53 protein-coding genes, 1 tRNA gene and 2 pseudogenes (3 of these 56 running past the window's edge) are annotated in these 54,724 nt (G+C 69.8%); 32 read left to right on the top strand and 24 right to left on the bottom strand.

Annotated features, from left to right (window positions below):
* From H5407_RS01495 to H5407_RS01465, 7 genes are all read right to left on the bottom strand, one after another.
* Positions 1 to 351: the 5' end (the start) of an ABC transporter substrate-binding protein gene (locus H5407_RS01495; protein WP_183102630.1), read on the bottom strand. The gene continues 453 nt to the left of window position 1, outside the view; only the first 351 of its 804 coding nucleotides appear in the window; it begins with the start codon at positions 349 to 351; its stop codon lies beyond the left edge, outside the window.
* Between the two features lie 81 nt (positions 352 to 432).
* Positions 433 to 1,230, bottom strand: a complete 798-nt coding sequence (locus H5407_RS01490) for an ABC transporter substrate-binding protein (RefSeq protein WP_183102629.1) — start codon at positions 1,228 to 1,230, stop codon at positions 433 to 435.
* Between the two features lie 35 nt (positions 1,231 to 1,265).
* Positions 1,266 to 2,747 (bottom strand): D-alanyl-D-alanine carboxypeptidase/D-alanyl-D-alanine-endopeptidase, encoded by a 1,482-nt coding sequence (dacB, locus tag H5407_RS01485; protein WP_183102628.1) that lies wholly within the window; start codon positions 2,745 to 2,747, stop codon positions 1,266 to 1,268.
* Positions 2,748 to 2,825: 78 nt separating this feature from the next.
* Positions 2,826 to 3,056: a hypothetical protein gene (locus tag H5407_RS01480; RefSeq protein ID WP_183102627.1), complete on the bottom strand. Its 231-nt coding sequence runs from the start codon at positions 3,054 to 3,056 to the stop codon at positions 2,826 to 2,828.
* A 138-nt stretch (positions 3,057 to 3,194) separates the two neighbouring features.
* Positions 3,195 to 4,196: a carboxylesterase gene (locus tag H5407_RS01475; RefSeq protein ID WP_183102626.1), complete on the bottom strand. Its 1,002-nt coding sequence runs from the start codon at positions 4,194 to 4,196 to the stop codon at positions 3,195 to 3,197.
* Positions 4,193 to 5,386, bottom strand: a complete 1,194-nt coding sequence (locus H5407_RS01470) for an amino acid aminotransferase (protein ID WP_183102625.1) — start codon at positions 5,384 to 5,386, stop codon at positions 4,193 to 4,195. The genes H5407_RS01475 and H5407_RS01470 overlap by 4 nt, the downstream gene beginning before the upstream one ends.
* 214 nt (positions 5,387 to 5,600) lie before the next feature.
* Positions 5,601 to 6,770 carry a DUF2332 domain-containing protein gene (locus tag H5407_RS01465; RefSeq protein WP_183102624.1) on the bottom strand — a complete coding sequence of 390 codons (1,170 nt, stop codon included), beginning with the start codon at positions 6,768 to 6,770 and terminating at the stop codon, positions 5,601 to 5,603.
* Positions 6,771 to 6,827: 57 nt separating this feature from the next.
* Here H5407_RS01465 and H5407_RS01460 point away from each other — a divergent pair, with 57 nt between their 5' ends.
* Positions 6,828 to 7,622 (top strand): Crp/Fnr family transcriptional regulator, encoded by a 795-nt coding sequence (locus tag H5407_RS01460; protein WP_183102623.1) that lies wholly within the window; start codon positions 6,828 to 6,830, stop codon positions 7,620 to 7,622.
* Here the strand turns inward: H5407_RS01460 and H5407_RS01455 are convergent.
* Complete coding sequence (locus H5407_RS01455; protein ID WP_183102622.1) at positions 7,609 to 9,393, bottom strand: di-heme-cytochrome C peroxidase; 1,785 nt, start codon at positions 9,391 to 9,393, stop codon at positions 7,609 to 7,611. The genes H5407_RS01460 and H5407_RS01455 overlap by 14 nt on opposite strands.
* Before the next feature lie 104 nt (positions 9,394 to 9,497).
* Between H5407_RS01455 and H5407_RS01450 the strand changes: the two genes are divergently transcribed.
* The gene (locus H5407_RS01450) at positions 9,498 to 9,920 is read left to right on the top strand and encodes a hypothetical protein (RefSeq protein WP_183102621.1); all 423 of its coding nucleotides are present in this window, start codon (positions 9,498 to 9,500) and stop codon (positions 9,918 to 9,920) included.
* Between the two features lie 6 nt (positions 9,921 to 9,926).
* On the opposite strand, the gene H5407_RS01445 is transcribed toward H5407_RS01450, so the two are convergent.
* Together H5407_RS01445 and H5407_RS01440 are read right to left on the bottom strand one after the other, a co-directional pair.
* Entirely contained in the window at positions 9,927 to 10,418 is a 492-nt protein-coding gene (locus H5407_RS01445) for a glutathione peroxidase (protein WP_183102620.1), read from the bottom strand.
* 24 nt (positions 10,419 to 10,442) lie between these two features.
* Complete coding sequence (locus H5407_RS01440; protein ID WP_183102619.1) at positions 10,443 to 11,303, bottom strand: DMT family transporter; 861 nt, start codon at positions 11,301 to 11,303, stop codon at positions 10,443 to 10,445.
* A gap of 299 nt (positions 11,304 to 11,602) precedes the next feature.
* Here H5407_RS01440 and H5407_RS01435 point away from each other — a divergent pair, with 299 nt between their 5' ends.
* Complete coding sequence (locus H5407_RS01435; protein WP_183102618.1) at positions 11,603 to 12,517, top strand: hypothetical protein; 915 nt, start codon at positions 11,603 to 11,605, stop codon at positions 12,515 to 12,517.
* 66 nt (positions 12,518 to 12,583) lie between these two features.
* Here H5407_RS01435 and lplT read toward each other — a convergent pair whose 3' ends face one another.
* Positions 12,584 to 13,861, bottom strand: coding sequence for a lysophospholipid transporter LplT (gene lplT, locus H5407_RS01430; RefSeq protein WP_183102617.1), 1,278 nt, complete (start codon positions 13,859 to 13,861; stop codon positions 12,584 to 12,586).
* Positions 13,862 to 14,217: 356 nt separating this feature from the next.
* On the opposite strand from lplT, the gene alr reads away from it, so the two are divergent.
* From alr to H5407_RS23990, 4 genes are all read left to right on the top strand, one after another.
* Positions 14,218 to 15,336 carry an alanine racemase gene (gene alr / locus H5407_RS01425; protein WP_183102616.1) on the top strand — a complete coding sequence of 373 codons (1,119 nt, stop codon included), beginning with the start codon at positions 14,218 to 14,220 and terminating at the stop codon, positions 15,334 to 15,336.
* 315 nt (positions 15,337 to 15,651) lie between these two features.
* A complete protein-coding gene (locus tag H5407_RS01420; RefSeq protein ID WP_183102615.1) occupies positions 15,652 to 18,708 on the top strand; it encodes a carboxypeptidase regulatory-like domain-containing protein in 3,057 nt (1,018 codons plus the stop codon).
* Positions 18,709 to 18,904: 196 nt separating this feature from the next.
* On the top strand, positions 18,905 to 19,249 hold the full coding sequence (locus tag H5407_RS01415) for a PspC domain-containing protein (RefSeq protein WP_183102614.1): 345 nt from the start codon (positions 18,905 to 18,907) through the stop codon (positions 19,247 to 19,249).
* Positions 19,250 to 19,333: 84 nt separating this feature from the next.
* Entirely contained in the window at positions 19,334 to 19,840 is a 507-nt protein-coding gene (locus H5407_RS23990; protein ID WP_220800392.1) for a hypothetical protein, read from the top strand.
* A gap of 29 nt (positions 19,841 to 19,869) precedes the next feature.
* Here H5407_RS23990 and H5407_RS01405 read toward each other — a convergent pair whose 3' ends face one another.
* A complete protein-coding gene (locus H5407_RS01405; RefSeq protein WP_183102613.1) occupies positions 19,870 to 20,781 on the bottom strand; it encodes a DMT family transporter in 912 nt (303 codons plus the stop codon).
* Positions 20,782 to 20,877: 96 nt separating this feature from the next.
* Entirely contained in the window at positions 20,878 to 21,513 is a 636-nt protein-coding gene (locus tag H5407_RS01400; RefSeq protein WP_183102612.1) for a LysE family transporter, read from the bottom strand.
* Positions 21,514 to 21,677: 164 nt separating this feature from the next.
* Here H5407_RS01400 and radA point away from each other — a divergent pair, with 164 nt between their 5' ends.
* A complete protein-coding gene (gene radA, locus H5407_RS01395; RefSeq protein ID WP_183102611.1) occupies positions 21,678 to 23,051 on the top strand; it encodes a DNA repair protein RadA in 1,374 nt (457 codons plus the stop codon).
* 73 nt (positions 23,052 to 23,124) lie between these two features.
* Positions 23,125 to 23,562, top strand: coding sequence for a hypothetical protein (locus tag H5407_RS01390; RefSeq protein ID WP_183102610.1), 438 nt, complete (start codon positions 23,125 to 23,127; stop codon positions 23,560 to 23,562).
* A gap of 7 nt (positions 23,563 to 23,569) precedes the next feature.
* On the opposite strand, the gene H5407_RS01385 is transcribed toward H5407_RS01390, so the two are convergent.
* The gene (locus H5407_RS01385) at positions 23,570 to 25,471 is read right to left on the bottom strand and encodes a diguanylate cyclase domain-containing protein (protein WP_183102609.1); all 1,902 of its coding nucleotides are present in this window, start codon (positions 25,469 to 25,471) and stop codon (positions 23,570 to 23,572) included.
* Positions 25,472 to 25,652: 181 nt separating this feature from the next.
* Between H5407_RS01385 and H5407_RS01380 the strand changes: the two genes are divergently transcribed.
* The gene (locus H5407_RS01380; RefSeq protein ID WP_310737596.1) at positions 25,653 to 26,105 is read left to right on the top strand and encodes an antibiotic biosynthesis monooxygenase; all 453 of its coding nucleotides are present in this window, start codon (positions 25,653 to 25,655) and stop codon (positions 26,103 to 26,105) included.
* Here the strand turns inward: H5407_RS01380 and H5407_RS01375 are convergent.
* Positions 26,066 to 26,680: a hypothetical protein gene (locus tag H5407_RS01375; RefSeq protein ID WP_183102608.1), complete on the bottom strand. Its 615-nt coding sequence runs from the start codon at positions 26,678 to 26,680 to the stop codon at positions 26,066 to 26,068. The two genes, H5407_RS01380 and H5407_RS01375, sit on opposite strands and share 40 nt — an antisense overlap.
* Positions 26,667 to 27,209 carry a hypothetical protein gene (locus H5407_RS01370; RefSeq protein ID WP_183102607.1) on the bottom strand — a complete coding sequence of 181 codons (543 nt, stop codon included), beginning with the start codon at positions 27,207 to 27,209 and terminating at the stop codon, positions 26,667 to 26,669. The genes H5407_RS01375 and H5407_RS01370 overlap by 14 nt, the downstream gene beginning before the upstream one ends.
* 163 nt (positions 27,210 to 27,372) lie before the next feature.
* Here H5407_RS01370 and H5407_RS01365 point away from each other — a divergent pair, with 163 nt between their 5' ends.
* From H5407_RS01365 to H5407_RS01325, 9 genes are all read left to right on the top strand, one after another.
* The gene (locus H5407_RS01365) at positions 27,373 to 27,789 is read left to right on the top strand and encodes a hypothetical protein (protein WP_183102606.1); all 417 of its coding nucleotides are present in this window, start codon (positions 27,373 to 27,375) and stop codon (positions 27,787 to 27,789) included.
* 43 nt (positions 27,790 to 27,832) lie between these two features.
* Positions 27,833 to 28,756, top strand: a complete 924-nt coding sequence (locus H5407_RS01360) for a branched-chain amino acid transaminase (RefSeq protein ID WP_183102605.1) — start codon at positions 27,833 to 27,835, stop codon at positions 28,754 to 28,756.
* Positions 28,757 to 28,797: 41 nt separating this feature from the next.
* Positions 28,798 to 29,004 carry a zinc-finger domain-containing protein gene (locus tag H5407_RS01355; RefSeq protein ID WP_183102604.1) on the top strand — a complete coding sequence of 69 codons (207 nt, stop codon included), beginning with the start codon at positions 28,798 to 28,800 and terminating at the stop codon, positions 29,002 to 29,004.
* Between the two features lie 10 nt (positions 29,005 to 29,014).
* Positions 29,015 to 29,464 carry a nuclear transport factor 2 family protein gene (locus H5407_RS01350; protein WP_183102603.1) on the top strand — a complete coding sequence of 150 codons (450 nt, stop codon included), beginning with the start codon at positions 29,015 to 29,017 and terminating at the stop codon, positions 29,462 to 29,464.
* Positions 29,464 to 30,477, top strand: coding sequence for a YheT family hydrolase (locus H5407_RS01345; protein ID WP_183102602.1), 1,014 nt, complete (start codon positions 29,464 to 29,466; stop codon positions 30,475 to 30,477). The genes H5407_RS01350 and H5407_RS01345 overlap by 1 nt, the downstream gene beginning before the upstream one ends.
* A 140-nt stretch (positions 30,478 to 30,617) precedes the next feature.
* On the top strand, positions 30,618 to 31,607 hold the full coding sequence (locus tag H5407_RS01340) for an ABC transporter ATP-binding protein (protein ID WP_183102601.1): 990 nt from the start codon (positions 30,618 to 30,620) through the stop codon (positions 31,605 to 31,607).
* Entirely contained in the window at positions 31,604 to 32,365 is a 762-nt protein-coding gene (locus tag H5407_RS01335; protein WP_183102600.1) for a hypothetical protein, read from the top strand. Before H5407_RS01340 ends, H5407_RS01335 begins: the two co-directional genes overlap by 4 nt.
* A 49-nt stretch (positions 32,366 to 32,414) precedes the next feature.
* The gene (locus tag H5407_RS01330) at positions 32,415 to 32,963 is read left to right on the top strand and encodes a DUF2946 family protein (protein ID WP_183102599.1); all 549 of its coding nucleotides are present in this window, start codon (positions 32,415 to 32,417) and stop codon (positions 32,961 to 32,963) included.
* A gap of 129 nt (positions 32,964 to 33,092) precedes the next feature.
* Positions 33,093 to 33,815, top strand: a complete 723-nt coding sequence (locus H5407_RS01325; protein ID WP_183102598.1) for a hypothetical protein — start codon at positions 33,093 to 33,095, stop codon at positions 33,813 to 33,815.
* Between the two features lie 49 nt (positions 33,816 to 33,864).
* Here the strand turns inward: H5407_RS01325 and H5407_RS01320 are convergent, their stop codons facing one another.
* A complete protein-coding gene (locus H5407_RS01320; RefSeq protein WP_183102597.1) occupies positions 33,865 to 34,416 on the bottom strand; it encodes a cytochrome c5 family protein in 552 nt (183 codons plus the stop codon).
* A 183-nt stretch (positions 34,417 to 34,599) separates the two neighbouring features.
* Between H5407_RS01320 and H5407_RS01315 the strand changes: the two genes are divergently transcribed.
* The 3 genes from H5407_RS01315 to H5407_RS01305 all read left to right on the top strand — a co-directional run bounded on the left by H5407_RS01315 (position 34,600) and on the right by H5407_RS01305 (position 37,607).
* Positions 34,600 to 36,162 carry a DUF1800 family protein gene (locus H5407_RS01315; protein ID WP_183102596.1) on the top strand — a complete coding sequence of 521 codons (1,563 nt, stop codon included), beginning with the start codon at positions 34,600 to 34,602 and terminating at the stop codon, positions 36,160 to 36,162.
* 9 nt (positions 36,163 to 36,171) lie between these two features.
* Complete coding sequence (locus H5407_RS01310; protein WP_255501002.1) at positions 36,172 to 37,476, top strand: DUF1501 domain-containing protein; 1,305 nt, start codon at positions 36,172 to 36,174, stop codon at positions 37,474 to 37,476.
* Positions 37,477 to 37,532: 56 nt separating this feature from the next.
* A tRNA-Arg gene (locus H5407_RS01305) sits at positions 37,533 to 37,607 on the top strand.
* A gap of 872 nt (positions 37,608 to 38,479) precedes the next feature.
* Here the strand turns inward: H5407_RS01305 and H5407_RS23985 are convergent.
* From H5407_RS23985 to H5407_RS01290, 4 genes and pseudogenes are all read right to left on the bottom strand, one after another.
* Positions 38,480 to 38,588 (bottom strand): annotated as a pseudogene (locus H5407_RS23985) (transposase); the annotation flags it as partial.
* Between the two features lie 36 nt (positions 38,589 to 38,624).
* Positions 38,625 to 38,867 (bottom strand): annotated as a pseudogene (locus tag H5407_RS24815) (transposase); the annotation flags it as partial.
* A 117-nt stretch (positions 38,868 to 38,984) separates the two neighbouring features.
* Positions 38,985 to 43,358, bottom strand: coding sequence for a chemotaxis protein CheB (locus H5407_RS01295; protein ID WP_183102594.1), 4,374 nt, complete (start codon positions 43,356 to 43,358; stop codon positions 38,985 to 38,987).
* 255 nt (positions 43,359 to 43,613) lie between these two features.
* Positions 43,614 to 44,036, bottom strand: a complete 423-nt coding sequence (locus H5407_RS01290) for a hypothetical protein (RefSeq protein ID WP_183102593.1) — start codon at positions 44,034 to 44,036, stop codon at positions 43,614 to 43,616.
* A 223-nt stretch (positions 44,037 to 44,259) separates the two neighbouring features.
* Between H5407_RS01290 and H5407_RS01285 the strand changes: the two genes are divergently transcribed.
* The 4 genes from H5407_RS01285 to H5407_RS01270 are packed head-to-tail and all read left to right on the top strand — an operon-like array spanning position 44,260 to position 48,455.
* Positions 44,260 to 44,967, top strand: coding sequence for an ABC transporter ATP-binding protein (locus H5407_RS01285; protein WP_183102592.1), 708 nt, complete (start codon positions 44,260 to 44,262; stop codon positions 44,965 to 44,967).
* Positions 44,964 to 46,370, top strand: coding sequence for an ABC transporter permease (locus tag H5407_RS01280; RefSeq protein WP_183102591.1), 1,407 nt, complete (start codon positions 44,964 to 44,966; stop codon positions 46,368 to 46,370). The genes H5407_RS01285 and H5407_RS01280 overlap by 4 nt, the downstream gene beginning before the upstream one ends.
* 10 nt (positions 46,371 to 46,380) lie before the next feature.
* Positions 46,381 to 47,163 (top strand): outer membrane lipoprotein-sorting protein, encoded by a 783-nt coding sequence (locus tag H5407_RS01275; protein ID WP_183102590.1) that lies wholly within the window; start codon positions 46,381 to 46,383, stop codon positions 47,161 to 47,163.
* Entirely contained in the window at positions 47,160 to 48,455 is a 1,296-nt protein-coding gene (locus H5407_RS01270; RefSeq protein ID WP_183102589.1) for a hypothetical protein, read from the top strand. Before H5407_RS01275 ends, H5407_RS01270 begins: the two co-directional genes overlap by 4 nt.
* A 9-nt stretch (positions 48,456 to 48,464) precedes the next feature.
* Here H5407_RS01270 and H5407_RS01265 read toward each other — a convergent pair whose 3' ends face one another.
* On the bottom strand, positions 48,465 to 49,112 hold the full coding sequence (locus H5407_RS01265; RefSeq protein ID WP_183102588.1) for an NAD(P)-dependent oxidoreductase: 648 nt from the start codon (positions 49,110 to 49,112) through the stop codon (positions 48,465 to 48,467).
* A gap of 165 nt (positions 49,113 to 49,277) precedes the next feature.
* On the opposite strand from H5407_RS01265, the gene H5407_RS01260 reads away from it, so the two are divergent.
* The 3 genes from H5407_RS01260 to H5407_RS01250 are packed head-to-tail and all read left to right on the top strand — an operon-like array spanning position 49,278 to position 52,091.
* Positions 49,278 to 50,207, top strand: a complete 930-nt coding sequence (locus tag H5407_RS01260; protein ID WP_183102587.1) for a LysR family transcriptional regulator — start codon at positions 49,278 to 49,280, stop codon at positions 50,205 to 50,207.
* Positions 50,204 to 51,406 carry a CaiB/BaiF CoA-transferase family protein gene (locus H5407_RS01255; protein ID WP_183102586.1) on the top strand — a complete coding sequence of 401 codons (1,203 nt, stop codon included), beginning with the start codon at positions 50,204 to 50,206 and terminating at the stop codon, positions 51,404 to 51,406. The genes H5407_RS01260 and H5407_RS01255 overlap by 4 nt, the downstream gene beginning before the upstream one ends.
* 16 nt (positions 51,407 to 51,422) lie before the next feature.
* The gene (locus H5407_RS01250; RefSeq protein ID WP_183102585.1) at positions 51,423 to 52,091 is read left to right on the top strand and encodes a CAAX prenyl protease-related protein; all 669 of its coding nucleotides are present in this window, start codon (positions 51,423 to 51,425) and stop codon (positions 52,089 to 52,091) included.
* A gap of 25 nt (positions 52,092 to 52,116) precedes the next feature.
* On the opposite strand, the gene H5407_RS01245 is transcribed toward H5407_RS01250, so the two are convergent.
* Entirely contained in the window at positions 52,117 to 52,710 is a 594-nt protein-coding gene (locus H5407_RS01245; RefSeq protein WP_183102584.1) for a TMEM175 family protein, read from the bottom strand.
* A 26-nt stretch (positions 52,711 to 52,736) separates the two neighbouring features.
* Positions 52,737 to 53,489 carry a helix-turn-helix transcriptional regulator gene (locus H5407_RS01240; protein ID WP_183102583.1) on the bottom strand — a complete coding sequence of 251 codons (753 nt, stop codon included), beginning with the start codon at positions 53,487 to 53,489 and terminating at the stop codon, positions 52,737 to 52,739.
* Between the two features lie 305 nt (positions 53,490 to 53,794).
* On the opposite strand from H5407_RS01240, the gene H5407_RS01235 reads away from it, so the two are divergent.
* Complete coding sequence (locus H5407_RS01235) at positions 53,795 to 54,265, top strand: YiaA/YiaB family inner membrane protein (protein ID WP_183102582.1); 471 nt, start codon at positions 53,795 to 53,797, stop codon at positions 54,263 to 54,265.
* A 41-nt stretch (positions 54,266 to 54,306) separates the two neighbouring features.
* Positions 54,307 to 54,724 carry the 5' portion of a hypothetical protein gene (locus tag H5407_RS01230; protein ID WP_183102581.1) on the top strand. 2 nt of this gene lie beyond the right edge of the window, so the window shows 418 of its 420 coding nt (coding positions 1–418); it begins with the start codon at positions 54,307 to 54,309; the stop codon is cut by the window's right edge — 1 of its three bases falls inside, at position 54,724.
* Positions 54,723 to 54,724, top strand: a 2-nt sliver of a protein-coding gene (locus H5407_RS01225; RefSeq protein ID WP_310737595.1) for a DUF2145 domain-containing protein. 784 nt of this gene lie beyond the right edge of the window; just 2 of its 786 coding nucleotides fall inside the window; the start codon is cut by the window's right edge — 2 of its three bases fall inside, at positions 54,723 to 54,724; the stop codon falls past the right edge of the window. The genes H5407_RS01230 and H5407_RS01225 overlap by 4 nt, the downstream gene beginning before the upstream one ends.

The raw sequence follows: 54,724 nt of genomic DNA, 5'->3' as shown, positions 1-54,724 counted from the left end.
CACGGCCGACGAGAGCGCGAAATACCTGCGCCGCTCCGGCGCGTCGGCCACAGCGAACAGGCCGTGGGCCTCGCCCTGCTCCGCCAGGGCCAGGGCGCGGCGCCAGGGCATCACCCGGACCTCGCAGCGCCAGCCCAGTTGCTCGCAAGCCTTGTCCAGCACGTCCACCATGGGGCCGGCCGGCCTGCCGGCACGCTCGTAGGTGTAGGGCGGAAAGGGCTCGGTCAGAAAGAGGCGCCAGGGCGCCGGCGCGGCGGCGGCCGGCAGGGCCACCGCCCCTGCGCACAGCAGGCTCAGCACGACAGGGCGGCCGGGGAGGCTGTCGGTGGCGAGCCGCGGCATCAGGGGCATGAGGTACTGTCTCCCGGGATGAGACCGCAAGCATAGGGCCTGCGGGACGCGCATCCTGCCGGCCAGACCCGGTGGGGGTTGTCAACGCGGCATGCGCACCACACAGGCCGAGGCCGGCAAGGCGTAGGGGCGGATCAGAGCGGCATTGCGCCCGTTGCGGCAGTTGGCCTGCAGGGCCTCGTCGAAGCGCTGGAAGTCGGCCTCCGTGAGCCGGGCCTTGAGGAGGCCGAAGCCGTAGCTGATCTCGCGGGCCACGCCGGCCATCTGCAGGCCCTGCAGCTGCTCCTGCTTGAGCAGCCACAGCGCCACGCTCTCGTTGATGAAGGCCAGGCCCTGCTCGCCATAGCGGCCGTGGACCAGCTTGCGCAGCACGGTGGCGTTGTCGGGCTCCACATGCACCGACACGCCGGGGCCGTCCTGCAGCAGCTCGTTGAGCGCCATGGACGAGCCCGAAGGGCCATAGACGGCCAGCTCATGGCCCTCCAGGCTGGCCGGCCCTTCGTAGCGGTAGCTCTGGCCGCTGCGGCTGAACAGGGCGTAGCGGGCGTTCAGCACCGGGCTGCTGAAGTAGAAGAGCCGCTCGCGCTCGGGCGTCTGCAGCAGGGGGAAGAGACCGTCCAGGCGGCCGGCCTCGGCGTCGGCCAGCGCACGGCGCCAGGGCAGCAGGGACAGCTCGCAACGCCAGCCCAGGCGCTCGCAGGTAGCCCGCAGCACCTCCACCATGGGGCCGGTGGCCCGCCCCTGGCGGTCAATCACATAAGGCGGGAAGGCCTCCGTCCCGAAATGCAGCACCGGCGGGGGCGCGGCCACAGCGGGCTGCAGGCCCAGCAACAGGTTCAGATTCAGGCTCAGGCACAGGGTCAGGTGCAGGGGCTTCATGCGGGCAGCATAACGCCGGCAGGGAGGCGGCCGGATCAGGACTGGCCCGCCAGCCAGTCCACGATGCGATCCAGGGCTGGGCGGCCCACCCAGAGGGCCGACTCGTCATTGAGCATCAGCACCAGCACCCAGGGCCGTCCGCGGCGGTCCTTCACCAGGCCGGCCAGGGCCGCGACATTGTGCAGCGTGCCCGTCTTGAGCCGCGCCCGCCCCTGGGCCTGCGAGCCCTGGAAGCGCCGGGACAGGGTGCCATCGACGCCGGCCAGCGGCAGTCCGGCCAGCCAGTCCGGCGCATGGCGGCCCTGAGCGGCCTGTCGGATCACGGCGGCCAGGGTCTCGGCGCTCATACGCTCGCTGCGCGAGAGGCCGGCGCCGTTGTCGGGCACCAGCTCGGGAGCCTCGATCCCCTGCTCGGACAGCCAGCGCTGTACGGCCTGCGCGGCACGCTCGCGCGTGGGCAGGGCGGCGTCAGTGGCGGCCTGCTGGCCCAGGCGCAGATAGACCAAGCGCAGCTGCACGTTGTCGGAGCGTTTGAGAGCCCCGCGCAGCACCTCGGCCAGCGGCCGACCCCAGCGGGTCTGCAGCACGCGGGCCTCGGCGGGAGCGCGCCCGCTGCGCAGCTCGCCGCTGATCGTGCCGCCCAGCGACAGCCACAGCTGGCGCACCGTCTCGCCCAGCAGCCACTGGCGGTCCAGCAGCTGCAAAGCCTGGCTCACCCGGCACTCCACCGGGAAGCGGCCACTGAGCAGCAGGCGCGGCGGCGTGCCGCCCTGGCCGGGCTCGAAGCGCGGCTGCAGGGGCAGCACGTCCCAGTGCCGGCAGGGCGCCTCGGCCAGGCTCAGGCCGCTGGTATCGACCTGCAGCTCGGGCCAGGCCGGCAGGCGCGCCTGAACCGGGCCCACGGTGCCGCTGGAAAGCTCCAGCAGCTGCACGCCGCCCTCCAGCAGCAGAGCATCGGGCACGACGTTGTAGGGGAAGCTGGGCGTGTCGTCGAAGTCGGGGGTCTGCAGGTCCTCGCGCTCGGGCACGAAACCGCTGCGGTCCAGCACCAAGCCGCCGCGCAGCTCGCGCACACCGGACTGGCGCAATTCGCGCAGCAGTTGCCACAGGGCAGCGCTGTCCAGCTCGCCATCACCACCGCCGCGCAGGTACAGCGGGGTCTCCAGGACGCCGTCGCGCACGGTCCCCGTACTCAGCAGATCGGTCCGCGCGCGCGCACTGGGACCCAGTTGGTCCAAGGCCACCGCCGCGGTCAGCAGCTTGGCCACTGAGCCCGGCACCATGGGCCGGTCCGCCTGCCAGGCATAGCCGGCCTGGGGGCGGTCCAGGGGAAAGGCGCGCAAGGCCAGGGATTCAGGCGGCAGGCCGGCGCGCTGCAGGGCGGCAGCCACCGGAGCGGGCAGGCGGCTGGCGGCGCGGGCCGGGGCGATCAGCCCGGCGCAGGCCAGGGCCAAGCAGGCGAGCTGCGTCAGTTGGCGCGAACGATGGAGGGGTGAGGCGAAAGCGCTGCGGTGCATGGACCGCAATGTAGCGCCCGGGCGGCGTCCGGTCGGCACGGGACCGGACGGCGGCGCCAGGCGGGCGGCAACCGGGTGTCAGCGCAGGTAGTCAGAGACGCCGTGGCGGAACTTGTCCTCGAACTGGGACTGGCACTGTTCCCATTCCTCCAGCGTCGAGTCCTGGACCTCCAGGCCGTCGATCTTGCTGCTCCCGACGATATTCAGAGGCCGGGCGATGGCATTCATCGCGCTGCGTCCCAGCGCGGCCATGCGGGCCATGCCGGTCTCGGGATGTGCGGCCCCGCGGGGCTTGGTCAGCTGTGCCATGGTCCACCTCTACGGCTTCAGTGGTGGATCCAGTGTGCGCCGTCGGAGGCGGGAAAGCCATCGCATCTGCGGCGCAGAAGCCCCCCGTTTCAGGGGACCGTCACCTGTTGAAGTGGCAGGGCACCGAGGGTGCTGGGATCAGGGGCGAGGCTCGACCTGGGTGGCCACGAACTCGCGGATCTGCTCCACCATGGGCTGCACGGCACGCGGGGCGTCGATGTCGCCGGCCAGCACATGCTGCCCGGGCGATTCGCTGTAATCAACCTCGATCAGCTGCTTGCGCGGGCTGCCGATGCGCTCGAAGGCGGCGCGGACCTCGGTGACGTCGATCACGGTGTCACGCGGAGACATCATCATCAGCGTGGGCGCCTGGATCTTGCCCAGCTCGCTGCCACGCACACGCTCGACCAGGGCCATCATCGGAAAGAGGGCCTCGGTGGGATAGCGGTGGGTCCAGAAGCGCGCCTTGCGCTCGTTGGCGGGCGTCTCCTGGTACTCGGCACCCTGTACCAGGCGGGCGATGCTGCGACCCCAGGGCCAGTTGATGATGGCGGCCTTGGGATCGCGCGGCCCGAAGTTGGGAGAGATGAGCACCCAGCCGGCCACATCCTTGGCTTCCTCGCGCTGGGCCAACCAGGCAGCCAAGGTGGCGCCGGTGGAGGCGCCCACCACCAGCACGCGCTCACCGATGCGCTGGCCCACCTGCAGGGCTTCCAGCGCGTCGGCCTTCCACTGGCCCAGGCTGGCCTGGCCCATGGCCTCGCCGGGCAGGCCGTGGCCGGCCAGGCGGGTGTAGAACGTGTTGCCGCCCAGGGCCTGGGCCAGGCGCTCGGGCACGGGCGCCATTTCCTGGCGCGTGGCGGAGAAGCCGTGCAGGTAGACCACGGCCCAGGGCGCGCGCAGGCGGCCCTTGTCGCCCCAGACGATGTGCTTCTCGGTCTGTGGGGTCAGGCCGGCGATGCGGGCCTCGCCCGCTGCCAGCTGGGCCTCCAGCGCGTCCAACTGCTCGGGCAGGTGGACGGGCTTCATGGGGGCGGGCTCCCAGGCGATCTCGCTGTTGCGAGGGCCGATGGAAAAAACCAGGCCGCAGGCCAGCAGCGCCAGCGAGGCGCCCCAGGCGATGCGGCCTGCCCGGCTCACGCCAGCACCGCGGCCATGGCATTGGCCACGGCTTCCACGTTCTTGGTGTTGAGGCCGGCAACGCACATGCGGCCCGAGCGGACGAGGTAGACGCCGAACTCGTCCTTCAGGCGGTCCACCTGCGCGGGCGTGAGGCCCGTGTAGCTGAACATGCCGCGCTGGTGCAGGAAGTAGTCAAAATTGCGGCCCGGCAGCTTGGCCGACAGCACCTGGTGCAGGGCATTGCGCATGGCCAGGATGCGCTCGCGCATCTCCTCGACCTCGCCTTCCCACAGGGCGCGCAGGGCCGGGTCGCCCAGCACCTTGGCGACCAGCTGACCGCCGTGCATCGGAGGGTTGGAGTAGTTGCGGCGGATGGTGGCCTTCAGCTGACCCAGCACGTGGCTGGCCTGCTGGGCGTCCGGGCACACGACGGACAGGCCGCCGCAGCGCTCGCCGTAGAGGCTCATGTTCTTGGAGAAGCTGTTGGCCACGAAGAAGCACAGGCCGGCATCCGCCATGGCGCGGATGGCGAATGCATCCTGCTCCAGGCCTTCACCGTAGCCCTGGTAGGCGATGTCCAGGAAGGGCAGCAGATCGCGCGCCTTCAGCAGGGGGATCAGGGTATCCCACTGAGTGGGGGTCAGGTCCACCCCGGTGGGGTTGTGGCAGCAGGCGTGCAGCAGCACCACGCTCTTAGCGGGCATGGCCTGCACGGCCTCCAGCAGTTCCTTGAAGCGCACGCCGCCGCTGACCGGGTCGTAGTAGGGATAGGTCTTGACCGCGATGCCCGAGCCCTCGAAGACGGCGCGGTGGTTGTCCCAGGTGGGGTCGGAGACATAGATCGCGCTCTCGGGGAAGTAGCGCTTGATGAAGTCGGCGCCGACCTTCAGGCCGCCGCTGGAGCCCACGCTCTGGATGGTGGCCACGCGGCCGGCCTTCAGCACCTCGGCGTCGCGGCCGAAGAGCAGGGCCTGCACCTCGCTGCGAAAGGCGGCCAGGCCTTCCATGGGCAGGTAGGGGCGCGCACCAGCGGACTCGACCACCGCCAGCTCGGCCGTGCGGACCGAGTCCATCATGGGGATGCGGCCGTCGTTGTCGAAGTAAATGCCAATGGACAGGTTGATCTTGCCGGCCCGCGGATCCTTCTGGAAGGCTTCGTTCAGGCTGAGGATGGGGTCGCCAGCGTAGGCGTCAACGTGTTGGAACATGACAGATCACTCCGGGGTCTGAGACAGCCTGCCATTATGCGGCCGGGGGCCTGGCGCCGGGCTTCGCGGCCGGCAGCCCAGGCCCGCCAGGCCCTGGCGGGCGCCTTCGTCCCTGATGAGGGGAGGCTTGCCCCACGCCGGGTGCGCGCGCAGGGCCACTGGGCGCGAGTCTATGCCAGGGGAGCGGCCTTGTTCGCGTGCCGAAGGGCACCCGTCAGGCCGCGTCTTTGCTCGCGCCTCCCGACGCCAGCCAGTGCGCGAAGCGCCCGTGCGGATGCGACCAGGCCAGGGCCTGAGGCGCCTGCCCCGCCCGGCGCCATTGCCACAGCGTGGCGCTGCCCGCCGACACCCCTTCGGGCCGGGGCGGCAGGGCCGCATCGGCCGGCCAGTCGCTGTCGGCCAGGGATTCGGCCGACAGCCACCACAGCCCCCGCTCCTCCATCAGCCGCTGGACTCGCTGCCCGAAGCGGTGGCGGTCGGCGGCCTGGAAGTAGTAGAGCACCCAGCTGTGAAACAGCACGGGTTGCACGTCAGGCGGCAGGTCGTCCAGCCAGGCCTCGAGCAGCGCCAGCCCGTCTGCGGCACCCTGCACCGGCCAGTCGCGCGCCCGTGCCACGGCGAGGGCGGACTGCAGGCGCTCTCGACGCTCACGGTCATGCGGCCACAGACAGGCCAGCAGCCAGCGGGCGTCGTCTGGCTCGGCGGCATGCAACGGGCTCAGGTCCACGCCCTGGCGCCGGACCAGCTCGAAGCCCGCCTGCGCCGCGGGCAGCATGCCCTGCCAGCGGCAGCTGATCTGGGGCGAGGCCAGGTCCTCAAGCGCGCCAGCCTCGACCGCTCGACCGTCCTCCCCGAGGAAACGGTAGCGATAGGCATCCACGCCGAGGTTGAGCCCGGCACTGCAGCCGAAGTCGAACAGGGCCAGGCGTTGGCGGCCGCCGGCCCGGGCCAGGTGCTGCAGGGCGGGCCACAGCAGAGCGCATCGGCCGATCTCGTTGGTCTGGGTGGCCCGCTGCCTCAGCAGAGCGCGCAGCGCCGTTTCATGGACGGCGACGAAGCCGGCCAGCGCGCCTGCCAGGGCCTCGTCAGGCAGCCGCTGGCCGCCCACGGACGGGAAATAACCGGCCAGGGCCGACTGCGGCGCCGCCATCACCAGGGCGTGCACAGCCGCCAGGTAGAGATTGGGGCGGGCCTGCTCCGGCGGCGCTTCGTCCATCAGCGTCAGCAAGGCCGGCTGGGCCGCCAGCGCCCGGCACAGAGCCTGATAGAGCGGATCCTCGGGGCAGTCCTGCTCGGCGAAGCGCAGGAAGGGGGCGGCCCAGTCCGCACGCCCGGGCGGGACCGTTGCGAAGGTGGAGGACGCGGCAGCAGGCAGGAAAGTCATGCATCTAGCTTAGGCGCACAGCCCGCGCAGAATAGTCGGCTACCCGACAATCTGCACATGCCAGACTCCCCGGCCCCCAAGACGCCGCTCGGCCGCCCCCTGCGGCCAAGCCCACGCCCGAGCGCCCGCGCGAGCACCCGCGTGGACCTGCGGACCGCCTTCACGACGGTGCTCGAGACCCTGGCACCCGGCCTGCCTCTGGATGACGCGCACTGGCTGCCGCTGGCGCCGCTGCTGCGCCTGCAGTCTCTTGAGACGGGCCAGACCGTCCTGCTGCAGGGCCAGTTGCCACAGGCCTTCTATGCTGTGGTGCAAGGCGAGATCGAGGCACGCTTCAGCGGCCTGGACGGCCAGGTCTCGGTGCTGGAGGCCATGCGGCCGCCGCGCCTCTTCGGCCTGGCCGGCTTCGTCTGCCGCCAGCCCTCGCGCTACGAGGCGGTGGCGCTGCGCCCCAGCGTGCTGATCGCCATCGGCCCGGCCGCCTACACCCGCCTGATGGACGAGCTGCCCGGATTCGCGCGCGCCCTGATGCAGGAATTCGCCAGCCGCTTCGCCGGCACGCTGGGCCTGCTGGCGGCCTCGCGCCATGCCACGGCGGCCGAGCGGCTGATGCTGGGCCTACAGCAGCTGGATCAGACCCACGGCGAGGACCTGCCCGGCCAGCCCGGCTGGCGCCAGCTGCGCGTCAGCCAGGCGGAGCTGGCGGCGCTGGCCAATGTCTCGCGCCAGACGGTCAACGAGTGGCTGGGCCAGCAGGCGCGCGAAGGCCGGCTGTGCCAGGCCTACCGCCGCATCCTGTGGCGGCCACCCACGCCGGGCGCCGGGGCGGCGGCGTCGCTCACAGGGTCTTGAGGTACTCCAGCAGGGCGCGCTTGTCCGCCTCGGGCAGGGTTGTGCCAGCCAGGTGGCCGCCGTTGGAGTTGCCGGGCAGGCTGGTGTCGAAGGCAGAGGGCCCCTGCTCGCTCACCTGGCCGACCCGCATCGGGTCGAACTCGCGGCTGCCGACGAAGAATCGTGCCGGCCGCTGGGCCACCGGCTGCAGCAGGGCCCAGAGATTGGGCACCGAGCCGTTGTGCAGATAGGGCGCCGTGGCCCAGATGCCGTTGAGCGGTCGCGCCTTGTAGGTGGCCAGGCTGGGCGGCGGGTCCTCGCGCGGCGCGGGCGCTGCCAGCGCCTTGTCGAGCAGCTCCTGCGTGGGCCGCTCATGCGTCCAGCCGGCCGGCGCCTTGAACTGGCCAGCGCCGCGCAGCTCGTCGGCCAATTGGGCCTCGTACTGGATGATCAACGCCCGCAGCGTGGCCATCCGGGCCTCGCGGGTGCTGAGCATCACGCCGGTCGCCCCCTGGACCACGATCGTCGCACCTTGCGCGTCGTCGCCAAACCGGTGCGGGAGGTCGGTGATGACGGGCGTGCCCTTGAGCCGACCGGTCAACGCTTTGCGCATGGCGACGGCGGTGGCCATGGCGGAGTCGGTGCCGACGTCATGCATCTGCGCGGTGATCCGGCGGAAGGGGTTGGTGCGCTCGATGGGCAGGTGGCATTGCGCGCACTGCTGACCGTAGATCGCCTCGCCCTTGCTGGCCAGGGCGCGGTCCAGCGGGCCCAGCACCTTCTCGTCCCATTGCGGCGACCACAGGCTGCGCAGCCAGCCCTCCAGGTGGCCCAGGGCGACGATGTCCACGGTGCTGGGATAGCTGCAGCCCAGGGGCTTGCAGTCCTCGATGCGCAGGTGACCGAAGACGCCCAGCACCTCGCCCACATTGCGGGTCACCTCGCCCAGGCCCAGCGGGCCGTTGGGGGCGGAGCCGTTCCACTGCACCTTGTCATGTTGGGGGGTGTCCCAGAGGAAGGGATAGGACACCGGTGCATTGGGCGGCCGCGCGTTGTCCGGCTGGTCCAGCGCCGTCACCAGCACCTGGTTGAAGATGTTGCCGAAGGCGTCCAGGCGGGCAAAGCCCGGATCGTGCGTTGGCCTGTTCAGGGCCAGGCGGGCCGCGGACTCGCGCACCTCGCGTGCGAGCTCCTCGCGCAGGGCCTTCTGCTGGGGCGCGCTGGTCTGGCCCAGGGCGGTGGCAAAGCGCTGGAACTTGGCCTCGTCCGCCTGCGTGGCCTGTAGGGCCGCCACCAGCTCGGCATAGAAGCGATCGAAGCTCGACAGGGCCGGAGCGCCGTCGATGCGCAGGCCGCGGCCCTTGTAGTTGATCTGGCCGGTATGACAGGCGGCGCAGCTCATGCCCATCCAGTCCTGGCCCTTGCTGCTGGCCTTGGTGAAGCCCACGGGCAGGCCGTCCGGATTCCAGACGCCCGGACCGGGCGCGGCAGGCAGGTAGCCCAGCTGCTCGATGTGGGCATCACTGCGAAACAGCTCGGTGCTGCCGGCCTGCTCCAGCACCAGGAACCAGCGGTAGGGGACGATCTGCGAGCCCTGCGAGGTGAACCAGTAGGACATGCGCGTGGACTGGTCCCAGCCCTGGTCGAGGGTATAGACGGACTGGGGGCCGACCGCGTCAGGCAGCGGGGCGTTGTCCGGCGTGGGCTTCATGGGCGACCAGAGGGCGCAGGCGGCCAGGGCCAAGGCGGCGACGGCCGCGGCCGCGTGGGCTCTTGTGGGGGTCCTTGTCATGACTTGCTCCCAGTTACAAAGTCACGACGACTGTAGGGAATGGTGAAAGATTGACCGGGATCACTTGCGGGTGATGTGCTAGGGATGGCGCCGACAATGAAGCCATGCTTTCCCCGCCCGCCCAAGCAGAAGCCGACTGGCCCTCGCCCCTGAACCTGGTCCTGCAGGACTCTGAGCTGCTGCAGCTGCAGCGCGGGGGCGACGAGGGCCTCATCGAGCTCTCCAGCGCCCTCGTGCACTGGCCCAGCCTCAGCCAGCGCCGACCCCAGCAGGGCTGGGTCTGGCCCTTGCGGCTGCGATGCTCGGGTCTGGAGTCCTGGGAAGTGCGGGACTTCACGCCGGGGCGCATCGTACAGGCCCGCCTGACGCTGGATGGGCAAGACCTGACCCCGCAGCTGCCTGCATTCCATGCCGGGCGGGTGGCACTGCAGCTGGAGCTCGCGCGCGGCGGCAGCCTGCACCTGCAGGCCCGGACGCTGCGCATCGGGCTGGAGGGAGCGCTGCTGCGCGAATCCCTGGCGTGCTGACGCGGGTCAGTTGCCCAGCGCGGCCTCGATGTCGGCTCGCAGGGATTCCGGCGTGTCGTTGGGGGCGTAGCGGCGCAGCACCCGCCCGTCGCGGCCCACCAGGAACTTGGTGAAGTTCCACTTGATGGCCTGCGTACCCAGCAGGCCGGGCTTTTCCTTCTTGAGCCACTGCCACAGCGGGTCGGCCTTCTCGCCGTTGACCTCGATCTTGGCCATCATGGGGAAGCTCACGCCGTAGTTGATTTCGCAGAAGGACGAGATCTCGTCATTGCTGCCGGGATCCTGGCCGCCGAACTCGTTGCTGGGGAAGCCGACGACAACCAGGCCTCGGGTGCGGTAGTCGTGCCAGAGCTGCTCCAGGCCCTTGAACTGCGGCGTGAAGCCGCATTCGCTGGCGGTGTTGACGATGAGCAGCACCTTGCCATGCTCGGCCGCCAGCGAGAAGGGCTGGCCGTCGATGGAGGTGGCGTGAAAGTCGTAGATCGTCTGTTGTGCCATGGGGGGCTCCTTGGATGCCGGATATTAGCCCTGGCGCTTTTCCAGCGCAGCCAGCAGGGCCGCCCCCACAATGCACAGGCCACCGAAGGCCGTGCGCAGGCCCAGGGTCCCGCCACCCCAGGCCAGGGAGGAGATCGCCGCGAAGGGCACCTCACAGAGCATCACGATGGCGGTGACATTGGCCGGCAGTCGGGCTGCCCCATATTGCAGCGACAAGTTGGAGAGGAAGAACAGCAGCGCCATGCCCGCCAGCGGCAGCAGCCACCAGGCCGAGGCCAGGGCCGGCCAGGGTGCCAGGCCCTGCGTTGCCATCAGCGTGGCCGCCAGGGCCGAGACCCCCACGCCGCCGCTGAACATGGCCAGGGCGCGGGCCTCGGGGCTGCGGTCGGCCTCGCGGCGCAGCATGACGTTGTTCAGCGCGAAGGACATGCCGCCCAGCACGCCCAGCCAGTCCGGAAGGCTGGAGGGCAGCGGCAGCCCGCCGCCCGCCGGCGCCAGCACTGCCGCGGCGCCGCCCAGGGCCAGGACCATGCGCAGCAGGGCCAGGCGGGTCAGGTGCTCGCCCAGGATCAGCCGCGCCAGCAGCACCGCCCACAGCGGCATCAGGTAGAACAGCAGCACCACCCGCACCACGTCCCCCGTGGCCACGCCCCAGTTGAAGAAGGTGTTGGTGATGCCGGCGGCCGCCATGATGGGCCACAGCGAAGGTGTGGTCAGCAGCTCCCGCCAGGCCTCGCGACGCAGCAGCAGGATGACCAGCCAGGACAGGAAGAAGAAGGAGACCGTCGCCCACAGCGGGTGGAGCCCGGCGGACTGGAACTGGCGGAACGGCCACCAGGACAGGCCCCAGACCAGGGCGTTGAAGATCAGACCGAGGAATGCCATGCGGCGAGGCGCGCAAGAGCCGGCGGATGCGAGTGCCGGAGAGAAACGATGGGGTCAGGTCATGCCTCGGGTGCAACCGGACCATGCGGACCATGTCACTGCTTACAGGGCATGGGTTGGCTCGCTGCAACAACCCCTTGAAATCCATTGAGAAGCCGACACACTGCCGACCCACGATGCCCAGGGTTTATAGCATGGTGTCCGGAAGAAGAACCGTACTCCAATCTGGACGCCGTGCAGCCAGCCTCCGGGAGGCCGGCCGCCCTTCGATGAGCCCCATGAATTAGGGAGAGCCCGACTTGGACCACTTGGCCTGCTTGACCCCGGCTGATCTGCAAGCGAAACCGGCACCCGACCTCAGCGCCTACCGCTGGCGCCTGCTGGCCCAGGGTGATTCCTGGTTCAGCTTCACCGCCGCGCAGATGAATGCGCACGCCAATCTGCTGGAGGAGCTGGTCTTCCGGGACAAGGCCCTGGCCGTCAATTGCGCCGGCCAGAGCAATGCCCTGAGCCACATGGTGGACCTGGAGTCCGCACCCGAGTTCGTTCGCCTGCTCAGTGCTGACGATGTGCCCGCCTGGGACGGCATCCTGCTGTCGGTCGGCGGCAATGACCTGGTCAAGGCGGCCCAGACCCCGGCCCATCTGCCCGGCGGCGAGCCCGTGGCCCTGCACCTGCGCCTGCTGCGCCGCCAGACCGAATGGGGCCCGCCCTCGGCCGGCGTGGCCCGCTACTTCTCGGAGCCCGGCTGGGCCACCTATGCCGACTACCTCAGCGCCAACCTGCGCCACCTGCTGAGCCTGCGCGACCAGGGCCGCTCGGCGGGCAAGCCGGTCTTCATGCACAGCTATGCCGTGCCCATGCCCCGCCCCGCCGGTGCCGAGGACGCCTCGGGGCCCTGGCTCTACCCCGCGCTGAAGGCCTATGCCATCCCCGCCGCGGACTGGGCGGCGGTCAGCCGGCTGATGGTCTACCACCTGGCCCAGCTGCTCAAGCGCCTGGCGGCCGACCAGCAGCTCTATCCTGGCCTGCATGTCTTCGATTCCACCGCCGTGCCCCTGGCCCTGGCCGCGCCCGGCTCCAGCGGCAACAGCGGCGACTGGTTCAACGAGATTCACCTGAACCACAGCGGCTGCTTCAAGATCGCGCGCGCCTGGAGCGAGCACATCGAGGGCGTGCTCAACGGGAACACGGGCGGGAAGAAGAAGGCCTGAGCGCGGTGGGCCGACCCTGAGAAAGGGGCGCTCGCAGCGCCCCTTTTGCTTGTCCGCAGGCCGGCCTCAGTGCTTGTCGCTGCGGGCGATGGCCAGCAGGCGCTGCACTTCCTCGGCATGCTGCACGCAGTTGCTGCGGTGCCAGCGCTGGATCAGCCACATGGTACCGGCCACGACCAGGCCGAAGATGGTGATGGCGCCGAAGGCCGACATGCCCACGCGGGTCATGCCCGTGTACAGCGCACCCAGGCCCAGGATGCAGGCCTGCTCGTTGAAGTTCTGCACCGCGATGGAACGGCCTGCGCCCATGAGGTTGTGGCCGCGGTGCTGCAGCAGGGCGTTCATGGGAACGACGAGGTAACCGCCGATGCCGCCGAGCAGAATCAGGAAGGGCGCAGCGATCCACACGTTGTGGATGAAGTTCATGAGGATGACCAGCAGGCCCATGACGATGCCCAGAGGCACCACGGCCGTTGCCTTGTCCAGGCGCATGACCATGGACGCCACCACGGCACCCGCAGCGGTGCCGATGGCAACGACCCCGACCAGGCTGGAGGCCTGCGTCGTGCCATAGCCCAGCGCTGCCAGGGCCCAGGCCAGCACGATGTAGCGCAAATTGCCGGAGACGCCCCAGAACAGGGTCGTGGTAGCGAGGGAGATCTGGCCCAGCTTGTCTTGCCAGAGACGCGAATTGCAGTTGGCGAAATCGCGCACCAGATAGAGCAGGTCCCTGCCCATGGGCTGCAGGGCGCTGTCGGTGCGCGGGATGCGCAGGTTGAAGGCCGCGGCCAGCAAGTAAAGGCTCACCAGAGCGGCGATGGCCGCCTCGGCAGGGGTGTCGATACCGGTATCGACCAGAGGCACGTCCAGCGCCAGCAGCCGCGGCGCGATGTGCTGCCCGACCAGTTGGCCGCCCAGCAGCACGCCAAGGATGATCGAGGTAATGGTCAGGCCCTCGATCCAACCATTGGCCTTTACCAGCTGCGACGGCGGCAACAGCTCGGTGAGGATGCCGTACTTGGCCGGCGAGTAGGCCGCAGCCCCCAGGCCAACGACCGCATAGGCCAGCAACGGGTGCAGTCCCGTCAGCATGAGCAGGCAGCCCACGACCTTGATGCTGTTCGAGACAAACATCACCCGGCCCTTGGGCACGGCATCAGCGAACGCGCCGACGAAGGGTGCCAGCACGACGTAGAACAGCGCGAACATGGGCACCAGGGCCGCGCGCTGCCACTCTGGAGACCCGCCACTGCGCAGCAACTCCACGGCGGCGACGAACAACGCGTTGTCAGCCAGCGAGCTGAAGAACTGCGCCGCCATGATGGTGTAGAAGCCTTTTTTCATGGACCCGAGCTTGTGAATACCTGTCTTATCGAAGCAAAGGAGATAAAAGCCGTGCCCCCGTAAACGCCTCACAAAACTTCACAAGCGGGCCATGCTGCGGCGGGTTTATAGCACGCACACCTGTGCATGCCATGACGTCAGGGCCCGGCGGCCCGTGGGCGGCTGCAATCCTTCGCAGCGGCCAGCGGATGCCGACGACGGCACGAAGGGCCTGCGGGGGCCAGGGTGCACCGCCGGAGCGCTGCCGATTCGGCCCAGGGCCGCACCGCTTTCCCGGCCCAAGCCAGGCCTGCAGCGCACCCGGCAAGCCGGCGGCCTAGGGCAAACCCTCGGGCTTTGCTGCCACAATGGCAGCCATGCCGCGTCCCATCCAAGCCCTGATCCATCCCGCCCATCTGGCCCACAACCTGGCCCGCGCCCGCGCTTGCGCCCCGGACGCCCAGGTCTGGGCCGTGGTGAAGGCCAATGCCTATGGTCATGGCGTTGCCAACGTCTTCGAAGCCTTCCGGGCCGCCGACGGCTTCGCGCTGCTGGACCTGGACGAGGCCCAGCTGCTGCGCGAGCTGGGCTGGCGGGGCCCCATCCTGCTGCTGGAGGGCTGCTTCGAGGCCCGTGACCTGGAGCTGTGCTCGCGCCTGAAGCTCTGGCATGCCGTGCATTGTGAGCAGCAGATCGACTGGCTGGCCATGCACAAGACGCACGAGCCGCACCGCGTCTTCCTCAAGATGAACAGCGGCATGAACCGCCTGGGCTTCACGCCGCAGGCCTTCCGCGCCGCCTGGACCCGGCTCAACGCCCTGCCCCAGGTCGATGAGATCTCGCTGATGACACACTTCTCCGACGCCGACGCCCGGCGCTTCGGCGAGGACGGCATCGCCCACCAGATGGCCGCCTGGACCGAGGCCACACACGACCTGCCAGGAGAGCGCTCGCTTTCCAACAGCGCTGCAACTCTGCGTTACAACCAGCGCGATGAGGTCCGCGCCGACTGGGTGCGAGCCGGCATCATGAGTTATGGCGGCGTGCCGGACTACCCCGAGCACGACATGGCGCACTGGGACCTCAAGCCGGGCATGAGCCTGCGCGCCAAAGTCATCGCCGTGCAGCATCTGCAGGCAGGCGACTCCGTGGGCTATGGCAGCACCTTTGTTGCCGACCGCCCCATGCGCATCGGCACCGTGGCCTGTGGCTACGCCGACGGCTATCCCCGCCATGCCAACAGCGGCACGCCGGTGCTGGTGGACGGCCAGCGCAGCCAGACCGTGGGCCGCGTGTCCATGGACATGCTCGCCGTGGACCTCAGCGAGCTGCCCCAGGCCGGCTTCGGCTCCGAGGTGACGCTGTGGGGCCAGAGCAGCAAGGGCGCCATGCTCTCCATCGACGAAGTCGCCCGCGCCGCCGGTACCATCGGCTACGAGCTGATGTGCGCCATCACCCGGCGCGTGCCGGTGCAGGTGGAAGCGCTGCAGGCCTGAGCACCCGGCCGCACCACCCTTTGGCGGGATGCTGACTGTTGCCTGACGGCGACGATTGCCCGGGTGCAGCTTGTAAAGGAAGGTGAAGTGGCCCGGCTCTTGCTGGGGTCTGGACACGCGCAAGTCCTTGTTTCTAGGGAATTCCGGGCATTTCTCACGGTGCGGCGCCGCTGCGCGCCTAGGCCTTACCCCAAAGGCCGACGGCGCCAGAAAGGCATGCAATGCACGGGCTCGCCACCAAGGCCGCGCCCGTTACCGCTGAGCGCTAGCCGGGGCGGGCCAACGTGGCTCAATCAACACGAGGGATTCCCGCCCATGAAGCTTTCCACTCTCCGCCAGTCGTCGCTGGCCGCTGCCATCAGCCTGATGCTGGCCAGCTCCGCTGTCTACGCACAATCGAACACCGTCGGCACCATCTACGGCCAGGCCGCCAATGCCAAGGGCAGCACGCTGGTGGTCGAGAACGCCGCCACCGGTGCCAAGCGCACCCTCACCCTGGATGAAAGCGGCCGCTTCAACGTGACCGCCCTGCCCGCCGGCACCTACAAGGTCACCCTGCTGAAGGATGGCGCCGTGGTCTCGACCCGCGAAGGCGTGGAAGTCCGCATCGGCCAAGGCTCCGAGCTGCAGTTCGGCACGGCCCAGACCCTCAGCACCGTCGAGGTGACGGGCAAGGTCGCCCGCCTGGACATGGCCAACTCCAACAACGGCGCCACCTTCAGCGCCGCGCAGCTGGATCGCCTGCCCGTGGCCAAGTCCATCGACGGCATCATCCAGCTGGCCCCCAACACCACCAAGGCCGACAGCCGCTATGCCGGCGGCGCCAGCTTCGGCGGCGGCGCCGCCTCCGAGAATGCCTACTACATCAACGGCTTCCCGGTCACCAACCCGCTGACCCAGCTGGGCTCTTCCGAGCTGCCCTTCGGCGCCATCGCCAATGCGCAGATCCTGACCGGCGGCTTCGGCGCCGAGTTCGGCCGCTCCACCGGCGGCGTGGTGAACATCACCACCAAGAGCGGCGGCAACATCTGGGAAGGCGGCGTGAACATGAGCTTCACGCCCAGCAGCCTGCATGGCACGCGCAAGGACATCTTCTATCCCAAGACTGGCAAGAACACCACCGACGGCAGCCTGTTCCAGAGCCGCCGGCACAACACCGAGGACGAATACTCCATCGGTGCCTACGTGGGCGGCCCGCTGATCAAGGACAAGCTGTTCATGTTCACCGCCGTGGAGCGCCTGATGCGCAACACCGGCCAGGTCACCCTGACCCGCGACGTTGACGAAAAGAGCGACTCCGGCTGGACGGACGCTCGCAACGTCAACAACCGGTACATGTCCAAGTTCGACTGGAACGTGACCGACGACCACCACCTGGAACTGACCCTGCTGGGCGACGCCTACACGCGCAAGGAGCGTCTGGGTGGCTGGGACTACGCCACCGACAGCCGCTTCGGCAGCCTGGGCGACACCTCCACCTTCAGGGACGTGGCCAACAAGACCGATGGCGTCGGCTCAACCTCGCAGATCCTGAAGTACACCGGCAGCCTGACGCAAGACCTGACCCTCACCTTCCTTCATGGCCGCAGCGACTCGCCGCATAAGCAGACCCTGGCCGGCTACGACCCCAAGCTGCCCGGCGTGATCGCCAGCCCCGTCAACCGAGCCCCCGGCATCACATACAACACCACCGCCCAGCCCTTCGCAGGCGAGCGCCTGCTGGCAGAAGGCGCCAAGGACAAGGTCAAGTCCACCCGCCTGGACATCGAGTGGCAGCACGGCAAGCACACGGTGCGTGCCGGTATCGACAACAACACCCTGCGCTCCATCAACGCCGGTGAAAGCACCGCCGGTGGCCTGACCTACACCTACTTCAAGTCCGCCGCCTCGCCGGATGGCACGGTGCCAGTCACCGACCTGCGCAGCGTGGGCACCATCACGCCGGCAGCTGGAGGTCAGCTGGGCAACCAGGGCTACTACGTGCGCGCCACGCAGTTCGACGACATCACCAACGCCGAATCCACCCAGGCCGCCCAGTACATCGAGGACAAGTACCAGGTCACCAAGGACCTGCTGGTGACCGCGGGCCTGCGCAACGAGACCTACGAGAACAAGAACGGCGATGGCCAGGTCTTCCTGAAGAACAAGAACCTGAACCCGCGTCTGGCCTTCTCGCTGGATCCGCTGAGCGACAAGACCACGCACGTCTTCGGCAGCGTGGGCCGCTATGCCATTCAAATCCCCACGCACATCGCCGTGCGCGGTGCCAGCCGCTCCACCTACATCGACACCTACTCCACCTACTCCGGCGTCGATGCCAAGGGCGCACCGATCAACCCGGTGCTGCTGGCCACCGGCTCGCCGGACAACGAGTTCGGCCAGGCCAAGCTCTACCAGACCGTCGCGGCCCAGGACCTCAAGGCCGCCGCGCAGGACGAGATCACCCTGGGCATCGAGCGCACGCTGACGGAGCGGCTGAACGTCGGTGCGAAGCTGACCTATCGCAAGATGATCTCGACCATCGACGATTACTGCGACCAGACCCCCTTCAACAAGTACGCCGAGGACCACGGCATCGACGCCAGCCACTGGGGCGGCTTCACCTGCGCGTCCATCAACCCCGGCCGCAGCAACACCTTCCTGGTGAACTACTCGGGCGACGGCAAGACCTTCGTGCCGGTGACCCTCTCGGCCGCCGAGATGGGCTTCGCCGACAACCCCGGCCAGCGCAAGGCACCCAGCCGCAGCTACTTCGCCCTGGACTTCTTCGCCGAGCATCCGTTCCGTGACGGCTGGTACGGCAAGATCAACTACACCCTGTCCTACAACAAGGGCAATACCGAAGGCCAGACCCTGTCCGACGTGGGCCAGACCGACGTGTCCGCCACCCAGACCTGGGACCACTCCGGCATCATGGAGCACGCCTACGGCTACCTGCCCAACGACCGCCGCCACCAGATCAAGGCTTTCGGCTTCATGGAGCTGAACGACCAGTGGCAAGTGGGCGGCAACGTGCTGCTGGCCGCCGGCCGCCCGACCAACTGCCTGGGCGCCTACGCCGGCAGCAACCCGACGGGTGACCAGGGCTATGGTTCCTCCTATCACTACTGCGACGGCAAGCCCTCGCCGCGCGGCACCTTCGGCCACCTGTCCTGGGATACCCGCTTCGACATGAACGTGGTCTACCGCCCTGCGACCATCAAGGGCCTGTCCCTGCGCGTGGACGTGTTCAACCTCCTGAACCGCCAGGTCGCCCAGAACGTGGACGAGACCTACCTGGACGGCGACGCCGTGTCGCCCACCTTCGGCCGCACGCTGAGCTACACCGCCCCCCGTTCGGTCAAGTTCACGCTGTCCTACGACTTCAAGTAAGTCCGGCGCGGGGCCTGCGCCCCGCCGCATGCGACCCCGCGCAGCCCCGCTGTCCGGGGTCTTTTTTTGCCCCTGTCGGCTGCTACTGCAGTCCAGGGGCGGCGTGCTGCAGGCCGTCCAAGAGGGCTTGGCGCGGCGCGCGGAGGGTTTAGGCTAGCGCCTGAGAACACCGGGTTCTCGAACTCAAGGAGCACACATGAGCAGCATGAGCAGTGAGCTGGAACGCCTGGCGGAGCTGCATCGCCAGGGTCAGCTGAGCGACGAGGAATTCGCCCGCGCCAAGGCCCGCATCCTGCAGGGCGAGGCGGCCGCCGCCCCCGGCTCCGCGCCGGGCAGTGCCCCCTTCGGCAGCCCGGCCACCGGTCAGGTCCTGCGGCGCAGCCTCAACGACCGCTGGCTGGGCGGCGTCTGTGGCGGCCTGGGTCGCATGACGAATGTGGAGTCCTGGATCTGGCGCCTGCTCTTCGTGCTGACCAGCCTGTGCGTCGGCGGCGGCCTGCTGGTTTACCTGCTGCTGTGGATCTTCGTGCCTGAAGAGTGAGGTCGGAGGCGGGGGCGCGGGCGATCCGCGCTCCCCCCCTCCTGGACGAGTCCCGTGCCACGGGCTGGCGCCTATAGTGCCCGCATGGACCTGATTGCCACCAAGCACCCGCCGCAGGACAAGTTCGACGGCCTGGAGATGCGTCGCAACGATGGCAGCAGCTGCCGGCTGCTGATGCCCCGGCAGGGCACCCTGCCGCATGACCTGCTCCACGTGCTTGTCGAGGCCCTGCCGGAACTGCGCCATGGCTTCCTGGACCAGGTGGCCCAGGGCGCGGCGCCGGCTTTCACGATGAAGCAGCTCCACGCCCCCCCTGCCGACATCGCAGCCGCCGCCGCGGGCGCCTGCTGGCAGGTCGAGGCGGTGGTCGAGGCCCTGCAGACCCAGCTCTGGGCCGGCGCCTTTGATGCGGAGGCCTTCGCCGAAGGGGTGCGCCTGGCCTGCGAGGCGCGCGCTATCCCCCTGCCGGCCACCAATGCCCGTCGGTACGGCGCCGCGCTGCATGCGCAGGCCCTGCAAGTCTTGCAGGACTGGCAGGCGCTGGCGGTGGGCGGCACGCTCCAGCTGAAGCACCCTGCGTCTGGCGCCTGAGCCACACCGCTACCGACGCGGCAGCGCCCTCATTGCGGCCGCGTGGCCACGTAGATGCTGCCCAGGCACAGGCCCATGCCGGCCAGGGACAGGGCCGTGGGCATCCAGCCCTCCAGCAGAGCGGAGACGGCCAGGGCGATCACCGGGATGACCACGCCCGTCAGCGCCGCCCGCGCGGCGCCCTGGCGCTGGGCCAGCTTGAAGTACATCACAAAGGCCGCCACCGAGCCGGCCACGGCCAGGTACAGCAGGCTCAGCAGGTAGCTGGGCTGCCAGCTGAAATGCCAGCCGCTGCCGTTGAGCAGGGACAGGCAGGCCAGGAAGGCCGCGCCATAGCCCATGCTCCAGGCCAACACCGGCACCAGGGCCAGCCCGCGCCGGGTGAGTGTGAGCGTCAGCACGTTGCCCACACAGGCGCACAGCACGGCCAGCAGGCCCAGCCCCAGCCCCAGGGCGGCAGTGGGCCGGGCACCTGTCGCGGCGATCTCGGGCCAGAAGATCATCACCACACCGGCCACGCCGCCACTGGCCGCCAGCAGGAAGCGGCGGCTCACGGTCTGCGCGAAGAAGAGGCGCCCCGAGAAGGCGTTGCCGAAGACCATCAGGCAGAACAACACGGCCACCAGTCCACTGGGGATGTGGCGCTCGGCCTCGTAGACAGAGACGTAGTTGCCGCTGTATTGCACGATGCCGGTCGCCAGCATCAGGCCGTGGGCCCCCAGGGGCATGCGCAGGCTCTCGCCGCGCCAGTGCGCCAGGCCGGCCAGCATCAGCGCCGCCAGCGCGAAGCGCCAGGCCACGGAATTGAGCACCGGCACGCCGCTGTCCAGTTGATAGAGGATCACGTGCCAGGTGCTGGCCCAGATCAAGGTGGGGCCCCAGAAGAGCCAGCGGGAGGACAGACCCGGGGCGGCCGGGGCCAGGGCGGCGGTGGTGCTCATGCAGGTTCCATAAAAAGACGCGCCGGGATCGGCGCGTCTTTCAGATTTCACGCTGGGTACGCCACTGAGGCGACCCGCTTCTTGCGCCGCGCTCGCTCAGGCAGCGCGCTTGAAGGTGGCCAGCAGGGTGCCAGCCGCGATGAAGAGGCTGCCGAAGACGCGGTTGAGCGTCTTGATGTGCTCGGCGCTGCGCAGGGCCGACAGCACCTTGGCGGCCAGAGCCGTGTAGCCAGCCATGACCACCAGGTCGGTGAAGCACAGGGTGGCGCCGATCACGGTGTACTGCGAGCTCAGGCTTTGGTGCATGTCCAGGAACTGCGGCACCACGGCCAACAGGAAGACCGTACCCTTGGGGTTGACCGCGTTGATGGCCCAGCCACGCAGCACCAGCTGGCGCAGGCTCACGGCCCGGGCCTCCGAGGGCTCGGTAGCCGCCACCAGGGGCTTGGCCGGCGCGCGCCACTGCTGGACGCCCAGGTACACCAGGTATGCCACGCCCAGCCACTTGACCAGGGCAAAGCCGAAGGAGGAAGCCGCAATCAGGGCGCCCAGGCCGGCACCCACCAGCACGATCTGGGTCAGGATGCCCAGGACCAGGCCAAAGGTGGTGAAGTAGCCGCGGCGGAAGCCGTGATTGAGGCCGGAGCTCATGGCGGCGATGGCGCCGGCACCCGGTGAAAGGCTGATGGCCCAGGAGGCGGCGAAGAAGGCCAGCCAGGTCGAGAATTCCATGTCAAAGGCTCCGGCATGAGCCGCGCCCTTGAAACAGCGGTGGGCGGCGGCGAACCGTGGTTGTAGCACTTTGTCCGGGTTTGTGCTGAGGGCGAGGGACGCACGGCGGCAAGAAGCCCGCGAAGCGCCGGGAAGCGGGCCCCGGCCACGCCACAATCCCGGCCATGGCCAAGGAAAAAACCGTCTACAGCTGCAGCGAATGCGGCGGCAGCAGCCCCAAGTGGCTGGGCAAATGCCCGCACTGCGGCGCCTGGAACACCCTGATCGAGACTGTCGCCGAGCCCGCCGGCGGCAAGAACCGCTTCCAGGCCCTGGCGCGCAGCCAACCGGTGGCCACCCTGTCAGAGATCGAGGCCAGCGACTACGAACGCACCCCCACCGGCCAGGAGGAGCTGGACCGCGTGCTGGGCGGCGGCATCGTGGCCGGCGGCGTGGTGCTGATCGGTGGCGATCCCGGCATTGGCAAGTCCACCCTGCTGCTGCAGGCAGTGGATGCCCTGAGCCAGCAATGCAAAGTGCTCTATGTGACCGGCGAGGAATCCGGCGCCCAGGTGGCCATGCGGGCGCGGCGCCTGGGCCTCACGGGCGCCCAGGTGCGGGTGCTGGCGGAGATCAACCTGGAGAAAATCCTCGCCACGATAGAGGTCGAGGCCCCCGCCTTCTGCGTGATCGACTCCATCCAGACGCTCTACTCCGACCAGCTCTCCTCCGCCCCCGGCTCGGTGGCCCAGGTGCGTGAGTGCGCCGCCCAGCTGACCCGCACCGCCAAAGCCGGCGCGACTGGCCAGCCCTGCGCCATGGTGCTGGTGGGCCACGTCACCAAGGAAGGCGCGCTGGCCGGGCCGCGGGTGCTGGAGCACATCGTGGACACAGTGCTCTATTTCGAGGGCGACACCCACAGCAGCTTCCGCCTGGTGCGTGCCATCAAGAACCGCTTCGGCGCCGTGAACGAGATCGGCGTCTTCGCGATGACCGACAAGGGCCTCAAGGGCGTGGCCAATCCCAGCGCCATCTTCCTCTCCACCCATGGCGAGCCGGTGCCGGGCTCCTGCGTGCTGGTCACCCTGGAGGGCACGCGCCCCTTGCTGGTGGAGCTGCAGGCCCTGGTCGATTCCGGCGGCCCCAGCCCGCGCCGGCTCTCGGTTGGCCTGGACCGCGACCGCCTGGCCATGCTGTTGGCCGTGCTGCACCGGCACGCCGGCGTCTCCACAGGCGACCAGGACGTCTTCGTGAACGCCGTGGGCGGCGTGCGCATCAGCGAGCCCGCCGCCGACCTGGCCGTGCTGCTGGCCATCCAGAGCAGCCTGCGCGGCCGGGCGCTGCCGCGCGGCTTCATCGCCTTCGGCGAAGTAGGCTTGGCCGGCGAGGTTCGGCCGGCGCCACGCGGGCAGGAGCGTCTCAAGGAGGCGGCCAAGCTGGGCTTCAGCGTCGCCGTGGTGCCCAAGGCCAATGCGCCCAAGAAGGCCGTCGAGGGTCTGACGGTGCATGCGGTGGACCGCATCGAGGACGCCATCGCCGTGCTGCGCGGCCTTGACTGAAACCCCCTGGCCCTCAGGCCCAAGTCTGCATACGATGCACCGCACGGCCAAGCCGGCCAGCAAGGAGCCCCTCATGACCGACTCTGCCTCCGAGCAACGACAGCACACCCGCTTCGACCTGCCAGCCGCCGCGCAGGACGTGGCCACGCTGCCGGGCTGGATCTTCAAGCCCGTGCAATTCAGCCGCGGCCCGGCGGGCCTGGTGCTCAACATCAGCAACGGCGGACTGCAAGTGCTCACCAGCGCCACCGAGATGCTGGAGCATGGCCCCTACGAGGTCGTGCTGCTGCTGGGCCAGCCCGACGCCCAGCCGGGCGAGGAGGAGCAGGTGTCCTGGTTCAACGCCGTACTGGAGCGTGCCTGGACCCGGCCCCTGCCCGGCATGGGCCATCTGCATGGCATGCGGTTCCTCTCGGCCAACTCCACCGCCGAGAAATTCCTGGCGGGCCACCGCGAGGACCTGGCCGCGGGGCACTGGGTGCGCTGCGTGCTGCTGCAGACCAAGGCCTGAGCTGCGTTCAGCCACCCGCCGCGCCCAGCAGCAGGCGGCCGGCGCGCTTGCTGGCGTACATGGCGTCGTCGGCGGCCTTCTTGAGACTGTGCTCGTCCTCGCCATCCTCGGGGTACATGGCCAGGCCCACGGAGCAGGTCAGCTCCAGGCTCAGATCACCCAGCTGCAGAGGTTGGGCGACGAGGTTGTAGATCTTCTCCGCCACGTGCCGGGCGCTCTCGCGGCTGACCGGGCCGCACAGCAGCACCAGGAACTCGTCTCCGCCGATGCGGCCGACCACATCAGTCTCCCGCACCGCAGCCTTCAGGCGCCGGGCCATGGCCTGCAGCAGCTCGTCGCCCACGGCATGCCCGTGGATGTCGTTGACGGGCTTGAAGCGATCCAAGTCGACCAGGATCAGACCCAGGCTCTCGCGGTAGCGCCGGGCATGGGCCAGGGCCTGCTGCAGGCGCTCGGAGAAATGCGCGCGGTTGGCCAGCTCGGTCAGCGGATCGTGGCGGGCCAGGAAATGGATCTGGGCTTCGGATTGGCGGCGAGCGTCGATGTCGGACAGGGTGCCAATCATGCGCAGAGGCTCATGCACACTGTCGCGCTCAACGATGCGGCCGCGCGCCAGCAGCCAGCGCCAGCCGCCCCCCTCGGCCCGCACGCGGTACTCGACCTCGAAGCTGCCCTGACTGTTCTGGATGCAGTCACGCAGGCGTTGGCGCAGCCCGGCGTGGTCGTCCGGATGGACGAGGGGCAGCATCTGCGACAGGCGTGGCTCGGCGGCTGACAGGGGCCAGCCCATCAGCGCCTTCCAGCGGGCGGTCGTGACCAGGGTGTCGGCCCGCATGTCCCAGTCCCAGACGCCGTCGCCCGCGCCCTCCAGTGCGAAGGCCCAGCGCTGCTCGCTTTCGCGCAGGGCCCGCGTCATGCGCTGGGCCAGGGCCTGGGCACGCTCGCGCGAGCCCGCCAGGGCCCAGGCCAGCAAGGCCAGCAGCAGGCTGCCCAGGCCACCCAGCAGGCCCAGCGTGAGGGGCTCGCCCAGGCGGGTCAGGGGCGCGTAATCGGCATGGACCAGCAGCTGCAGCGTCCACGCCTGGCCGCCGCGATGCAGCCGCTCCTCGCGCTGGCGCAGGCCGCGGGCCGGGGCCTGCGCTGCCTGGTAGAGCAGCGGCGGGTCCGGGATGCCATCGCCCTCAAAGAGCCGCAGGCTCAGGCCGCGCGGCATCTGGGCCTGCAGGGGGTCCATCAGAGCGGCCAGCGCCACCGGCGCCAGCACCCAGGACTCGAGGCGATGGCTGCCGTCCGGGGACGGCCGGAACAGGGGCTGGACAAGCACGAAGCCCAGGTTGCGCCCGAGGCGCCAGCTGCGCAGGTCCAGGGCCGGGCTCAGCGCGAGCTGCCCGCTCTCCCGGGCACGCTGCAGGGTCGGCTGCAGCAGGGACTCGCGCCAGAGGTCCGGCGCCTGCCCCAGCTGACCTGGGCCCGGCAGCAGCGGTCCCAGAAGGGCGCGCGGGCTGGCTTTGTCGTCCGCCACCCGGCCCGGCACCCAGCGCACCAGGGCCAGGCCTTCCAGGCCGGCATGATCCGCCCCCAGGGGCAGGGCCTCCAGAAAGCGGCTCAGCCGCCCCTCGTCCAGGCTGCGCCCGGCGGCGCCCGCTTCCTGCGTCTGCGCCAGGGCATGGACGGCGGACAGGATCTGCTGCAAGGCATCGAGGCGGTGGGACAGGCGCTGGCCGGCGGCGTGCAGGGCGACGTCGAGGTCGCGCTGCAGCGCCTGCTCCGCTTCCTGGCGCTCGTGGGACCACAGGCCCAGGCTCAGCATCAGACCCAGCAGCAGGATGGCCCAGGGCAGGCCCTGCGTCAGATGCGGCCCCCGGCGCCAGCGGGCACGCCAGCGCAGCAGACGCCGTCGCAGGCTCATACGGCACCCCGCCGACGCTGCGTTTGCGCATCCTGACCCCGCCTGCACCGTTCAGCCATGCATCACCTCCGGCGTCGCGCCACAGGCCATCGCCCGGGCGCTCGGATCACGTCCCGACAGCCTGGAGGGCCTGGCACGATCGCACAGAATACCCCTGTCTCCGACACAACCCAAGCTGACGATGACCCAGCCTACGCAGCCCGACGCCCGACCGCCGGCCCCCCCGCCGCCAGGTTTTGCCGGCCGCTTTCCCACGCCCTATGTGGCCGTGATCTTCACCAGCCAGCGCAGTGCGCCGGATCCGGCCTATGACGCCATGGCGACGGCCATGGTGGAGCTGGCCGCCCGCCAGCCGGGCTACCTGGGCGCCGAGAGCGCACGGGGCGCCGACGGCCTGGGCATCACCGTTTCGTACTGGACGGACGATGCCGCCATCGGCGCCTGGCGCGCCGAGCTGCGCCACCAAGCCGCGCGTGACACAGGCCGCCTGCGCTGGTACCGCCACTATGAGCTTCGCGTGGCCCGCGTGGAGCGCGCCTATGGCTGGGATGCCGACGAGGGCCCGGCAGACCCGCTGCACTCAGCCCAGCCCGATCAATCCTGGCAGCTGAGCGGACCGGCCTCGATGGCGTAGTCCAGCGGCAGATACCAGCGCGTACGGGCCAGGCTGCGCAGATCCAGGGCGTCGATGCGCAGACCTTCGGTGGCCAGGCAGTAACGCAGACGCAGCACCGGACCGTCGCTGGGCCAGAGCATCACCAGCTGCTGGGGCCCCAGGGCCTGCACACGCACCGGCGCGTCGGTCCACAGGCCGATGAAGGGGGCCTTCAGCGCCGCGATGTCGAGCTGGGCCAGGGGCTGGACCGCCAGCCCCGGTCCGGGCAGTTGGGCGAGTTCTTCATCCTGGGAGGCCAGCAGCGGCACCGAGAGCTCGCCCGAGGGCTGCGCCGGCCTAGCGGGTCGGACCTGCCAGCAGCAGGCCGCCTGCGGGCCATCCCGCTGCGGCAGCAGGCGCAAGGCATGGCCGCGCTGGGGCGTCGTGCCGGCCTGCCCGGACTGAGCAGGCTGCGAGTAGCGCAACCATCCGCCGCTGATGCGCCCATCCAGCAGGCCCCATTCGGCACTCCAGGCCGGCATGGCCAGCCCCAGGGTCAGGGACAGACCCAGGGCCCGACGGGCCATGCGGCGGCAGCGATCAATGACCATCATCGGACCAATGCGGCGGATCTGAGGCCAGTTTGTGCACGCCGTAGCCGGCGCCCAGGGCATGGAGCTGGGCGGCCGTGGTGAGCGTCTGCGCCTGGCCTGCAGCCGTGGCGACGCTCTTGTTCAGGTACTGCGTGATGTTCATGTCGATCGCGCGCCCCTCGGTGTGGCGGGACGTCAGCGCGGGCCGGTAGACGATGCCATAGCCGGTCACCATCTGTGCAGCCGCCTGACGCGCCTGCTGCAGCTGGGTCTGGCCCTGGGCATTGCGGTGGGTCCAGTCGATGTCCACGCCGTCCATGGCGGGCACCGTGGCCGGATCGAGCTGCTCCTGGGCGATGCGCCAGGCGTAGTGCATCAGGTAAGCCCGCTCGGGCGGCCGCAGCGTGGCCGCGATGCTCACCTGCGCGCCGGCATCCCGCAGGGCGGCGATGAAGCGACTGACCGCTGCGCTGAAATCGGCGCTCAAGTCGGCCACGCTGGTGCTGGTCGGGAATTGCTGCACCCATGTCGTACCACTGACCGTGCTCATGACTTTCCTCCCTTTTTGTGCAAATCGCCGCCGCCCCGGCGGGCTCGGCCTCAAGGTCTGCCGCGCACTCTAGCGGGTACGTACGGATGGCATCCGCCCATTTTGTGAGAAGAGGTAAACCTGGGCGGCCGCCCTCCCCGCCGCCAGGCGCTAGCATCGCGGCATGAATGCATGGATTGGATCGGCCCTGGCCCTGGCGGCCCTGGTCATGGGCGGGGTGCTGATGGGGTGGCAGGGCGTGATCCTGGCCCTGACGGTGGTCGTGTTCTGGCTGCTGCTGCAGTTCAGCCGGCTGATGCGGGTGATGCAGGCGGCCAATGGCGCGCCGGTGGGTCGCATCGACAGCGCCGTGATGCTGCAGTCGCGCCTGCACCCGGGCATGAAGCTGATGGAGGTGCTGCCGCTGACCCGCAGCCTGGGCGCCAAGGTCGAGGGCCGCGAGGAGGCCTGGGCCTGGACGGACGCCGGCGGCGTTCGCCTCGAGCTGCAGTTCAGCAAGGGCGTGCTGCAGCAATGGGTGCTGCAGCGGCCGCCGGAACAGGGCACGCCGACCGGTGATGGCGAGGCAGGCGCGACATAGAATCCCCGGGTCAACCCTCAAGCCCCCCGAGCAAGGAGCCCCCATGTCCATGGACGATCGCGACGGCAAGATCTGGATGGATGGCCAGCTGGTCGATTGGCGCGATGCCAAAATCCATGTGCTGAGCCACACCCTGCACTACGGCTGCGGCGCCTTCGAGGGCGTGCGCGCCTACAAGACGCCCCAGGGCACGGCCATCTTCCGCTTGCGCGAGCACACCGAGCGGCTGTTCAACAGCGCCAAGATCCTGCGCATGAAGATCCCCTTCACGCTTGAGCAGGTCGAGGAGGCCCAGAAGGCCGTGGTGCGTGAGAACGCGCTTGAGAGCTGCTACCTGCGCCCACTCACCTGGATCGGTTCCGAGAAGCTGGGCGTCAGTCCCAAGGGCAACAGGATCCACCTGATGGTCGCCGCCTGGGCCTGGGGTGCCTACCTGGGCGAGGAGGGGCTCAGGCGCGGCATCCGCGTCAAGACCAGCTCCTACACCCGCCACCACGTCAACATCACGATGACGCAGGCCAAGACGGTGTCCAACTACACCAACAGCATCCTGGCCAATATGGAAGCCACGGACGACGGCTACGACGAGGCCCTGCTGCTGGACGCCTCGGGCTTCGTCTCAGAGGGCGCGGGCGAGAACCTCTTCGTGGTCAAGAACGGCGTGGTCTACACGCCCGACCTCTCCGCGGGCGCACTCAACGGCATCACCCGCAACACCATCTTTCACATCTGCCAGGACCTGGGCCTGAAGCTGGTGGAGAAGCGCATCACCCGCGACGAGGTCTACATCTGCGACGAGGCCTTCTTCACCGGTACCGCCGCCGAGGTGACGCCCATCCGCGAGCTGGACCGCATCGAGCTGGGCGCTGGCTCGCGCGGGCCCATCACCGAGAAGATCCAGTCGGCCTTCTTCGACATCGTCAGCGGCCGCAACCCCAAGTACGCGCATTGGCTGAGCCTGGTCTGAGGCCGGGCCCCATCGCATCACACACAAGAAGAGAAGTCCCCATGAGCGAAGCCAAATCCATCGTCGAAGTCCTGGCCAAGGACGTGCAGGGCCCCGGCGTGGTTGCCTGCCCCAACCCCAAGATGCCCTTGTGGAGCAACCACCCCCGCGTCTTCATCGACGTCACGCATGACGAGGGCGGCAAGTGCCCCTATTGCGGCACCGTCTATCGCCTCAAGGACGGCGAGCACCTGCACGCCGCGCACTGAAGGCCGCGCGATGCACCGCCCCAAGGCGCAGACGGCCGCGCTGATGGCCTCCCCCGAGGACATCGAGCAGCAGTTCTACGAGGCCCTGCAGCATGGTGAGCTGGACCGGCTGATGGACATCTGGGCAGACGAAGACGAAGTCTCCTGCGTCCACCCCGGCGGCCCGCGCGTGGTCGGCCTCGTGGCCATCCGCGCAGCCTTCGAGACGGTGTTCCAGCAGGGGCCCATCGCCGTCACGCCCGAGCGCGTGCGGCGCCTGCACACCGGTGACACCGCCATCCACCAGGTGCTGGAGCGCGTGCAGGTGGAAGGGGCCGACGGCGTGCAGAGCGCCTGGGTGATCGCCACCAACGTCTACCTCAAGACCTCGCAAGGCTGGCGCATGGTGCTGCACCACGCCAGCCCAGGCACCGGCCACGACATCCAGGAAGTCGTGCAGGAGCCGACCATCCTGCACTGATGGATTTCCGCGCTCCCTGGTGGCAGCCCGGCGGACAGGTCCAGACCATCTGGCCGGCCCTGTTCTCGCGCCGGCATTTCGGCAAGCCCCTGGCCTTCCAGCGTCAGCGCTGGACCACGCCCGACGGCGATTTCATCGACGCCGATTTCCTGCTTGAGCCGCCCCCGCCCAGCCGGCCTCCGCGTGCCGAGGCGCCGGCCCCCCCCCGGGGCGACGTGCCCATGCTGGTGCTCTTCCACGGCCTGGAGGGCAGCTCGCAGAGCCACTACGCCCAGGCTTTCGCCGACGCCGCCCGGCGCCGCGGCTGGCTTTGCGTGATCCCGCATTTCCGGGGCTGCTCTGGCGAGCTGAACCTGGCGCCGCGGGCCTACCACTCGGGTGACTACACCGAGATCGGCTGGATGCTGGAACAGGTGCGCCGCCAGCACCGCGGGCCGCTCATCGCCGCAGGCGTGTCCCTGGGGGGCAATGCCCTGCTGCGCTGGGCGCAGGAAGCCGGCGACACCGCGCGCCACAGCGCCAGCGCCGTGGCCGCCATCTGCTCGCCCATCGACCTGGCCGCGTCGGGCCGCGCCATCGGCAGCGGCTTCAACAGGCAGGTCTACACGCGCATGTTCCTGCGCACCATGGTGCCCAAGGCCCTGCGCAAGCTGCAGCAGCATCCCGGCCTGTTCAATGGCCAGGCCCTGCGCGAGGTGCGAGACCTCTACGAGTTCGACAACCTCTTCACCGCCCCGCTGCACGGCTTCCGCAACACCGAGGACTACTGGGCCCGCGCCTCGGCCAAGCCCCAGCTGCCGCGCATCCGGCTGCCAGCCCTGGTGCTCAACGCGCGCAACGACCCCTTCGTGCCGGCGGCCTCCCTGCCCGCCGTGCAAGACGCCGGCCCCTTCGTGACGCTCTGGCAGCCTGCGCACGGCGGCCACGTCGGCTTCCCCGGCGGGCGCTTCCCGGGCCATGTGCTGGCCATGCCGGAGCTGGTCTGCCACTGGCTGGGCCAGCGCCTGGCCTGAGGGCAGGCGCCCAGGCCTGCCGCCCGTCCGACGGCCGGATCGGCCGTTCATGCCGCGACGGCCACCATCCACCCGCTTGCGCATGCGCCCATCACCTGGCGCGGCTAGCATGGCCCCGCCTTGGAGCAAGGAGAGCAGACATGAGCCGGACGGCGATCCCACAGGACGGCAGTGCCACGCCCCTGCTGCAGCTGGCGCAGGCCAGCAAGCGATATCGGCGCAGCGGTGGCACCGTGCAGGCCCTGGAGGACTTCGAGCTGCACCTGCAACCCGGCGAGGTGCTGGGCCTGCTGGGCCCCAACGGCTCGGGCAAGACCACCCTGGTCAAGCTGCTGACCGGGCTGTGCGGCGCCGACCAGGGCACCCTGCGCTGGCGCGGCGGCCCTGCGCTGCCGGCGGGCCAGGGCGGCCCGCATCTGCGCGAGATCGGCGTGCTGCTGGAAGGCCGGGGTGCCGCCTACGAACGGCTCAGCACCCTGGAGAACGCGCGCTACTTCTGCGAGCTGCGCGAGACCCGCTTCGACCCCGGTCACTTCCGCCGCATGGCCGAGGCCCTGGGCCTGGACGATGTGCGCGCCCCCATCCGCCAGCTCTCGACTGGCAACAAGCTGCGGGCTGCGCTGATCGGCGCGCTGATCCACCGGCCCGCTCTGGCCCTGCTGGACGAGCCCACCCTGGGCCTGGACCTCGAAGGCGTGGAGCGCCTGCAGGCGCTGGTGCGCCAGGGCACGCGCGACGGCCAGACCTTCCTGATCAGCTCGCATGACCTGCACTTCATCGAGCGCCTGTGCCCGCGCATCGTCTGCATCCACCAGGGCCGCAAGCGCTTTGACGGCCCGCGCGAGACCTTCACCCATCTGCCCCATCCCTACCGCCTGCAGGTCCGCCACCCGGCGCCCTGCCCCGCCCTGCCCGACTGGCTGGCCGGGCGCCGCTGGGAGCGCCAGGACGAGGACTGGGCTCTGCCCTTGAAGAATCCGTCCGAAGTCATGCGCCTGGCAGCGCTGTGGTCCGACTGGCTGGCCGCCAGCGAACAGCTGCAGCTGCGCCGCATCGACCTGCGCGAGCACTACCTCGAATACCTGGAACAGGGCCGCGAAAGCACCGTGGCCACGGAGGCCCGGCCATGACACGCCTGTGGAGACATGCCCTCAACGAGGCCCGGCGCGAGCTGTGGCTGGCCCGGCGCTACTGGGCCGAGACCGTGCTGGGCCTGGGCTTTGTGCTCAGCCTCTTCGGCGGTCTGGTCTATGCGGTGCTCAAGGCCAGTGGGCAGAACCTGGCCTCGGGCCGCGCGGACGGCCTGATCGCCGGCTTCGCGCTGTGGCTGTTCGCCAGCGGCGCGGCCCATGCGGCCTCCAAGGAGATCGTCGAGGAGGCACGCCAGCGCACCCTGGAGCAGCTGAACCTGGCGCCGCTGAGCCTCGCAGGCCTGCTGGGCCTTCGCCTGGTGCTGGGCCTGGCCCTGGGCCTGGTCTTGCTGGTGCTGACGCTGGTGCTCATCGGCGTGCTCACGGACGGGCGCGTGCAGGTCTCACCCGCGCTGCTGGGCCTGGCCGTGCTGGGCTGCCCCTCGCTGGCCGGGATCGGCTATGCCATCGGGGGCCTGAGCCTGCTGGTCAAGCGTGGCGAGCTGCTGATGGTGGCCGCCTACCCCATGGTGATCGCCCTCGTATCCCTGCCGGCCTATCCGGTCTCCGAGTTGGCCTGGCTGCCCTATGCCCTGGCTGCGGCGGCGGCCCGGGCCGCGAGCACCAGCACCGCGCTGTCCGCCGACGTCTGGCCCTGGGTGGCGCTCAACAGCGGCGCCTGGCTGGCCCTGGGCCTGCTGTGCTTCCACGCCTGCCTGGCTCGCGCCCGGCGCCTGGGCGTGCTGGGGCACCTCTGAAGAAGGGAGCATCACCGCCGGCCGCGGGCGGGAGTCCTACACTGCTGCCATGGATGACATCGTCAAGGCGGCCCTGAAGAAGTGGCCCAATGTGCCCCACTGCTACGACTGGCTGGCCCTGGACGCCCGCGGCGACTGGTACATGCGCGACGAGCGCGTCCAGGCCGCCGGTCCCTTCCCCCAGGTCAAGGGCAGCCGCATCATCCATGACAAGCTGCGCGAGTTCATCCACCGCAACTACCTGCCCGACGAGCACGGGGCCTGGTTCTTCCAGAACGGGCCGCAGCGGGTCTACGTCACCCTAGAGGTCGCGCCGCATGTCTGGCGCCTGCAGGGGCTGGGGCCGGGGGGCTCGCCCCGCATCTTCAGCCACACCGGACCGCAGGCCACCCTGCTGGACTGCTGGCTGGACGAACACGACCGCCTGCTGCTGAGCGCCCGCCTGCCCGGCCTCGAGACGCCGGTACTGGGCCTGGTGCACAGCATGGACATGGGCCTGGCCGCCGAAGCGGTGGAGCAGTCGGCATGGGTGCCTGCGAGCGCGACCATCGAGGCACTGTGCCGACAACACCACGTCGTGCGCCATCCACAGCCCTGAGTGCCGTGCCGTTGGCGCGCTAGACTCGCTGCACCAACACTTGCCTCACCAGCGATGGCCGCCTTACCTGGCTACCAGACGAGATCGGGATGTCGCTGGCACTGGGTGACCCTGGGGCTGGCCAGCCTCTTGAGCGCACCGCCGGCCGCAGCGCTTCAGGTCTGCGTGGGTGACGTGCCCGTGCCGCCCTTTCTCAGCGGCGACGCCAGCCGCCCCGGCATCATCGAACGCCTCATGGTGGATGCAGGCCGCCAGCTCGGCATGCAGGTGGAGCTGCTGCGCTGGCCGGCCCGCCGCTGCTTCGAGCAGATGCGCTTGGGCAAGGTGGAGGCCGGCGTCGGCGCGGCCGTTGCGTCGAATCTGCAAGAGTTCGATTTCCCGGGCAACCCCAGTGGCGATCCGCAGCTGCGTGTCGCCCGGACCGCCATCGTGCTGATCAAGCGGCAAGACGCCGTCGTCCACTGGGACGGCCAGCGCCTGGAGATGCCCCATGCGAGCCCCGTGCGTGTTGGCGCGCGGGCGGGATTCCGAGCGGCGACCGAAGCCGTCCGCCGCCTGGGCCTGGAGCCGACGCAGGGGCCCAACCAGCCGCTGCATGTCCTGCGCATGCTGCAGCTGGGCCGCCTGGACCTGGCCGTCCTGGTGCACGAGGAGGCCAGCACCCTGCTGGCCCGCCAGGAGTTCAGCAATCTGACCCAACTGGAGCCGCCCCTGCTGGTCAGCGACTTCTTCGTCATGACCATTCGCCAGCTGCCGGAGGCGCAGCGCCAGCAGGTGCAGCGATGGTGGGAGCTGATGGCGCAGTGGCGGGATCTGCCTGCCTATCGCATGGACCCAGCCGTGAGCCCATGAAAAAAGCCGCCGGTCTTGCGACGGGCGGCTTCATGCAGGAAGCGGGGCTTCAGTTCGCGGCCGAGGCGGCAGCAACCGGGGCCTTGGGCTCCTCGAACTTGGCGCCGCCGTTGTTGGCCATGTAGACCACCGCACGGGCGATCTCGACATCGCTGTGCTCACCGCCGCCCTGCGGGCTCATGGCGTTCTTGCCCTTGAGGGCCGAGTTCAGCAGAGCTTCGAAGCCGGTCTTGATGCGGGGCGCCCAGGCAGCAGCATCGCCGAGCTTGGGCGCGCCCATGGCGCCGGTGCCGTGGCAGGCGGCGCACTGGGCCTGGTAGACCTGCTCACCCGTCTTCAGCGCGCCGGCGCTGGAGGCGTCCTTGAGCTCGATGCTGCCCACGGGCTGGATGCGGGCCGCGATGGCCTGCTCTTCCAGGCCGACGCTGCCGGCAGCCGGCTTGGCGTCGGTCGAGACGTAGTTGGCCAGCAGCACGATCACGAAGATGGGCACGACGAAGGCGAAGAACACGGCCCAGGCCAGCTGCTTGGGGGTCTTGATCGGGCCCTCGTGGCTATCGTGGGCGCCGTGGCCATGGTCTTGATCCTGGTGTCCGCTCATGAAATCCTCGTTGACGTCGGCAATTTGGAAAATGCTTGGGAAAGCTGTATCGGGCGCAAAGCCGCGGGATTATAGGCCGCCCCCTTCCGGCACAGAGCTTTACCGGCGCGACAAATGCCGCGAACACCACAGGCCCATGATGAGAACCCGTATGGTCAGCTTCCACTCTTTGTGGCTCCACCCATGAAATCGTGCCTGCCGGATCCACGTCGGCGCCACCTGCTGCTGGGCAGCGGCGCCTTGCCCTTGATGGCGGCCCTGCCCGGCCCCGGCCAGGCCGAGGCCGCGCCCCCCGCCCGCCAGGCGCCGCTCAGCGATGAAGAGCGCGCCCACCACGCCCTCAAGCGCCTGGCCTACGGCCCCCGCCCGCAGGACGTGCAGGACCTCCAGCGCCTAGGCGCGGCGCGCTGGCTGGAGGGCTTCCTCCAGGCCCAGCTGCAACCCCAGGCCCTGCCGCCCGCGCTGGAGCAGCGCCTGGCCGGCCTGGCCACCTGGCAGGAAAGCCAGGGCGAGCTGGGCGAGCGCTTCCGGCGGGCGCAGCAGGCCCAGCGTGAAGCCAAGGCGGCGGCCCCGGGCTCTGCCGAGCCGGCCACCGGTGCCCGTCGCGAGCTCGTCCGCCCGGTGCTGCTGGAGGCCCAGTCCCAGCGCCTGTGGCGAGCCCTGGAGAGCCCGGCCCAGCTGCAGGAACGCCTGGTCGAGTTCTGGTTCAACCATTTCAACGTCTATGCCGGCAAGAACGCGGTGAGCGTCTACGCCGGCGCCTACGAGCGCGAGGCCATACGCCCGCACGTCCTCGGCCGTTTCCGCGACATGCTCGGGGCCACGACCAGGCACCCGGCCATGCTCATCTATCTGGACAACCACCTCAGCGTCGCCCCCGGCTTCCAGCCCCGCCGCGCCAATGCCCGCAGCCAGGGCCTCAACGAGAACTACGCCCGCGAGCTGATGGAGCTGCACACCCTGGGCGTGGACGGCGGCTACACCCAGGCCGATGTCACCGAGCTGGCGCGCATGCTCACCGGCTGGACCCTGGACCCCCGCGGCCTGGGCCGCAGCCGCGACCTCTTTGCCTTCGACCCCCGCCGCCACGACCACGGCGAGAAGCTGTGGCTGGGACGGCGCATCCGCGCCAGCAGCCCGCGCGAGGGTCAGGCCGAGGGCGAACAGGCGCTGGACATCCTCGCCCGCCACCCGTCCACCGCCCGCCACCTGAGCCGCAAGCTGGCCCAGTGCTTCGTAGCCGACGAGCCTCCGGCCGCCCTGGTTGACCGCCTCGCCCAGGTCTTCCTGCGCAGCGACGGCGATCTGCGCCAGTGGACCGAGGCCCTGATCCAGGCCCCCGAGTTCTGGAGCCCCGTGCAGTGGCAGGCCCAGTTCAAGACGCCCTACCGCTACCTGCTGTCCGCCCTGCGCGCCGTGAACGCCCAGGTGGACGAGCCCGCGCTGCTCCTGCCCCTGCTGGCCCAGGCCGGCCAGCCGCTCTATGGCTGGCAGACGCCCGACGGCTACAAACCCACCGCCGCCGCCTGGCGCGGCCCCGAGACCCTGACCCAGCGCGTGCAGTTCGCCAGCGGCCTGGCCGAGGGCCGCCTGGGCCGCCGCTGGGGTGCGGACACCCGCCCACAGTCCCTGCTCGCCACCCTGGGCCCCAGCCTGCAGCCGCAGACCCGCGCGGCGCTGCAGGGAGAGTCCCCGAGCGCCCAGGCCGCCCTGCTGCTGGCCAGCCCCGATTTCATGCAGTGCTGAGGTGTTGACATGACCCTGCCCCCATCCCTCCCGAACGCCCTGCATCGACGCGACTGGCTGCTGCACAGCGCAGCCGCCCTGGGCAGCCTGGCCCTGCCCGCCCAGGCCCAGCGTGCCGCCGAGGAGCGCAAACCGCGCCTGGTGGTGATGATGCTGCGGGGCGCCATCGACGGGCTCAACGTCGTAGTGCCCCATGGCGACCCGGCCTATGCGCGCGCCCGGCCGCGCCTGGCCATCGCCCGGCCCGGCGAGGACGGCGGCGCCCTGCCCCTGGACCGTCTCTTTGGCCTGCACCCGGCCGCCAGCCCGCTGATGCCCTACTGGCAGCGCGGCCTGATGGGCTTTGTCCATGCCAGCGGCTCGCCCGACCCCACGCGCTCGCACTTCGATGCGCAGGCCTACCTGGAGTCCGGCACCCCGGGCCGCAAGGGCACGCCCGACGGCTGGATGAACCGCCTGCTGGCCGGCCTGCCCGGGCCGCACAGCGCCAGCCGCGCCCTGAGCCTGGGCAACACACCGCCGCGCATCTTCGCAGGCAGTGCCCCCGTCGCCTTCCTGGGCACCGGGCCCAAGGCCCTGGATCCCAAGGCCATCGACCAGGCCCGGCTGCAGCGCGGCCTGGCCAAGCTGTACGCGGGGCAGGATGCGCTCTCGCAGGACTACCGTGACGCCACCCAATCCCGCCAGGACATGCGGCGCAGCCTGGCCCAGGCCCGGCAGCGCCCGGGCGGCATGCAGGACGAGGCCCCCAGCCGCGACCCCAGCGCCGATGCCGGCGCTCCGTCCGCCCGCAGCTTCGCGGCCGACGCGCGCCGTCTGGGCGAGTTGGTCCGCGCCGACGCCCAGACCCAGTTGGCCTTCACCTCCGTGGGCGGTTGGGACACCCACGTCAACCAGGGCGGCGCCAGCGGCCAACTGGCCACCCGCCTGGGCGCGTTGTGCGAAGGCCTGGACGCCCTGGCGCAGGGCCTTGGCGACAGCCTGCAGGACACCGTGATCGTGGTGATGAGCGAGTTCGGCCGCACCGTGCACGAGAACGGCACCGGCGGCACCGACCATGGCCGCGGCAATGTGATGTGCTTGCTGGGCGGCCCGCTGCAGGGTGCTGCCGGCGGCCGCGTTCTGGGCGAATGGCCGGGCCTAGAGGATCGCGCCCTCGCCGACGGCCGCGACCTGGCCATCAGCACCGACTTCCGCCACGTTCTGGCCCCGCTGCTGCAGGGCCATCTGGGCCTGGACGACGAGACCCTGGCCCGCGTCTTTCCCGCCCTGCCGGCCCGCGACGCCCCAGCCCTGAAGCTGCTGCGCAGCTGAATCCACGACCGTCATCGGCCAGCCCCGCAAGCCGGGTTAGAATGCGCGGCTGGCGTGCGACCGTGGTGAAGTGGATATCATGGAGCCCTCCGAAGGCTTCGTCGCAAGTTCGATTCTTGCCGGTCGCGCCACTTCGATGTTTGTTGGTTTGGGTTTTGTGACTTAGCCCATAAGTTGGCCGGGATGGCCAAGGTTAAGTTAATTCCACTCTGGGCCAAGCTTTGCTTAATTGCGGAGCTGTAGCGGTCAGGCCTCTGTTGCGGGCGCTGATGGATCCAGGGTTGCCACCCTCGATAGCCGCAAGCAAGGCTATGCGTGCGCGCCAAAGCCGACGCCGGCCGACGACAGGTCACGGGCTAGAAGCACTCGGCCAAGCTGGGTAGCCCGAACGTAATCACTGCACGGCAGCGCCAATCGCTACAGCGATGTTGGCTTCAGTTTAGGTTTGTCCGACACCTGCCCGTCGCGCAGCCCAGGGCCGTGCATCACGCCGACCTGAGGGCAGGTGTCGGATAAACCTAAACTGAAGCAGTCGCTTAGACCTGAACTGGGAGCGACAGCAACCGCTGCATTTCTGCCATGTGATCCTCATTTGATGTGAATCCGACACCTCCTTCATAAGTGCTGCAGCTTCGTTCGGGCCGCCCAGAAATAGGAATGGAACGACCCCGACCGCGCCCCATAAGCCGAGCCCCCGCACAGGCAGTGCAACGCCAGCAAGTGCAAACCCAGCCGCCTCCTAGGTCTTGGCTGGGTTTGCCATCACGCCGTGCGGCGCACGGCCTACTCTGGGGCTAGTAGGGCTCGGGCTCACCCGCGAACCGGCTCCGACATTTCCCCGCCTTCAGCACTTCCAAGATCGGCACTCCAGCCGCCGCAGCGAACTTGATCACGGCTCCAAGGCTGATGACTTGGCGCTCCCACTCTGGACGCCTAGATCGACTGAGGTAGACGGCCAAGACCCAACGCGAGATCGGATCGCTGCGCGTGTGGGCGGTGTTGACCACGGATTTGGCGCCCTGGATCAGCAAGGTCCTCAGATAGGCATCGCCGCGCTTGGTGATGGTGCCCAGGTGGGGCTTGCCACCGCTGGAATGCTGCTTGGGTACCAGGTGTTGGCGCCGATCTAAATTTGACCCAACGGTCTTGTTCTTGGCGGCTGCCAGCAGTGCCTTGGCGCCCAGCACCAGTAGGCTGCGCAGGTAGGCACCGCCGGCTTTGGTGATGCGCCCGAGCCGGGTCTTGCCGCCCGAGCTGTACTGGCCTGGCGTCAGGCCTAGCCAGGCCGCGAACTGGCGGCCGCAGTCGAAGTCATGCCCGTTGCGGATCATGGCCAGCAGGCAGGTGGCGGCTGTGGGGCCCACGCCGCCGAGCTGCATCAGCCGCCGGGCGCGCTCGTCCTCCTTGGCCATGGCGTGGATGCGGGCGTCGTACCGCCCGATGCGCTCATCCGGCCGGGCCCCTTCACTGAGCAGATCGCCGACGACGTTGTTGGCGTGGCCGACAGGTCAGGGGCTGCGCTGGGGCGCCTGCTCGATGCGCTGCAGCAGGGCATCCGCGTCAACGGGCTTGACGAAGTGCGTGTCGCATCCCGCGCTGCGGGCCCGGTCCACGTCCTCCTTCAGGCCATAGCCCGTGAGCGCGATGAGGGTCACGCCGGACATGGCCGCGCGTCCACGCAAGGTGCGTGCGACCTGGTAGCCATCCAGGCCGGGCAGCCCGATGTCCAGGATGATCACGTCGAAAGGATGCTGGTCTGCCAGGGCCAGGGCCCGTGCGCCGTCAAAAGCCAGGCAGACCTCGTGGCCGTGCAGTTGCAGGATGGCGCCCAGCATCTGCGCCGCATCGACGTTGTCATCCACCACGAGAACACGCCGCGCCAGCGCGCTGGCGCGCGGTGCCGTCGGCAAGGTCTGGGCGGAGGTGTGCGGATTCGGCAGCGGCTCCAGCAGGGGCAGGCGCACGCTGAAGGTACTGCCCTTGCCCAGGCCGGGGCTGGACGCGGTCACCTCGCCGCGATGCAACTCCACGAGCTGGCGCACCAGCGTCAGCCCCAGGCCCAGGCCGCCCTTGGCCCGGTCCAGGGTGCGATCGGCCTGGCTGAACAGGTCAAACACGCGCGGCAGCATGTCCGCCGAAATGCCCGCACCGTTGTCGCTGACCTGCACCAGCGCCTGCCGCCCCTCCGCACAGGCCTTGACCTGGATCTCGCCGCCCTCGTCGGTGTACTTCGAGGCATTGTTCAGCAGATTGGCAAAGACCTGGGTGAGGCGCACCAGGTCGCCATTGATCAGCAGCGTTTCGTCCGGCATCTCCACGCGCAGCGCCTGGCCTCGCGAGTCGATCAGGGCCTGGCTGACTTCGATGGAACGCTCGATCACGACGCGCAACTCGACCGGCGCCAGCTCCAACTCGGTCTTGCCGCGCGCGATGCGCGCCACGTCCAGGAGGCTGTCCAGCAGACGGCTCATCGCCTGCGTCTGCCGCTCGATCACGCCCACGGCCCAGGCAGCCGTCTCGCCCGCGGCGTCCTGGCGGGACAGCAGCTGCGCCGCATTGCGGATGGGGGCCAGCGGATTGCGCAGCTCGTGGGCGAGCATCGCCAGGAATTCATCCTTGCGACGGTGAGCGTCCATCAGCTCGCGCTCCGCGAGCTTGCGGTCGTCGATGTCCAGCATCAGGGCCACGTAGCCAGCGAACTCGCCGTCGGCGCCGACATGCGGAACACTGATGGAGCGCGTCCAGCGCGGCGCACCGTCATGGCGGCGCAAGCGGATGTCGATCTCCAGGCGCGCACGCGCCGCATAGGCCCGGGTCTGCTCGGCGAGGTAGCGCTGGCGGTCCTGCGAATGGACGAACTCCAGCCAGCCGCTGCCCAGCAGCATGTCCATCGAGGCCCCGGTGAACTCGGTGCAGGCGCGGTTGACGAACTGCGCCAGGCCCTGCTTGTCCTCCACCCGCAGCAGGGCGGGAATGTCGTCGGCCAGGCGACGGAAGCGGACCTCGCTCTCGATGCGCCGCCGCTCGGTGATGTCGCGCTCGGTAGACAGAAGCGCCACCGGCATGCCCTGCTCGTTGCGCAGCGCGGACATCACCACCGACACATTGACGCGCTGCCCGCCCCGCGTGCAGCGCAGGACATCCACCGGTCCGGCGGCGCCCGCCTCCAGGGCCCGCTTCATCAGCCGCCGCGTCTTGTCCTGGTCTTCGGCCGGCACGAGGTCGAAGATCGTCAGCTGCCGGGCCTGCGTTACCGTGTAGCCGAAGATCCGCTCCGCCCCCTGGTTCCAGTTGAGGATGAGCCCCTGAGGATCCAGCGTGAGCACCGCGTCGTTGGAATGGTCCAGCACCGAGGCCAGCTGGCGCACCTGCTGCGCGGCGTTGCGGATCACCGTGATGTCGATGTAGGTGACAACCACGCCGTCCACTTCACCAGTCTGCGTCAGGAAGGGCTGCAGCCGGCGCAGGTACAGCCGCCCGTCCAGGCTCGTGACCTCGGCATCCGAGCTTTGCCGCTGGTCGAAGGTGCGCTGCGCCTCCTGGGCGAACTGCGGGTCCTCGACACGGCTTGCGATGTCGCTGAGCAGGCGGCCCTCGTCACCGGCACGCAGGCTGAACAGCTGCATGGCCGCGGGGGTGAAGCGCCGGATGCGCATCTCGCGGTCCAGCAGGATGGCGGCCAGCGCCGTGCTTTCCAGCAGGTTGGACAGGTCGTCGGCATGGCGCGCCATCTCGACCATACGCTCCTCGAGCTGCGCGTTGACGGTGGCCAGCTCTTCGTTGAGCGACTGCAGCTCCTCCTTGGAGCTTTCCAGCTCCTCGGTCGAAGACTGCAGCTCCTCGTTGAGCGAGGACGCCTCCTCGCTGGCCAGGCGCAGCTCCTCGTTGCTGCGCTCCGCATCTTCCAGGGCCTGTGCCAGCTCGCGCCGGCTTTCTTCCAGCTCGCTCGAACTCTCGCCCGCAGGCGGGACGGGCGCTGCCGGCCCTGGCGCGCGGCCGGTGGCGGTGAAAGTCACCACGAAGGCACCACGGCCCGCCTTGCCCTGCACGGGCTCGGCCTGGATGAGCACTTGCTTCGTGAGCAGGCCGTCCTGTAGGGCGATCGGGCGCGAGGTGGCCGCGCCCTCGGAGAAGGCCTGCCGGATCAGCAGGCGCATCGCGGGCTTCAGCTCCGACCGGACAGTGCGCAGCAGCTCCTGGGTGGCATCGCCCTGCGGCGCCAGGAAGCGCCCGGTGTCGCCGTGGTAGTGCAAGGCGCGGCCCTCGCGGTCGATGAGGACCGCCGCGCTGACCTCGCGGCCCGTCAGGTGCAGGCGCAGGACGTCGCCGGCCGCCAGCGCGCGGTCGGCGGCTCGGTAGGCCGATTCCGTGGCGAGGCTGAGCGGCGCCACGAAACCTCGCGGGAGATGAGACCGCCCCCCCAGGCGCCGGTACATGCGCATGGGGCGGGAGACCGGCTCGAACAGGCTGCCGTGCCCGGTGAGGGACTCGGCCTTGCCCAGCCACAGCAGCCCGCCAGGCTTGAGCGCGAAATGGAAGAGCTGCACGATGCGATCCTGCAGCGTCTGTTCCAGGTACATCAGCACATTGCGGCACAGGAGCAGGTCCAGGCGCGAGAACGGCGTGTCGCGCGCCAGGTTCTGCGGCGCGAACATGACGCTGTCCCGCAGCGGCTTGCACACGACGAAGTCATCCCCCCGGCGCTCGAAGAAGCGCGCGAGGCGCTCGGGCGGCATCGCGGCATCGATCGAGGCCGGATAGACGCCGCGCCGGGCCACTGCCAGCGCTTCCAGGTCGATGTCTGTGCCGAACACCTGAACGGCCGGCGGCAGCCCGCGCTGCTCCATCGCCTCGATCAGCAGCATGGCGATGGAATAGCTCTCCTCGCCAGACGAGCAGCCGGGGGTCCAGACGCGCAGCGGGGGGGCGTCGCGTTGGCGCTCGGCCAGCAGGCCGGGCAGGACGCCGTTCGCCAGTTCGTCCCAGGCCTCGGAATCGCGGAAGAACTCGGTCACGCCGATGAGGAACTCGGCGGCCAGGGCAGCGCTCTCCTCGGCGGAGTCACGCAGCAACTGCAGGTACTCGCCCAGCCGCTGGCACCGGCTGCGCACCATCCGCCGGCGCAGACGCCGCCGCAGCATCCCAGGCCGGTAGAGCTGGAAGTCGTGCCCCGTTTGGTCCAGCACCAGGGCCAGGGCCTCATGAAGCAGGTCCTCGCTCTCGGCGCTGACGGCGTCGTCGCCGGCAGCGTCGTCCTGCAGCGCCTGCGGCTGGCGCTTCAGGTAGTCCAGCAGGGCCAGGGCCATGGCGCGCGGCGCCATCACCTCGTCAGCCGCACCGGAGGCGATCGCGCTTTGCGGCATGCTCGGGAACTCGGCCGTTGCGGGCGTCTGGGCGAAGGTCCAGCCGCCCGCGGCCTTCAGGGCCTTGAGCCCCGCGGTGCCGTCGTGGTCGGTGCCGCTGAGCACAATGCCGATCGCGCGGGAGCCGGCATCCTCCGCCAGGCTGGCCATGAAATGGTCGATGGGGCGCAGGCTGGTCGTCTTGTCGACGGGCTTGTCCTCGAAGGAGAGCACGCCGCCTTTCACGGTCATCCAGCCGCCGGGCGGCATGACATGGACCCGCCCGCCCTGGATCCGGTCGCCCGACTGCACCTCCTGGGCAGCCAGCGGCCCGGCGCGCTGCAGCAGCTCGGCCAGGTAGCTGATGTGGTGCGGCGGCAGATGGGTCAGGACCACAAAGGCCAGCCGATCGTCCGGCACCATGGCACCGAAGAACTCGCGCAGCGCCTCCAAGCCACCCGCAGAGGCCCCGAGCGCCACGATCATCGGGGACTCCGGCGGGGACGAAGAATCAGCGGGGATGATGAGGTGGTCGTTCACGGTGCTCCGGATGAGGGTTGCACCGCATGCATGACGCCGGTCGTCGCGAAAGCCGCCCCTGACGGGTGGCTCTCGCACAGTGCCTGTGCTTGTGCCTTGCGCAGTCTACTCCCGCGCGCAGGCGCCGCCGGCCAAGTCCCGCCTCATAGCTTGCCCAATTTCGCGGCGCAGCCCCTAACCGCGAGACCCCTGGGCAGCACACCGGGGCAGGAGCTCATCGCCGCATTGAAGGACGGCCTCGGCGGATGTGCCGGGCTAGCCCGGACCGAAGGCGCTGTCGAACAGCGACATCACCCGGGCGTTCGTCTCCTCGGACAGCTGGAAGCACTCGGCCAGCCGGCCCTTGGGAATCTCGAAGCGAACGAGAAAACTGCGCCGGGCGCCGGCCTGCTGGACCTCCAGGCCGGCTTGCCCCGTGATCTCCACGCGCATGCCGTCGGCGGCATAGCGCACCTGCACGTCGAAGGCCGTCACCGGATGGTGCTCGAAGCCGTCGGCGGCCGAGCCCTCCACCACCCAGCCCAGTTGCTCGCCCCGGACCTCGTAATGGAAGCCCTGCACCATCAGGGCGGCGTCCTGCACGAACAGCATGTAGGGGCTGAAGGGGACGAGGCCGATGCGGGGCGAGGCGAGGCCGTGCGGATGCGGCATCACCGACAGCGTGGAGTCCATGCTCACGAAAACACCGGGGCCATGAGCCCCCCCCGCGATCACGATCGAGCCCTCGAATGCCCCTGGCCTGAACATGAACGACGACCTTGCTGTTGCTTGAACTCGCATTCTCTGGGAAATCGGGGGCGTGCCTGAGCGCATGCCCGTCCCATGCGTCATGTCGACTCCATTCAATACCCCGCCCCCCCGAGCTGTGAGACTGCTGCGGCCGACACAATCACCGTCCACCATGTCCCCGATTGTTCTCCATCAAGTCCAGAAAACTTACCGCATGGATGCCGTCAGCGTTCCGGCGCTGCGCGACATCAATCTCCAGCTCTCGCCCGGGCGCTTCAGCGTGATCGCTGGCGCCTCGGGCAGCGGCAAGACCACCCTGCTCAACATCATTGGCTGCCTGGACCAGGCGGATGCGGGGGAGGTGCAGGTGCTGGGCGAGTCCGTCCGCGAGCTCAGCGACAACCAGCTGGCCGACCTTCGCGCGCGGCGCCTGGGCTTCGTGTTCCAGAACTTCAACCTGCTGCCCGTGCTGAATGCCTACGAGAACGTCGAGTACCCCACGCTGCGCCTGGGCCTCTCGGCGGCGCAGCGGCGCGAGCGGGTGGGCAGCCTGCTGGAGGCCGTGGGCCTGGCCGAGTTCGCCCGGCACCGCCCGGGGCAGCTTTCCGGCGGGCAGCGCCAGCGGGTGGCCGTCGCCCGAGCCCTGGCCAACGCGCCCGAGCTGGTGCTGGCCGACGAGCCCACGGCCAACCTGGACAGCAGCACCGGCGCCACCATCATCGCCCTGATGCGGCGCCTGCAGCGCGAGCGTGGCGTGAGCTTCGTGTTCTCCTCGCATGACCAGCAGTTGCTGGCCGAGGCCGACGAGGTCTTCCACATCCGGGACGGTGTCATCGCCCATCACGAGGACCGCAGCACCGCCCAGGAGACCCGCGCATGAACGCCACGACCTTCAAGCTGGCCCTGCGCAACCTGCTGCGCAACCGCCGCCGCTCGCTGACCACCCTGCTGGCCATGGTGGTGGGCCTGGGCGCCATCCTCATCTTCGGCGGCTACAGCCGCAACGCCATCCTGGGCATGGAAACCGGCTTCATCCAGCTCCACGGCCATCTGCAAGTGCAGCGCCAGGGCTACTTCCTCTACGGCAGCGGCAATCCGGCCAGCTACGGCATCAAGGACTACCAGGGCTTGATGCAGCGCATCCGCGGCGACGCCCTCCTGGGCCCCATGGTCAGCGTGGTGACGTCCAAGCTGGAGCTGGGCGGGCTGGCCGGGCACTTTGCCGCCAACCAGTCCACGCCCGTGGCCGCCGCCGGCATCGAGCCCGAGGGCCAGGCCGCGCTGCGCCGGTGGGACGAATACGGCGCTGCCATGTACTCCGCCCCGCGCGACCTGCGCGGCAGCCCGCCCAATGCCGTCGTCATCGGCCTGGGCGTGGCCCGCAAGCTGCAACTCTGCGCGGAGCTGCAGGTGGCGGACTGCCCGCCTCCGCCCGAGGCGGAGCAGGCTGGCACGCAGGAAGGCATCCCCGTCGACATCGCGGCCCTCAGCAGCGAGCAGGCGCAGGCCCGGCCCTCGGGCACGCAGGATCCAGTGCAGATCGAGATCCTGGCCTCCAGCCTGCGCGGCGCGCCCAATGTGGTCGCCCTGCAGGTGCTGCGCGCTGAGAACTTCGGCCTCAAGGAGTTCGACGACCGCGCCACCGTCATGCACCTGGCCCAGGCGCAGAAGCTGGTCTATGGCGGGCAGGCGCCGCAGGTGACGGCCCTGCAGATCCAGCTGCACCACACGGCCCAGCTGCCGGCCGCGCAGGCACGCCTGAACGCCCTGCTCAAGGAGCCGGGTGCCGCCACGCAGGCCCTGGAGGTGCTGGACTTCATGACCCTGGCGCCCATGTACCGCCAGAGCCTGGAGTTCTTCGACTCGATGTTCGGATTCATCGCCATCTTGATCGGCGTCATCGTGCTCTTCACCGTGGGCAACACCATGAGCACCGCGGTCATGGAGCGCACCGTCGAGATCGGCACCCTGCGCGCCCTCGGCGACCGCCGCAGCGGCATCCGCGGCCTGTTCCTGGCCGAGGGGCTGCTGCTGGGCTTGATCGGCGTGGTGCTGGGCCTGCTGGTGGCCCTGGTCGCGGCAGCCCTGATCAACCGCGCCGGTCTGAGCTGGACACCGCCGGGCTACGTCTATGCCTACCCCATCCGCGTGCGCCTGCTGGGCGACTGGGGCCTGCTGATCGGCAGCGCGGCAGGCCTGCTGAGCGTGGCCCTGCTCTCGGCCTGGTGGCCCGCCCAGCGCGCCGCGCGGCTGCAGATCGTGGACGCCCTGCGTCATGTCTGAGGAGTCAACCATGCCTCTTGCTTCATCCCGCCGCCGAGCGCTGGCGCTGGCTGCTTTGCTGGGCGTCCTGGGCCCCGCCCGCGCCGCCACTGATCCCCAGGCCTTGCTGGCCGCCAGCGATGCCGTGCGCAACCCCGACCACGGCTTCGGCCTGACCAACACCCTGCTGGAGTACCGGCAGGGCAAGCAGACCGACAGCAGCGTGCTGGCCGTCTATTCCAAGAGCGATGCCAGCGGCCAGTTCCGCAGCCTCGTGCGCTTCATGGCGCCGGCCCGGGACACCGGCAAGCTGATGCTCTACAGCGGCAAGGACCTCTGGTTCTACGACCCCGCCAACCGCGCCAGCATCCGCCTCTCGCCCCAGCAGCGCCTGCTGGGCCAGGCCTCCAACGGCGACGTGGTCACCGTCAACCTGGCCAGGGACTACCAGGCCACGGATGCCGTCGAGGAGGAGGTCAGCGACGGCGACCGCCAGAAGCGGCGCAGCTACCGCCTGAGCCTGGCCGCGCGCAACGCCGACGCCAGTTACCACCGCATCCTGCTGTGGATCAGCGTGGAGGGCATGCGGCCGCTGAAGGCGCAGTTCATGGCCGAGAGCGGCGCCCTGCTCAAGACCGCCTTCTACCGCCGCTACCAGCAGCAGCTGGGCGCCGAGCGCCCCACCGAGACCGTCATCATCGACGGCCTGGACCCCAGCTGGGTCACCGTCATGCGCCTGAGCGACTGGGCGCGGCGGGACGTGCCCGAGGCCTGGCTACAGCGCGACTACCTGCCGCGCTTCAAGCCCGAATGAGGCCCCTTCAACGCGGCGGGCTCGCGGCGCTGGCCCTGGCCTGTTTGTCCTGCTCGGCGGCAGCGCAGGGCACGGCCACCCAGAACGAAGACCAGGCCCTGCGCCTGGCTGACCTCGCCCCCGAGGCATCGCCCCCCGCTCCAAGCAAGACCTGGCACGGCCATGCCGAGCTGGCCTGGGGCCGGGCCCTGCAGCGCAGCCTGTTGGGTCCCGAGACCTGGGGCACACAGCAGCGCCAATCCCTGGTGCTGCAGGGCGAGGTCCAGGCCAGCCCCGATTGGCGCTGGCTGGGTACCGCCCGCCTCGACCACAGCGATCCCGCCCAGGCGCCGTATCCGCAGGCCCTGCTGAGCCTGCAGGAGGCGTATGCCTCATGGCGCGTCAACGAGCAGCTGCTGCTGGACGCCGGACGTATCAACGCGCGCCAGGGCCTGGGCACGGGCTACAACCCCAGCGATTTCCTGCGCAGCGGCGCCCTGCGCTCACAGATCTCGGCCGACCCGGCCAGCCTCAAGACCAACCGCATGGGCACAGTGATGCTGCGTGCCCAGCGCCTGTGGGAGGGCGGTGCGCTGACGGCGCTCGTGGCCCCCAAGCTGGCCGAGGCTCCCAGCCAGGCGGGGCTCAGCGCCGACCTGGGCGCCACCAACGAACGCAGCCGCTGGCTGCTCAGCTGGAGCCAGCGCTGGAGCGAGAACCTGCAGCCGCAGTGGTCCCTCTATGGCGCGGACGGCCAGTCGCCGCAGCTGGGCTTCAACCTCAGCAGCCTGCTCGGGCAGGCCACCGTGCTCTACCTCGAATGGGCCGGCGGGCGCGCACCGGACGCCATCGCGCAAGCCCTGCCCCTGCCCGGCACACCTCGCCACTGGCAGCAGCGCCTGGCCACCGGCCTGCGCTACACGGCCGGCAACAAGCTCTCGCTGACCCTCGAATGGGCCCACGACAGCGCCGCCCCCGATCGCCAGGCCTGGCAGCAGCTGCAGACCCAGCCCGCGGCCTACCTCGCCTACCGCCGCTGGGCCCACACGGCCCAGGCGCTCAACACCCGCGGCCAGTGGGGCCTCTACGCCAGCTGGCCCGACCTGCTGGGCTGGCAGCACCTGGACCTCAACGCCCTGCTGCGCCTCAACCCCGAGGACCACAGCCGCATGCAGTGGCTGGAGCTGCGCTACCGCTGGCCAGGCCTGGACCTGGCGCTGCAGTGGCAGGCCCAGCAGGGCCGGCCGGGCAGCGAGTACGGCAGCCTCCCGCAGGCGCGGGCCTGGCAGCTGAGCGTGCGGGGCTATTTCTGACCGCAGCGCTCAATACCCCAGCGTGAACCGCTGGCCGATGAACTGCGGCTGCTCGGCCTCGGCCACCAGCGCAGCGGCCAGGTCGGCCACGGTGACGCGGCTGTGGCCTTGGGCGTCGAAGACCGGCTCGTCACGGCCCAGGCGGTAGACGCCCGTGCGCTCGCCCGGCTCCAGGTGCATGGCGGGGGACAGGAAGGTCCAGTCCAGGCCGGCGCCCTCTTCGCCCTTGAGGCGGTTCAGGGCCTCGCGGGCGGCCAGGGCGCCGGCCTTCCATTCGGCCGGGAATTCCGGCGTATCGACCAGCTGAACGCCCGGCGCGATGAAGAGGCTGCCGGCGCCGCCGACCACCAACAGGCGCCTGACGCCCGCCGCCTTGACGCCCGCATTGATGGCGGCCGAGCCCCGCAGAAATTCGTCGTGCAGCTCGGCATGGCCCCAGCCGGGGTTGTAGGCGCTGATCACGGCGTCCACGCCACGCACGGCGGTGGCCACGGCGCTGGCGTCGGTGACGTCGGCCTTCACCGTCTGCAGGCCCGCCTGGCTGGCCAGCTTGGCAGGGTCACGGACCAGGGCCCGCACCTCGTGGCCGCGGGCCAGCAGTTCCTTCAACAGCGCGCTGCCCACGAAGCCGGTGGCGCCAATCAGAGCGATCTTCATACGATGTCCTTTCAGTAGGCGACCGCCCTGGGTGACTGCGGCGGTCGCTGTGTTGCGATGGATGAACTTTAAAAACTTCACAGTCCAGCGATAAGACGGCAGAATCAGCCAGCACTGTTTAGAAAAACTTCATGACCGACCCGTTGAAACGCATGGGGAGACGCCATGCTTGAGCAGTTGAAGCGCATGGCCGTGCTGGCCACCGTCATCGAGCAGGGCAGCTTTGCCGGCGCCGCCCGGCAGCTGCAGACCAGCACCTCGGCCGTCAGCCAGCAGGTGCGGGCGCTGGAGCGGGACATGGGCGTGACCCTGCTGCACCGCTCCACCCGCAAGCTGAGCCTCACTCCCGCCGGCAGCCGCTTCCACGAGGGCTGTGCCGCCATGCTGGCCGCAGCCCGCGAAGCCCAGACCCAGCTGCACCAGCTGCGCGACGCCCCGCAAGGCGAGCTGCGCGTGGCGGCGCCGGTGGGCTTTGCCCGCCAGCTGGGGCCGGCCCTGGCGCCGCTGCTGGCCGCGCACCCCGGCCTGAGCCTGCACCTGGAGGTGGACGACGGCTTCACGGATCTCGTCGAGAAACGCATCGACCTCGCCATCCGCTTCGGCCGCCTGCCCGACAGCGCCTGGGTGGGAACGCGCATCGGTGAGAAGCACATCTCGCTCTACGCCGCGCCGGCCTACCTCGCCCGCCATGGCGTGCCCACGCTGGAGACCCTGGCCGACCACGACTGGCTGCTGCTGCGCCCGGATGCCAGCGGCCGCCACCGCCTGCCCCTGCCCGGGCCGGGCAGCCGCGTGCTGGAGGTCCAGGCCCGCGCCACCAGCAACAACCAACTGAGCCTGCAGCAGCTCTGCGAGGCCGGCTTGGGTCTGGCCCTGCTGAGCCCCGGCGACGTCGGCGAGGTCGCGCAAAGCGGCCGCCTGCTGGCCCTGCTGCCCGAGCTGGCCTGGCCGACCCTGCCCATCCACGCCCTCAGCCCGCAGCGCGATGCCCAGCCCGCCAAGGTGCGCCACGCCATCGCTGCGCTGCGGCAGTTCTTCCAGGCGGCCGGCAAGCCCGCCGCATCGATCGACCCTTCGCCTCAAGAGACGCCATGAACACCGAAGCCCTCCTGCACGACGGCCCCCTGGCCGGCCTCAAGGTCCTGGAACTGGGCCAGCTGATCGCCGGCCCCTTCGCCGGCAAGACCCTGGCCGACTTCGGCGCCACAGTGATCAAGGTAGAACCCCCGGCCGGCGCGACAGCAAGTGGCGGCGACCCCCTGCGCCAGTGGCGCATGCTCCACGAGGGCGAGAGCGTCTGGTGGCAGGTGCAGAGCCGCAACAAGCAGAGCATCACCCTGGACCTGCGCGAGCCCGCCGACCGCGCCCTGGCCCGCCGCCTGGCGGCCGAGAGCGACGTGCTGATCGAGAACTTCCGCCCCGGCCTGATGGAGGAATGGGGCCTGGGCTACGACACGCTCGCGGCCGACAACCCCGGGCTCATCATGCTGCGCATCAGCGGCTTCGGGCAGACCGGGCCCTACCGTGACCTGCCCGGCTTCGCCGTCGTGGCGGAGGCCATGGGTGGCCTGCGTCACCTGATGGGAGAACCGGGGCGGCCGCCGGTGCGCGCGGGCGTGAGCCTGGGCGACACCCTGGCAGCGCTGCACGGCGTGATCGGCGTGCTGCTGGCCCTGCAAGCGCGCCAGCGCACCGGCCGCGGGCAGGTGGTGGACGTGGCGCTGTACGAATCCGTCTTCAACTGCATGGAGTCCCTGCTGCCCGAGTACAGCGCTTTCGGGGCTGTGCGCGAGCCCGCGGGCTCCGCCCTGCCCGGCATCGCGCCCAGCAATGCCTACCGCTGCGCCGACGGGCAGGTGGTGATCGGCGGCAATGGCGACTCCATCTTCAAGCGCCTCATGAGCGCCATCGGCCGCGAGGACCTGGGCCAGGATCCGGGCCTGGCCGGCAACGCGGGCCGCGCGGCGCGCGTGGACGAGCTGGACGCCGCCATCACCGCCTGGACCGTGCAGCGCCCGGTGGACGAAGTGCTGCGCCTGCTCCAGGCCGCCCGCGTGCCGGTGGGCCGCATCTACACCGCACGAGACATCGCCGAGGACCCGCACTACCGGGCCCGCGGCATGATCGAAACCATCACCACAGCCAAGGGCCTGCGGCTGGAGGTGCCGGGCGTCGTCCCCAAGCTCAGCGACACGCCGGGCCGGCTGCGCAGCCTCGCCCCCGCGCTGGGTGAGCACAATGCCGCCGTGCTGGGCCCCCTGACCCGGCCCTCCGCCGATTCAAGCAAGACCTGACCCTCTCGGTGCCTTCATGAACCTCAGCCCCGCGGCCTGGGCCCGCATCCTGCCTTTCCTGCTTTTCCTGGGCCTGCTGGCCCTGCGCGGCGTCATGGCCGACCTCGGCTGGCTCGACGCCCGCTGGATCTACGCCCTGAACCTGCTGCTGGTGGGCGGGCTGCTGGCCTGGAGCTGGCGCGGATTCGGCGAACTGCACCGCCAGAACCGGCCGCAGGGGCGTGAATGGTTGTGGAGCGTGGCGCTGGGGCTGGCTGTCTTCCTCGCCTGGATCCACCTGGACGCGCCCTGGATGCAGATCGGCGAGCCCACTGCCCCCTTCGTGCCCACCCAGGCCGACGGCCGCCTGGACTGGCCCCTGATCGCCGTGCGCTGGCTGGGCGCCACGGCCCTGGTGCCGGTCATGGAGGAGCTGTTCTGGCGCAGCTTCGTGATGCGCTGGCTGGAACATCCGCAGTTTGAATCCGTGCCGCCGCAGCGGGTGACGATCAAGCCCGTGCTGATGGCCACCTTCGCCTTCATGCTGGTGCACCCGCTGTGGCTGGCCGCCATCGTGGCAGGCGCAGCCTATGCCTGGATCTACATGCACACCGGCCGGTTGTGGAACGCTGTGATCGCCCACGCCGTCACCAACGGCGCCCTGGGACTCTGGGTGGTGGCCACCGGAAACTGGCAGTTCTGGTGACGCGCCCGCCGGCGCCGCGCGCCGCTCAGTGGGTGCCGTCGTGCGGCGCCTGCAGGGCCCGCTCGATGCGCCGGTCCGGCACCAGCCACACGATGGCCACGCCCACGAAGACAGCCTGCGACAGCGCCGGCAGCACGAAGGCCAGGGGCAGCGCAAGGGCGTATGCCACGGTCGACCAGGTCCCCTTGCGATCACGCCCCAGAGCGCGGGCCACCACAGAGTCCGGCCCCTCGACGCTGAGGATGCAGTGCGCCAGCAGCCAGTAGGCGACGGCCGCCATCAGCAGCACGAAGCCGTAGACGGCCGTGGGCAGGGCACCGAAGTGGTTCTCACCCATCCAGCCGGTCACGAAGGGCAGCAGGGACAACCAGAACAGCAGGTGTAGATTGGCCCACAGCACGCCGCCGCTGACCTTGCGCACCGCGTGCAGCAGGTGGTGATGGTTGTTCCAGTAGATGCCCACGTAGACGAAGCTCAGCACATAGCTCAGCAGCACGGGCAGCAGGGGCAATAGGGCCGCCAGGCTGTCGCCGTGCGGCACCTTCAGCTCCAGGACCATGATGGTGATGATGATGGCGATGACGCCGTCGCTGAAGGCTTCGAGGCGGGCCTTGTGCATGGGGAGGGTCCTCCGGGTTCCTGGTCTCAGGTCTGGACGTTCGGGCGGCGCTGCAGGTGCCTGAAGCGCTCGAAGAGCCAGCCGCGCATGCCCATCAGCAGGGTGTACTGGCGCTTCTCGGCGTCTGGCAGCTTCTGGTCCAGCAGGTGCTGGCGGGCGAAGTCCTCGGCCACGCGCTGCAGGCGCTCGTTGAGCTCACGGGCCTTGGCCGGGGTCAACTGCCCGTGGACGAGCATCAGCAGCTCGCCCTCGCCATCGAAGCCGCCGGCGTAGAAGTCCTGCATCACCTCCTCGCGGAAGTACTGCATCACCGGGCCCTGGGGACGCCAGCGGAAGGTCTTGGCGACCTGCAGCCTGTAGCGGTTGAGCGGGCGCAGCTCGATGATGCCCAGGCGGTCCAGCTGGGCCAGGTAGCGGGTCACCTCGGCCTCGTCGAGCCGGTAGTGGGCGCCGATCTGCTCGGCCGTCCACTGGCTGAGGCAGCAGATGGCCATCAGCAGCAGCTTGTCATCGGCCACCACGGCGCGTTCCTGCGCCAGCGTCAGCTCGCGGCGCAGGGGCCGAGCCTCGGCCAGCCTGCGCGAAAGCTCGGCGAAGTCGCAGCGCAGCACGCGGCAGATCTCGTCGATGCGCGACAACGGCATCTCGCCGCCGCTGGCGAACATGCGCTTGACGCTGGACTCCGACAGCCCCAGCGCCTGGGCCAGTTGGCCATAGCTGATGGACTGGGCCTTGAGTTCCGCCTTGATGAGGGCGAGCAGGTCATGGGTTCCGGACATGGCGCAACGGTAGCAGCAGACGCTACCTCCGGTGCCAAGGGATGGCCCGAAGCTGCAATTCCGGCCGCGGCCGCGGCCGGATCGACACAGCATGAGGGCATGAATCCCTGCCCTGCGCCCGTCCATGTCCCGCCAGCCTGGCGCCCGGTCTTGAGTCTGCGGGTTTTCGCCAGCACCCACCTTTTCGGGGGGGCGGAGTCATGAGGCGATACTTCGCCGGCCGGCTGGAAGTGCTGACCAACACAGCGGAGGACCGGGCCCCGCAGCCGGCGGATCATGGGCCCAGCGACCTCCGGGAGGATCACATGCAACACAACCCATCCATCGTCCGCCGCGACACCGCCGCCTGGCGCCTGCAAGTCTGGATCTCCTTCGGCCTCAGCGTAAGCCTGTGCGCCATCGGCCTGGCCTGGCTGCCAGGCGAGGATCTGGACCGCGCCTTCATGGTGATGGGCTACATCTTCTGCCTCTCCACTGCCTTCGTGCTGGCCAAGTTCATCCGCGACAACCAGGACAAGCCCGTGGACACGCCCATGTGGCGGGTGGTGGTCTGGAGCGCCTTCTTCCTGGCCATGGGCCTGACGGGCTGGGGCCTGTGGCGCATGGAGATTCAGCCAGTCTGGAAGGCCTATCTGCTGGTGTGCTGGTTCTACCTGATCTCCAACGTCTTCACCCTGGCCAAGATGCTGCGCGATGCCCATGACGCCGATGTCGCCGAGGCCCGCTACCACGGCCGGCGCCAGGTGATGCACGAGGACACCACGCCCGCGGCCTGATCCGCCGGACCGGCCCCGCCCCTTTCCTGAAAGGACACGCCATGACGCCCCTGCGCCACCGACTGAGTGCCTGTGCCCTGATCGCCGCCCTGTGCGCGCCGCTGCCCGGCCTGGCCCATGACCCGTCCGCCGACCTCAGCCTGGTCTCCATGCTGCCCGTGGCCGTCTCGGTCGCGGCGCCGGTGGCCATGCTGTCGGCCGGCACAGTGCTGACCGTGGTGGCCGTCGAGGCCAGCGCGCAGGGCACCGTCTGGATCCTGGAGCGGGCCTCGGACGGCGCCCGCATCAGCATCCGCTTTGCCGGCAAGGTGCTCAAGGGCGCCGCGATGTCGGCGGGGACGGCGGTCACCGTCTCGGTGATCGCCACGGGCACGGTGCTGTCCATCGCGGGCGAGGCCATCTGCTTCATCCCCAACGAGATCGGCGCCTCCCTGCTCTACAACGAGAAGGTCAGCAAGT

The sequence above is a fragment of the Mitsuaria sp. WAJ17 genome (assembly GCF_014174515.1).
GTDB lineage: Bacteria > Pseudomonadota > Gammaproteobacteria > Burkholderiales > Burkholderiaceae_C > Roseateles_B.
Note: the sequence above shows the minus strand (reverse complement) of the source record. Positions and strands in the feature narration are given on the sequence as shown.

Excerpts from the sequence above, each read along its gene's own strand:
- H5407_RS01490 (WP_183102629.1), bottom strand. The coding sequence starts at position 1,230 with ATGAAGCCCCTGCACCTGACCCTGTGCCTGAGCCTGAATCTGAACCTG.
- dacB (WP_183102628.1), bottom strand. The coding sequence starts at position 2,747 with ATGCACCGCAGCGCTTTCGCCTCACCCCTCCATCGTTCGCGCCAACTG.
- H5407_RS01480 (WP_183102627.1), bottom strand. The coding sequence starts at position 3,056 with ATGGCACAGCTGACCAAGCCCCGCGGGGCCGCACATCCCGAGACCGGC.
- H5407_RS01470 (WP_183102625.1), bottom strand. The coding sequence starts at position 5,386 with ATGTTCCAACACGTTGACGCCTACGCTGGCGACCCCATCCTCAGCCTG.
- H5407_RS01465 (WP_183102624.1), bottom strand. The coding sequence starts at position 6,770 with ATGACTTTCCTGCCTGCTGCCGCGTCCTCCACCTTCGCAACGGTCCCG.
- H5407_RS01460 (WP_183102623.1), top strand. The coding sequence starts at position 6,828 with ATGCCAGACTCCCCGGCCCCCAAGACGCCGCTCGGCCGCCCCCTGCGG.
- H5407_RS01455 (WP_183102622.1), bottom strand. The coding sequence starts at position 9,393 with ATGACAAGGACCCCCACAAGAGCCCACGCGGCCGCGGCCGTCGCCGCC.
- H5407_RS01450 (WP_183102621.1), top strand. The coding sequence starts at position 9,498 with ATGCTTTCCCCGCCCGCCCAAGCAGAAGCCGACTGGCCCTCGCCCCTG.
- H5407_RS01445 (WP_183102620.1), bottom strand. The coding sequence starts at position 10,418 with ATGGCACAACAGACGATCTACGACTTTCACGCCACCTCCATCGACGGC.
- H5407_RS01440 (WP_183102619.1), bottom strand. The coding sequence starts at position 11,303 with ATGGCATTCCTCGGTCTGATCTTCAACGCCCTGGTCTGGGGCCTGTCC.
- lplT (WP_183102617.1), bottom strand. The coding sequence starts at position 13,861 with ATGAAAAAAGGCTTCTACACCATCATGGCGGCGCAGTTCTTCAGCTCG.
- alr (WP_183102616.1), top strand. The coding sequence starts at position 14,218 with ATGCCGCGTCCCATCCAAGCCCTGATCCATCCCGCCCATCTGGCCCAC.
- H5407_RS01420 (WP_183102615.1), top strand. The coding sequence starts at position 15,652 with ATGAAGCTTTCCACTCTCCGCCAGTCGTCGCTGGCCGCTGCCATCAGC.
- H5407_RS01415 (WP_183102614.1), top strand. The coding sequence starts at position 18,905 with ATGAGCAGCATGAGCAGTGAGCTGGAACGCCTGGCGGAGCTGCATCGC.
- H5407_RS23990 (WP_220800392.1), top strand. The coding sequence starts at position 19,334 with ATGGACCTGATTGCCACCAAGCACCCGCCGCAGGACAAGTTCGACGGC.
- H5407_RS01405 (WP_183102613.1), bottom strand. The coding sequence starts at position 20,781 with ATGAGCACCACCGCCGCCCTGGCCCCGGCCGCCCCGGGTCTGTCCTCC.
- H5407_RS01400 (WP_183102612.1), bottom strand. The coding sequence starts at position 21,513 with ATGGAATTCTCGACCTGGCTGGCCTTCTTCGCCGCCTCCTGGGCCATC.
- radA (WP_183102611.1), top strand. The coding sequence starts at position 21,678 with ATGGCCAAGGAAAAAACCGTCTACAGCTGCAGCGAATGCGGCGGCAGC.
- H5407_RS01390 (WP_183102610.1), top strand. The coding sequence starts at position 23,125 with ATGACCGACTCTGCCTCCGAGCAACGACAGCACACCCGCTTCGACCTG.
- H5407_RS01385 (WP_183102609.1), bottom strand. The coding sequence starts at position 25,471 with ATGAGCCTGCGACGGCGTCTGCTGCGCTGGCGTGCCCGCTGGCGCCGG.
- H5407_RS01380 (WP_310737596.1), top strand. The coding sequence starts at position 25,653 with ATGACCCAGCCTACGCAGCCCGACGCCCGACCGCCGGCCCCCCCGCCG.
- H5407_RS01375 (WP_183102608.1), bottom strand. The coding sequence starts at position 26,680 with ATGATGGTCATTGATCGCTGCCGCCGCATGGCCCGTCGGGCCCTGGGT.
- H5407_RS01370 (WP_183102607.1), bottom strand. The coding sequence starts at position 27,209 with ATGAGCACGGTCAGTGGTACGACATGGGTGCAGCAATTCCCGACCAGC.
- H5407_RS01365 (WP_183102606.1), top strand. The coding sequence starts at position 27,373 with ATGAATGCATGGATTGGATCGGCCCTGGCCCTGGCGGCCCTGGTCATG.
- H5407_RS01360 (WP_183102605.1), top strand. The coding sequence starts at position 27,833 with ATGTCCATGGACGATCGCGACGGCAAGATCTGGATGGATGGCCAGCTG.
- H5407_RS01355 (WP_183102604.1), top strand. The coding sequence starts at position 28,798 with ATGAGCGAAGCCAAATCCATCGTCGAAGTCCTGGCCAAGGACGTGCAG.
- H5407_RS01350 (WP_183102603.1), top strand. The coding sequence starts at position 29,015 with ATGCACCGCCCCAAGGCGCAGACGGCCGCGCTGATGGCCTCCCCCGAG.
- H5407_RS01345 (WP_183102602.1), top strand. The coding sequence starts at position 29,464 with ATGGATTTCCGCGCTCCCTGGTGGCAGCCCGGCGGACAGGTCCAGACC.
- H5407_RS01340 (WP_183102601.1), top strand. The coding sequence starts at position 30,618 with ATGAGCCGGACGGCGATCCCACAGGACGGCAGTGCCACGCCCCTGCTG.
- H5407_RS01335 (WP_183102600.1), top strand. The coding sequence starts at position 31,604 with ATGACACGCCTGTGGAGACATGCCCTCAACGAGGCCCGGCGCGAGCTG.
- H5407_RS01330 (WP_183102599.1), top strand. The coding sequence starts at position 32,415 with ATGGATGACATCGTCAAGGCGGCCCTGAAGAAGTGGCCCAATGTGCCC.
- H5407_RS01320 (WP_183102597.1), bottom strand. The coding sequence starts at position 34,416 with ATGAGCGGACACCAGGATCAAGACCATGGCCACGGCGCCCACGATAGC.
- H5407_RS01315 (WP_183102596.1), top strand. The coding sequence starts at position 34,600 with ATGAAATCGTGCCTGCCGGATCCACGTCGGCGCCACCTGCTGCTGGGC.
- H5407_RS01310 (WP_255501002.1), top strand. The coding sequence starts at position 36,172 with ATGACCCTGCCCCCATCCCTCCCGAACGCCCTGCATCGACGCGACTGG.
- H5407_RS01285 (WP_183102592.1), top strand. The coding sequence starts at position 44,260 with ATGTCCCCGATTGTTCTCCATCAAGTCCAGAAAACTTACCGCATGGAT.
- H5407_RS01280 (WP_183102591.1), top strand. The coding sequence starts at position 44,964 with ATGAACGCCACGACCTTCAAGCTGGCCCTGCGCAACCTGCTGCGCAAC.
- H5407_RS01275 (WP_183102590.1), top strand. The coding sequence starts at position 46,381 with ATGCCTCTTGCTTCATCCCGCCGCCGAGCGCTGGCGCTGGCTGCTTTG.
- H5407_RS01270 (WP_183102589.1), top strand. The coding sequence starts at position 47,160 with ATGAGGCCCCTTCAACGCGGCGGGCTCGCGGCGCTGGCCCTGGCCTGT.
- H5407_RS01265 (WP_183102588.1), bottom strand. The coding sequence starts at position 49,112 with ATGAAGATCGCTCTGATTGGCGCCACCGGCTTCGTGGGCAGCGCGCTG.
- H5407_RS01260 (WP_183102587.1), top strand. The coding sequence starts at position 49,278 with ATGCTTGAGCAGTTGAAGCGCATGGCCGTGCTGGCCACCGTCATCGAG.
- H5407_RS01255 (WP_183102586.1), top strand. The coding sequence starts at position 50,204 with ATGAACACCGAAGCCCTCCTGCACGACGGCCCCCTGGCCGGCCTCAAG.
- H5407_RS01250 (WP_183102585.1), top strand. The coding sequence starts at position 51,423 with ATGAACCTCAGCCCCGCGGCCTGGGCCCGCATCCTGCCTTTCCTGCTT.
- H5407_RS01245 (WP_183102584.1), bottom strand. The coding sequence starts at position 52,710 with ATGCACAAGGCCCGCCTCGAAGCCTTCAGCGACGGCGTCATCGCCATC.
- H5407_RS01240 (WP_183102583.1), bottom strand. The coding sequence starts at position 53,489 with ATGTCCGGAACCCATGACCTGCTCGCCCTCATCAAGGCGGAACTCAAG.
- H5407_RS01235 (WP_183102582.1), top strand. The coding sequence starts at position 53,795 with ATGCAACACAACCCATCCATCGTCCGCCGCGACACCGCCGCCTGGCGC.